We start from the raw sequence: 57,671 nt of genomic DNA on the forward strand, positions 1-57,671 counted from the left end.
CCAGTGTAAGTTGAAGAACTCCTTTCTCCACACCGTTCCGAGTACTCTTCTCTATTCCTTTGTGATAGGCGGCAAGAGCTTGTACCGTATCTTTTTCGGCAAGGTATACATTGCCCAATGCATAATAAATCTGATCGAGGTATTCTTTGTTTTTCTCATCCTTGCTGAGGCGTAATAACTTTCCGGTAATCTTACGACTATTGGCGGTGGGCATCACTTCCGTCTGACGGATGCGGGCACTTAACGCCAGTTCGTATGGTGGATTGAGGCGGATTACCTTGCTGTACGCCTGATAGGCCTGTTCCGGTTGTTGCAGCGTTTGATAAGTCTGCCCCAGGAGATAGTAACATCGTGCTTTCTGTTGCTTGTTCTTTTCTTTCCTGGCTGTCTTTTCGAGATGGGGGATTGCTTCTCTGTATCGTTGGCTACCTAATAGGAAATTTCCTGTGGCCGAAGCATATGGAACAGCCAGCGCCGGTGGCAAACTGTCATTATTCACCCTGCTTAAAGCATCTTCCGCATCATATTGCCACCCCAGCGCAGAGTAGCAACGGGACAACCAGATTAAAGCTTCGGAAGTGATATTCGTCTGTCCGTCATAGAGTCGTGCAATGTAAGAGAAGGTTGCGGCCGCTTCCGGGAAGTCTCCCTTCTGATATTGAGCTTTGCCCAATAGCATCCAGGCACGATTAATGAAAGGATTGAACTCCCGGCGTGCCAGCCACTTCTTGTATTCATCCGTATAAGCCCGTCCCGGTTTACGGATAGGGCGCCGTTTGATGGAATGTTGACGAATGGCTTTTTGTGCTTTCTCAATGGCACGCTCATAGTCGGAAGTGCCGATGCCTGTAGTTTCTTTATTGCCTATGGGATAGAGGGGGAGCATCTCCATATAGTTATCTTTGTTCCCTTGCTGCTGTGCCTGCAATCCGGCTTTATAAGCTTCGTTTCCGTTGAAGTATACGTTATAACGGGTGGTCAGGGCATGGTAGAAGCGTGTACCGGCTGTGTTCTTTCGGGTGGAACATCCGGTAACAAGCATCAAAGTAACTAAGATGCCAACGAGGAGGATTGCTTTGCGTTTCAACTATACCAGTAGGTTTTACGGGGTTTGCATTTTCTGCCGTAAAGATAAATAAAAACTCTTTCCCAGCTTACATACTACATATATAATGATGGAAAAGAAGATGATAGCCGCCCCGGAAGGAACGTTCAGATAATAAGATATCATTAATCCGCCCAGGCAACTGAGATAACCGATGCCAATAGACAACCAGATAATACGGTGAAAACGATGTGTAAACAGATTCGCTGTCATTTGCGGGATGGTGAGCAGGGAAATAACCAGCACGATGCCTACCATGCGCAGGCATGCAACAATGGTCAATGCAATGAACATCATCAGTACATATTCGAATATCTGTACGGGAATACCTTGTGAACGGGCAAACTCCCGGTCGAAAGCAACATAGATGATCGGGCGCAAATATAGGACAAAGAAGATGGCTAATATTACTGCAAGTCCCGCCAGCAATGCGATATCTCCTAATGTAATCGTCAGTATATTGCCAAATAAATAAGCCGAAAGATCGGGTGCAAACCCGGGTGAAAGGAAGGTAAACATGATACCCAGTGCCATACCCAGCGTCCAGAATACAGCGATAGCCGAATCTTCGCGCATGTCATTGCGTTTGCTAAGCCATTCCACTCCAAAAGCCGACAGCACAGCAAACACACCGGCAGCCAGTATGGGAGAGACGCCTGTATATAATCCCAGACCGATGCCTCCGAAAGAAGCATGCGTCAGTCCGCCACTGATGAATACCAGCCGTCTCGTCACGATATACGTACCGATAAGCCCGCAGACAATGCTTGCCAGCAAACTGCCGATGAGGGCATGTTGAAAGAAGGTGTATTGCAGTAGCTCCACTTTAAGATCTCCTTTCTCCTATAATCAGAAATATTTCATCCTTGATATTATCCGGTAGTGCTATTCCCCGTAATTGCAGGCTGCGCACCCACCCGGCAACGTCAGTATCCTGCATTGTATAGAATACGTCCCTGAACTCATCTTCCTGTTCGAGAGTGTAGTCTTCGGGAGCAATGCCAATGTACTTGTCTAATTCTTCATCATCATAGTACTCTATCTTTTTGCTGACGGCAGCCAACAGACTGTCCCGTTCGCATACTTCATGCTGTCCACAACATTCCGCATCAACCTCTTTCACTTCGGGCATGGCATCCAGTTCTCCGCGTTCTATCTTTTTTTGCAGACGCTGGTTACGGATGTATCCTGCCATAAGGGCGATACAGACCAGTACAATAAGGCTTATAATTAGTATTAACATAGCTTATTCCTCAATTTCAATATTAAACCCTGCTTGTTTCAAATCTTTCCAATATCCCGGATAAGACTTGGAAACCACTTGTGGCTCAGCAATCTGTACCGATGGTACCAATAGGGCGGCAGGGGCAAAAGCCATCGCCATCCGGTGGTCTTCGTAAGTTGCAATCACGGGACTGGCTTCCGGTTCGCAACGCTCGCCGTTCCATATTAATATACTGTCCTGTTCCGACCTCACCACATATCCCAACTTATGTAATTCTGTGATAAGTGCCTGGATACGGTCAGTCTCCTTTATCTTCAAACTTTGTAATCCGCTGAAGCGGAAAGGTATGTTCATTAAACAACAAGTCACAACGAAAGTTTGTGCCAGATCGGGTATGTCCACTAAATCTTCCTCTAAACGGGCAACGGGAGTTCCTGTCTTGGTTAATACCACTCCCCGGTCAGTATATGTAGTCCGTACACCAAGTTTGGCGAATATCTCTGTTCCCCGGCTGTCACCCTGATAACTGCGTGGGAAAAGTCCCAGCAGTTCTACTTCTGTTTTTGCAGGTTCTTCTTTGCTGTCCTGGCTCAAGGCAACCATTTGATACCAGTAGGAAGCACCGCTCCAGTCACTTTCTACCGTGAAAGGTATGTCTTCGTATTGGCCCGGACGGACGGTAATGCTGCTTTCGGAACTCCATGCAGCGTCTGCACCGAATTCTTTCATCAATTGCAGAGTCAGATTGATATAAGGACGTGAAATGATTTCTCCTGTCAAGTTCAGCCTTAATCCGTTTTTCAGGATAGGGCCGATCATCAGTAAAGCGGATATGTATTGTGAACTTACATTTCCGGCAAGGCTGATTTCTTCGCCTGTCAATATTGTACCTGTGATACGTAGGGGAGGGAAACCTTCGTTTCCGGCATATTCTATTTGTGCTCCCAACTCGCGCAAGGCGTCCACCAGGATACGTATGGGGCGTTGTTGCATCCGTTCGGTACCTGTGATGATGCGTGTGCCGGGTGTTACACTCAGATAAGCCGTGAGAAAACGCATGGCGGTTCCGGCAGCAAGTATATCGATATGTTCGGGATTTCCGTCCAAGGCTTTTATCATGACGCAGGTATCGTCGCAATCACTCAGATTGGTAGGCGTGATATGCCCTTGTGCTAAAGCGTGTAATATCAAAGCCCGGTTGCTGATACTTTTGGAAGCCGGGAGCTGGACAGTGGTATGCAAGGTGGCAGGTGCCGAAAGTTTATAGCGCATAGTTGTATTCCTTCTTAAACGTAATAGCTGGTTTACAGGTTACAAAAGTACGATAAATATCTGAATAAAGAATATGACTTCAGGGTAACCGCACTGAAATTTCGGGATAACTGCACTGAAATTCCCTTCTTTCTGAACGGTTATGAACAAAATGTGATAAGGTGGTAGAGTGATAAAGTGATAGCAGGATAACGACCTGTGATATATAGCGCAGCTACTTGTAGCTCGTAACTTTATTCCTTTCTTCTCGCTTTGCCAATTCATCCCTCTTCAACAGACAGTACATCTTTCCTGAAATCAACTGGCGATATACCTGCTTTCCGTTTAAAGAACTTCCCAAAAGAAGACTGGTCGGAGAAGTTGAGGGTGGTAGCGATTTCCTGTACGGAAAGTTTGGAGTGAGTCAACAAGTTACGGGCTTCGCTGAATAACATTTCAAAAATAAAGTCACTTACACTTTGCCCTGTTACGAGTTTCACTATTTGCGTCAGGTGATGGGCGGATAAGTTCAGCTGGGCGGCGTAAAAATCCACTTTATGCTCTTTGCGATAATGAGTTGCCAGTAACTCAATGAATGATTTGATGATACTTTCATAACGGGTCAGGCAACCATTTGTATGTGGTAGATTAGTTCGTTCAAGGATATCGCTTAAATCGAGATAAAAGGCGAACAGGCGGTTCAGAATAACTTCTTTGTGATAGAAATGCTCTGTCTGGTCTATGTTCTTATTGATGCTGATCAGTCTTTCGGCTAATAAGCCGGCATGTGAGTGCTCTAGGGGAACTACCGGTTCGTTGTATAATCGTACGCCATATTTAGTCCGTCGGTAAATCATATCGGTGGAATCCATCTCATCTGTAAAAGCTTTGCTGACAAAGAGGCACTGGCACTGGAAATCATCACTGCATTCTCCAAAATGGAACAAATGGGCAGAAGACAGAAGTAGGAGGGTATCCGCTTGAATATCATACGTCTTGTAATTGATTACCGTATGTCCTTTTCCGGATAAAACCAATAAGATAATAAAGGCATCCAAGTGAATGTCTGATGAAAATTGTTCTTCTGCTTCCCGTTGGCCAATGGTGATACAACTGATTTTCTTTCGTGTATCATTCCTGCTACCACTGATGATAGGGAGTTCACAGATGTTTTTTATACGTATGGAAGAGGTCATTGGAGGTGATTTTATTGTAGCACAAAGGTAGCGGAATCCTTTGAAATCTCCAAATTAAACCAACTTTGCCAAATTTCGGATTTCTCTTAGCAAAGAATTAATCCGACCTTTGCAGCCGTTTTTGAGTTAACAATTTAATAGGCATTATGAAAAGATTAAAAGAATTATTCGTCTTTGTTTGGGCTCTGAACATCTCTGTTGTATCTGCACAAACCTTTCAGAAGATGACAATTGAAGAGATGTTTGAGATGGCGGATGCCAATAGCCGCAGTATCCGTACATTCCGTTTAGCAGAAGAGGAAGCCGGGCAGGCGGTGAAGGTGGCTAAAAATGCGCAACTTCCTTCGATTGATGTATCCGTTTCGGCAAGCTATCTGGGTGATGTCTGGTTGGCAGACCGTGATTTTACAAACGGTGAGAATGCTGCTATGCCGCACTTCGGCAATAACTTTGCAATAGAGGCTTCGCAGGTCATCTATGCAGGTGGAGCCATCACAAGCCGGATTGCCATTGCTAAATTGCAGCAGCAACTGGCAGAATTGGATAAAGAGAAGAACAGGCAGGATATCCGCTTTCTGCTGGTAGGAAATTATCTGGAGATGTACAAACTACAGAATCAGGCAGAAGTATATCGGAAGAATATAGAGCAAACCCGGAAACTGGTGGAAGATATTAATGCCAAGCAGTCGCAGGGGCTGGCTTTGAAAAATGATATCACTCGTTATGAATTACAATTGAAATCTCTGGAACTGGCATTGACACAGATTGAGAATAGTATCCTCATTTTAAATAATCAGTTGACCACCGTACTCGGTTTACCCGAAGAAACGGTGATTGGTGTGGATACTACTTTGCTGGGGCAACTTCCCAAAACTTCGGAAGAGGCCCATTGGCAGGAGACGGCAGTATTGAGCTCTCCTGTGCTGCAACAGATGAAACTGAATATCAAGCAGTCAGAATATAATGAACGGATTGCGAAGGCGGAACGCTTACCATCCGTAGCTCTCTTTGCCGGTGATAAACTGGACGGGCCCATTACGATTGAAGTACCGCCTATTAACAAGAATCTGAATTACTGGTATGTCGGCATAGGGTTGAAGTTTGATATAGCTTCCATCTTTAAATCCGGGAAGAAAATCCGTCTGGCACGCCTGTCCACCCGGCGTGCACAGGAGAATGATTTGTTGTTACAGGAGAATGTACGGACAGAAGTGAAGGCGGCATACATCTGTTTTTATGAGGCTTTTACCATTTGTGATACGCAAAAGAAGAGTCTGGAATTGGCTGCACAAAATTACAGTGTGGTAAATAACCGCTACTTGAATGATCTGGCATTGATTACTGATATGCTGGATGCCAGTAATTCTAAGTTGAATGCGGAGTTGCAATTGGTGAATGCACAGATTAATATACTTTTCAACCTCTATAAGCTGAAGAAGACAGCGGGATGTCTGTAAATTGTCGGCAATTATATATGAATGAAAAACTAATGAATTAAATAAGATATGGAACGCAAAAAGAAAAAATTGATTTATAACGTAGTGGTTGGTCTCTTACTTATTGCCGGGCTGGTGTGGGTATGCTCTCATTTCGTCCACCTCGGCAGTGTAGCTTATACTGACAATGCACAGGTAAAACAGCTGATTGTCCCCGTCAATAGCCGTGTGCAAGGCTTTATTAAGAAGATCTATTTCGATGAATACCAGGAAGTGCGCAAAGGTGATACCTTGGCATTGATTGAAGATTCCGAGTTCCGTTTCCGTCTGGCACAGGCTGAGGCTGATTTTCAGAATGCTATTTCGGGAAAGAATGCAATGGCCACCACGGTACATACCACCCAGAATAATATTGCCGTATCCGATGCAGGTTTACAGGAAGCTAAAGTTCGCTTGAACAATGCCGAGCGCGAATACCACCGATATAAAAACCTTTTGGCACAGGATGCCGTCACCAAACAGCAGTACGATGCCGTACAGACAAATTATGAAGCATCTAAGGCACGTTATGAACTTCTGCTCCGTCAGCGCCAATCTACCACTTTAGTAAAGCAGGAACAGACTCACCGTCTGGAACAAACAGATGCAGGTATCAAACTGGCGCAGGCTGCTTTGGAACTGGCGCGCCTGAATCTTTCTTATACCGTTATCCTTGCTCCCTGCGACGGAACTACCGGACGGAAAGAAATTCAGGAAGGGCAGTTGCTACAACCCGGGCAGACTGTGGTTGACGTTGTTGACGAAAATGAAAGATGGGTGGTAGCCAATTACAAAGAAACTCAGACTACCTATATCCGGGAGGGGCAGCCGGTAGAAATAGAAGTGGATGCCGTACCCGGGATTATTTTTAAGGGTATTGTGAAATCTATTTCCCGTGCTACGGGTGCCAGCTTTTCTCTTCTGCCGCAGGACAATTCTGCAGGGAACTTCGTAAAGGTGGAACAACGTATTCCTATCCGCATTGAGTTCTCTACCGGTAACCGTCCGGAAGATATGGAGCGCCTGCGTGCCGGTATGAATGTGGAGTGTGTAGTAAACTATTGATATTATGCACGAAACAGGACCTTTTTCCATTCCGGCTATCCGTGATTTTGTACCTCCTAAACTGCGCCCCTGGATTATCATTGCCTTTGTCATAGTCTTCCAGTTCTCCGGTGGTCTCTATCTGGCGGCAGTCAATGAGATGGTTGGCTCTACGGCATTAATGCAGGAGGACATTATGATGGCAGGTTATGCTTCTATGGTGGGCATGGGGTTGACATTTGCCATCATGTTCCGCCTGAAGTTCCGTTTTACTTCGAAGGCTTCGTTGATGACGTGCAGCATTGCCCTGATTATTTCTAATCTGATATGTATGCATACACATAGTATTCCCGTGCTGGTAATCACCTGTTTCTTTGCAGGTATCTTCCGCATGTGGGCCACGTTCGAATGTAATTCTACCATTCAATTATGGCTTACTCCCAAACGGGATTTATCGGTATTCTTCTGTTTTATCTACCTGCTGGTGCAGAGTTGTATTCAGCTATCGGGATTGGTAACAATCTATACGGCCTTCTGGGCGAAGTGGGAGTATATGCACTGGTTGATTATTGGTTTATTGCTATTGGTGATGCTGGTTACATTGTGGTTATTCCGTAGTTATCGCTCCTTGCCGAAATTACCGTTGTTCGGTATCGATTGGTTGGGGGCTTTGATGTGGGGGCTTGTGCTGTTGTGTATCCTTTTTGTCTGCGTGTATGGGGAACATTATGATTGGTATCAGTCTTTCCAGATACGGGCGGCAACTATCATCGGTACGCTGATTCTTGTATTGAACCTGTGGCGTGCATCTTTCATCCGCCATCCGTTTATTGCTTTGAAGACGTGGACGTATCGCTCTGTTTGGCTTCCCTTTATACTATATATAGTAATAGATATTTTGTTGGCACCATCACATCTGTTCGAACATGTTTATATGGAAGGTATATTGGGGTATGATGCCTTGAATGTAATTTCACTCAACTGGGTGGTACTGCTGGGGATTGTTGTGGGAGCAGGCTTTACCTTCTTCACTTTCTCCCGTCGTAAATGGCGTTATAAGACAATGACGGTGATTGCATTTTCTTCCATTACCGGGTATCTGATGTATTTCTATTTCGGCATTGAGTATGCTTTGCCGAAGGAGACATTGTTTATACCGCTGTTTCTGCGTAGCTTCGGGTATGTGATGATAGCTATTTGCTTCCTTACAGTGCTGTCTCGTGTTCCCTTCCAGCATTTCTTCCAGGCGGTGTCTGTGCAGTCGTTTGTCAGTGCCGGATTTGGTGGAGCTCTGGGCACGGCCATTTTAGGACATGCTCTGAATGGGGCTATGAAGAAGAATGCAATGCTGCTGGGCGCTGGATTAGATCATGTAAACCCTTTTGCCAGCCGGATATCTGCAGGAGAACTATATGGTGTTGTACAACAACAGGCCCTGATGGTTTCAATGAAAGAGCTGTACGGCTGGCTTATTCTGTTAGCTTTGTTTTGTCTGTTGGTGTTCTTGGTTTACGAGAGTGACATTCGGCCGTATAAAGTACCGCATCCTACTTATCGCTCTATTCGCCGTTTTGTGAAGCATGAGTTGCGTATGGACAAGAAATTGGAAGCCACAGGCTAAGTTAAGATTTTTTTGTTCTTATATTGGATAGCTTTGAATAAAATAGGTAGGTCTCTTTGCTCGAATGTGCAGCATTGGCTTTAGGTTGCTGTTTCTGGATTTATGAACTCCTGTTGCTGGCAGTTCTCTTTATGATGGGAATGACGTTCACTACATCTACTGCGTTAGCTATGGAATGTGAGCGCGACAATGCCGGGACAGCCTCAGCATTGTTGGGGGCTGTCTGCTTTTCGTTTGGTGGCATTGTCTCTCCTTTAGTAGGTATTGGAAACATTCTGGTTTCCACGGGGGTAATATTTGTCATCTGCTCTCTTTGTTCCCTTTCCTGTATTTTACTGGCTTTGGGCAGAAGGCGGGCAAGACTTTATTTTGCATTCAGTACATCCCAGAAACGCTGAGGCAGGTGGATATTGGGCACGTTTGCAGCTTCTTTAAATAGAGGAGCAATTTCTTTTGGGGCAAAACCGGCAATGCCGCATCCTATTTCTGTAACAAGGAAAGTGTATTGTGAGTGTTCTTTAGCAAAGCGGATAAATTCATCTACATAAGGTTTGATGGCTCCCGGCCCTCCGTGCATAGTCGGAATACCATAGGTTTGTCCTTGCAATCCGGTTCCTTGTCCCCAGATGGCTCCCCATTTTTTCCATGCCAGATAAGCGGCTCCGCCACCATGTGCGCCTTCCAGGTTACTACCGAAAACGAATATCTCGTCCGGGCGTAGTTCTGTGATACGATTAGAGGTAATTCTTGTTTTCATACTCATGTGATTAGGTTATAATTAATTATTTTCTCTTTTTCTTCATTTTTAAACTCTTGCTTTTCAGCAAAAGTAACCTTTAGGTAACTATCTTACTTATTTGTAACTTCTTGTTTATAAGTGAAATAGTGAATAGCTTTGCACTGTCGGAAAGTCACTGACTACATTTGCGAAGTTAGTGAAAAAACTGATGAATGCAACTATCTTATAAACAATTTAAAAACAAAAAGACAATGAAAGAACTTGCAGTAAAGAATTACAGGACCGCAGAAGGTCAGAAAATTAGCCAGGATGGTAATGAATTTACAGTGAAACCGATTGTTGCGCAGGCGGATGTGAACCAGTGCCGTGTGAACTTTGTAGAAGTGGAACCGGGTAGTTTTGCCTATGGATACCATTATCATGAAACGGATGAAGAGGTATTCTATATTATCAGCGGTACAGGTATCGTTCGTACCATCAATGGGGATGTTACAGTGAAAGCCGGTGATGCAATTACTTTTCCTGCGGGTCCGGAAGGTGCGCATGTTATTCGCAACGGATCGGATACGGAAAAGCTGGTTTATATTGATTTCGACACGAATAATCTCCCGGAGATTGTACACTTTCCTGATACGAACCAGGTGATGGCTTATGGAAAATTCTCTAATGGAATTTATGATAAGAAGTAGATTAGGACGTAATTCCTGATTTCTCATTTTGGAGAGTTCTTTTATGCCTGAAGCTGAACTTTACTTGTAACCACAAATTGAAGTTTTGCTTTAGGCATTGTACATTTTATAAAGGGAAATTATATTCTTCCGTTTTTTTTCTTTTATTTTGTGGAAAATATGTGAGATAATAGAATGTATAATTTTATCCTTTTAAAATGTCAGATATATGAAGGCTTATTATTTATTACTCATTTTTGTGATGTTAATACTTCAGTCCTGTAGTGTAAAGCAACCGGTCCAAATGTCAGGTAATCCTCTTTTTGAAGGATGGTATGCCGATCCCGAAGGTATTATCCTGAACGATGAATATTGGATATTTCCCACTTATTCTGATAAATATGAGAAACAAATATTCATGGATGCTTTTTCTTCAACAGACTTGGTAAATTGGACTAAGCATGAACGTATCATTGACAATACGGCTGTGAAATGGGTATGGCGTGCTATGTGGGCTCCTGCTATTGTTAAGAAGGATAATAAGTATTTCCTGTTCTTTGGAGGTAATGATATTCAGAATGATAATGAGTACGGTGGTATTGGTGTCGGTGTGGCAGACAGACCAGAGGGGCCATATCAGGATTATTTAGGTCGGCCACTCATAGATAAGATATATAATCGTGCTCAACCGATTGACCAGTTTGTATTTCAGGATAAAGATGGTTCATATTATATGTATTATGGAGGTTGGGGAAGATGTAATGTTGTTAAGCTGAAGGATGACTTTACGGGACTTTTACCTTTTGAAGACGGAACTTACTACAGGGAGGTTACACCGGAAAATTATACGGAAGGTCCTTTCATGTTCATTCGCGATGGAAAGTACTATTTTATGTGGTCGGAAGGAGGTTGGGGTGGTCCTGACTACTCAGTGGCTTATGCCATTGCAGATAATCCCTTTGGTCCGTTTAAGCGTATTGGCAAAATACTACAGCAAGATCCGGAGATTGCTACCGGAGCTGGACATCACTCTGTGATTCATGAACCAAAATCTGATAAGTATTATATCATTTACCATCGTCGTCCGTTGACTGAGACAGACGGGAACCATCGTGCAACCTGCATCGATGAAATGACTTTTGATAAGCATGGATATATCAATCCGGTTAAGATAACTTTTGAAGGGGTGAAAAGTAATCCTTTGAAATAATGTGATAACTTTCTAATGCATAAGATATATGGAAATAGATCTAACTACTCCGGCTCTACTGTTTTCAGCGATTTCATTGATTATGCTGGCATATACCAATCGGTTCATGTCGTATGCCCAATTGGTACGTGCATTGAAGGAACAGTATCGTGCGAACCATTCATCAGTGACTGCAGCGCAGATTGCCAATCTTCGAAAACGCTTGTATCTGACGCGTGCCATGCAGGTGACAGGAACAGGCAGTCTGTTGCTGTGTGTTGTAAGTATGTTCTTTATTTATATACAGCTCTATCTTGTATCCATCTATATTTTTGGATTGGCAATGGTGTTATTGATTATTTCTCTGGCTATTTCTGTATATGAGATTTATATTTCGGTGAAGGCATTGGAAATACATCTGGATGATATGGATGAATAGGAAAGTCATTTCTTATTTATCCTCTGTCCAGCGGTTATAATGAATATTTTCCGGTTTCCATTTATCTTTCGGAAGTGGATTCTCGGCCGGATAACCGATTGGAATTACGTTCAGGGGAATGATGGCTTTGGGCAGTTGGAGTATTTTCTGTACTTCTTTTACCCGTTCTTCCATAGGGTAAACTCCTGACCATACGGCTCCTAATCCTAAACTTTGTGCAGCCAGCAGTAGGTTTTCTGTTGCAGCCGAAGCATCTTGTACCCAGTACTCCATACCTGCACCACTGATAGCTTTATTTAAATCTCCACATACTACGATGGCCAGTGGAGCATCCTTTGCCATTTTGGTATAAGGAAGGGTAGAACTCAATTCGTTTAGAATCTCTTTATCCCTGATGACAATGAAAGCCCAAGGTTGTTTATTGGTTGCTGTGGGAGCAGCCATGGCAGCTCTTAACAGCTGCTCTATTTTTTCATCCTCTACTTCTTGAGATTGATAAGAGCGGATACTGGTTCTTGCATGTATGGCTTCAAGAACGGAAAGTTTATCATCTTGTTTCATAATAGGTTCCTCCATCTTATTAGGTTGATTTGGTCTCGGTTGAATAGATAATGCAGTTACTACTATAACCAAGGCAAGACTGAAAGTGTTCAGTACATATTGTGTCATTTGTCCTTTAGGTTTTCTGGAGAAATATACAATAATCAGGGTACACAGTGCAATACTTGCCAGTAAACCCAGGAAAAGTATCCAGTCAAAACTGAAAGTAGTTGCAGGCTTGTCGGCCGAATGCTCCTTTGCATATTCCATTGCCCTGTGGATGGACTGGATAATAGCTACCGAAGACTCTGTAGCTCCGGATATTCCGTCTACTTCTTTATTGATTGCTTCTTCCGGTGATAGATTATTCCATTGTTGCAGCAGGTCACTGTTTCGTACCTTGGCGAAGTAGCTGGGTGTTTCAGAGTTTTCCAATGCCACCACTTTTGTAATGCGGTTATCCTGTATATAGATATCAAGAGGGACATTTCCTCCATATCCGTTGATATCTTTCGTTATTTGCCGGGTAGATATTATCTGTACTCCTTCATCCGTATGCCGTAATATATCGGAAGCTCCTGTAGAGTTTTCTGTTGCATTTTTCTCATCGGAGAGAATGCTCCCGAACTTGTTTCCCTTACAAATAGTTACTGCCAGAATCAGGAAAAAGCAAGTTGTCAGGCTTATGATGGTTTGGACTTTCAATGTTTTCATATTTAGTTGGTATTTATATCGTATGCAAATTTAGGGGAATTTAATTTATAACCTATGCTGAATGGAGTATATCTTCATTTGACTTAGACCATAGTTGCAATAATCTGGATAAACAGTATAAGGAATACCATTGCAATAGGATAAACCGTAGCATAAGCTACACTCGGAATGTTACTGTCAGTCATAGAATCCGCTGCTGCAAGTCCCGGAGTACTGGTCATACCACCAGTGATGGTTCCCAGTAAGTCGAGTATACTGATTTTGAAGACAAACAGCCCGACGAACACAGCTACTAACATAGGTACCAGCGTAATAGCAGCACCTACTCCGAATAGCAGCCAGCCACTTTCCTGGAAAGTTGCCACCAGATTGGTGCCAGCCGAGGTTCCGACTTCGGCAAGGAAAAGCAGCAATCCCAACTGACGCAATAATTGGTTAGCAGGTCCAGACATAGACCATAGAATAGGTCCTGTCTTACCAATTGCACTTAAGAACAGAGCCACAATCAAAATACCGCCCGTCAATCCCGGAGAGAAAGATAAACCACCGGGGAAAGTAATATTCAGTTTGCCGAACAGTACTCCCAAAACAATACCCATTGCAATAGGGAAAAAGTCTGTATCAGATAGCTTTTTAGCATTGTTTCCCAGTAAGCGGGCCAATCCTTTAAGTCCTTCTTTTTCTCCTACCACCATCAGTTTATCGCCGAATTTCAGAGTTAAATCCGGTGACGGAGACAGATCAATACCGCTTCGGCGGATACGTGTTACCGTACATCCGAAGTTTTTCATCAGGTTCAAATCCCCTAATTGTTTATTGATCATATCCTTTTTGGTCAGTAATAAGGATTCGATTTCCTGTGTGTCTACCAAAGGTAATTCACCTTCTTCGCGTTCTCCGACTAAGACCGAAAGTTGGTTCAGAGCTTCTTCACTGCCTACTGCCTGTATGTAATCGTCTTCATGTAACACCGTATGAGCTGTAGGGATGGAAATAACTTCATCATGTTTATGGCGTGAAATAACAGCCCCTGTCATAGCCCGTGCATTGATTTGCATCAAGCTGCGGTTGAATACGGCAGGATTTGTGACGCGATAAATGCAGGTAGTCAATTCCGGGAACTGTCCGCGACGTTCTTTTTCCAGTCGGCGGGCTTCCTTATCCAGATCAATGCGCATAATGCGGGGAAGCAGCTTTACAAACAGTATTACACCGATAACTCCAAACGGATAAGCGATACCGTAGGAGATGGATGCCAACGGAGAATTTGTACTGTCGATGGCTACGGCAAGTCCTGGTGTACTGGTCAGTGCTCCGGCTATTAAGCCTACTACACTGGGGGTATCGATGTCGAAAAGATATTTGAGCCCGATAGCCGTCAGAGAAGCCGAGCAAATAATCAGCATGGTGATTATGATCAGGGTCTTACCTTTACTTCGGAACGAGTCGAAGAAACCGGGACCAGCCTGAATGCCGATAGTAAAGATGAAAAGTACCAATCCGAAGTTTCCTAATTCTTTAGGAATGACTACACCGAAGTGTCCAAAGAGAAGAGCAATGAAAATGACTGCGGAAACGTCCAGAGATAATCCTTTAATTTTGATTCTCCCCAACATGAAGCCCAATGCAACAATGAGGAAGAGGGCGAAATAGGAGGAATTGAGTAAGTCAGCAAACATGAATTTAGATTATTTGTTAGTTTTCAATAATTCTTCTACTGCTACTTTCAATTGTGTATCTTCGCCTCTCACGATTGTTTCGGGCGAATTGGCTACTTTTACATCCGGTTCCAACTGCGTATTTTCCAGATAACTGCCATCGGGCAAACGGTAACCAATCACAGGAATACCGAATACCAGTGTCGGATCTTGCAGGCGCTCCCATGATACACTGGTCATAGTGCCCGGCACAGGCATACCTACCAGCTTGCCCAGTTGCTGATGACTGTATACCCACGGTGTACCGTGTGCATTGGAATAATTGGCTTCGCACGTCAGCATGATGGAAGGCTTGTTCCAGCGGCGGCTCGGCATATCGCAGGCTTCACGACCGCGAACCACCTGTGTGAAGTATTTCTTGCCACTGAACAGTATCTCTATATCTTCATGCAGACGACCGCCTCCGTTGAAACGGGTGTCGATGACAATACCTTCACAATTGTTGTATTTTCCTAAAATGTCCGAGTAGATGGAACGGAAGCTGTCATCACCCATTGATTTGATGTGCACGTATCCCAGTTTACCGTTCGACCATTTCTCAACGTCTGCTGCACGTTGCTTAACCCAACGTTCGTAAAGTAATGCACTGAGTTCGCTGTCTCTGATAGGGATTACTACCTCTTCCCAGCGTTCTTTCGTCTTGGGATCATACAATGAAACAAGTGTTTTCTTTTTTACCTTGTCATTGAGAAGCACATAATAATCGGCTTCGGGAGTGATCTCTTTACCGTCGATCTTTTCAATAACTACACCGGCTTTCACCTTTGTAGTGGCTTTGTCGAACGGACCCTTTTCTATCACTTCAGCAATGAGCATTCCTTTATCCTGATAATTCCAGTCGAAAAGTAGTCCCAAGCTGGCTGTCGGTTCGCTTTGTCCGTCCGGATAGAAACGGCCTCCGGTATGGGAGACATTCAACTCGCCCAGCCATTCACTCAATAGTTCGGCGAAGTCATAGTTATTATCGATGTGTGGCAGGAACTTCCGATAAGCAGCTGTCATGGCGTCCCAGTTGACCCCATGCATGTTGGTGTTATAGAAACGCTTCTGTTGTTGTTTGTATACATGGTCGAACATGTATTCGCGTTCGGCGCTCAGATCCAGTTTCACTTGGGCAAGATATTTAATGGGCTTCAAGTCATCGGAAGCCATGTTCATCTTTTGCATATTCTTACCGTTCAGGATGAAGAGAGTCTTCCCTTCTTTATCCATTTCCAGGGAGGTCCAGCCGGCATCTACTTTATGGAGCAACTTGGTCTCTTTCTTGTTCAGGTCCATTTTCCATAAGTTACGGCCGCTTTCGGTACTGGCCAGATAATAGAGGGTTTTTCCGTCTTTGGAGATGAGGGTACTTCCCATATTAGACGAGTTTGGTGTCAAGCGTACGATGCGGTCTTCTATGTTTTTCAATTCCACTACGACATCCTTTACCTTACTACTGTCTTTTGCGGCAACCTTTTTCCGGTCAGAGTTTGCTTCTTTGTATAGTTCGTAGTCTTCTTTGCTCAGGCTGAATTTGTCGTATGCATCCTGATTCAGGAATACCAACATAGCATCGTCCAGCGAACCCCATGAAGCATGTGCACGCATACCGTAGCGTTCGGTAGTGAAAAGAATGGCATTGCCATCGAGCGCAAAACTGGGTGAACCGCTGCTGTATCCACTATTGGTCAGGTTGATAATCTCGCCATTGCCTTGTGCGCTGACTAGACCTATATCCGAATATGGGTCGTGCTTGTTTCCGATAAATTCCAATGTGAACCACTTGCTGTCCGGAGACCAAGCATAGTCGAACCCTCCGCTTGTGCTGTACCAGGTAGAACCATCGGTGATCCGGCGTACTTTCTTGGTTTCCAGATTGAGTACCATCAGACGATTGCGGTCTTCAATGAAGGCTAACTCCTTACCATCGGGTGAGAATTGCGGGTGCGAACGTTCTACGGTACTAGAAGGCAATAATACCTCTTCTTTTATTAAAGTTGCATTCGGAAAATTCGGATCTTCCTCCCGAACTATTTTAGCCAGATAAATCTGCCAGTTACCACTGCGTTCACTGGCATAGGCCAGCGTCCGGTTGTCCGGGGCAAACGAGAGACCATCTTCCTCTGCTGCCGTATGTGTAATCTGTTTGGTGGTGGTATAGTCTGCCGATGTTACGAATACTTCACCGCGTACAGTGAAAGCAATTTGTTTGCCGTCCGGTGAAACTGTGGCGGAGGTTGCTCTATCCGGATATTTCAGATAAGCTATTTGTGGCTGGTCGTCACGAATGATTTCTACATTTATCTTCCGGGGATTCGAGCCTTCCTGCTGGGTGTAAATCTCACCATCGTATCCATAGCACAAGGTGCCGTTGTTACTCATTGAAAGGAAACGCACGGGATGGGTTTTAAAGCTGGTAATTGTTTTTATCGATTGGGGTTGTGAAACCGGGAAAGAATATACATTGAATGAGCCGCCATTACGTTCGCTCAGGAAGTAGACGGTTTGTCCATCCGGTGATACTATCGGATTGCGGTCTTCGCCTGCGTGCTGGGTAAGGTTGGTGTGTGAACCTGTTTTGGCATCGTACATCCATACATCGCGGGTGATGGAAGAAGTATGGTGCTTTCTCCATTCGTTTTCACCTCCCTTGCGGTCTTGATAGAAAAAGCGGTTGCCGGACTTATCGAAACATACCGCTTCGGCAGGGGTACCCAGTACTTGTTCGGTGCGTCCGCCGACTGAAGGAACTTTGTAGAGTTCAGTCATGGCGGCTGAAGGAAAGAGGGCGCTGCTTGCCGGGTCCTGAATAGATGCTGAGAATAAAATATATTTGCCGTCCGGGGTAAAAGCGGAGGGTAGTTCAGTAGCTGAATGAGTAGTCAGTCGCTGGGCTGTTCCCCCATTTGCCGGCATGATGAAAATATCGAAATTTCCGTTTCTGTCGCTTGCAAAGGCTACTTGTTTGCCATCCGGTGACCATATCGGAGTACATTCGTAAGAGTCTTGCGTAGTGAGTTGTGTAGCTGTTCCGCCTTTGGCAGGCACTTTGTAGATGTCTCCCTTATAACAAAATACGATTTCTGTCCCGTCGGGTGAGATCTGTACGTCACGCATCCAGAGGGGAGTGGTTGCATAGCTGGTTATTGCCGCGAAACTAAGGGCAATGTAAGCAATAAGTTTCTTCATAAGTATATTAAATGTGTTTTTATGCAAATATAGGTATTAGTCCGTAAAAACGAAAAAGGATAGTCTGATATTTTGATTTATTTTTACTACTGGTATATTTGCAGGTATGGCTAGTCGGTCTTTATCCACACATGTGTGATTTCTCCGAATACCAGTTTGCGGTGATCGCTTGGTTTCTTGTAGGCTTCATTTATGTAATCTTTAGCTTCTTGTGTGCAGAAGTTATCAGCATCGGTGGCGATAATTGCTGATAATTTACACTCTATAATCAGTCTGGCTTCTTTAAAAGACATATTGCCTGAAAGGGTTTGAACGCTTGTCAGCGCAACTTCTTTCATTTTATCGCTATCCCTTCCTGATTTCCGTCTTTAAGATTACCTGTTTAATAAGATTTCGATTAGGACAATTTCCCTTTGGTTGATTCTTGGCAAAATCCCAATAAGTAGGATTAACAGATATGCCTAAACTCTTCATGGTACGTTTTCCATCTTTGGCAATTCTTACCATTAATGGTGATTCTCCATTTGCGAGCACCTTATGCTTGTAACAAATGACTGAAACTGTTGCTTTCATAAAATTACGGTTGACTTTTCGCGTCAACCACAGTGTCAACTACACCATTAGGTGGAAACTCTTAAAAAAGCAAAAAGCATCGATAACCTTGCGATTATCAATGCTTTATCGGTAGTCGGGATGACAAGATTCGAACTTGCGACCACACGCCCCCCAGACGCGTACTCTACCGGGCTGAGCTACATCCCGAATTGCGGATGCAAAAGTAGTGCTTTATTTTGAAATAGCAAACATTTCTATTGATTTTTATGTCACTATAATCCGACTGAATAATACATCTTTCTTATTCTTAATTTGTTATGGTATAAAGTTTACTCTATTTTAGAATTAGTATAAGTAGTGCTGTAACCTGTCATTTGCTTGTAATTAGTAATTCTTGTTTCTATAAATAATAAGACGAGGGGTAAAATTCCAATTTTACCCCTCGTCCTATTATCATTCTACAAAGCAGTTATCGAATCTTCTTTCAACTTCTTCAATAATCCTTCTACGTTTTGAAGATGGTAACATAAGATGCCTTCCAGCTGTTTCAGAAAACCTACGTTGCTTGCCAGTTGCGTAATGAATTGCAAATGCCGGCCTATTTCCCGATTGGCTTGTAGGAGAGTATTGTGTGGGAGGGTACTTTTTAACATATAGATCCCGCTGGCATCTTGTAATTCGGCGATACCTTTCCCCCATTCGTGCGTGCCTATCAGTCGTAAGACATGGACATATTGTTTTAATTTACGGTGCAGGCATTGGAGACTTATATATTCCGAAGGTTCTGCCACATACGCTATATTCATAATGTCAATCATTTGTAAATAGTACGTTTTCATGGCTTCCTCTGATGAGAAGTGTGTGCGTGGGTGCATTGCTGTGTTGGGTAATTCCTGAGCGGTTACCGACTGAGTGTTGTTTTCCATAAATCATTAAGTTTTAAAAGGTGAATAATTCGATTTATGGGAGAGGTAAAGAAACTAAAAGAGCAATCCCTGCCTGTCCCATTGTCGAACATCTACCACGCAGCTGTTGGAAGTGCATTAACACTCCCGATGGGGGTGCAGGGACCGCCATATAGGAGTGGCGTGAACGGACATAAAAATGCCCGCCACGGTTACTTGGCAGGTTTCCCTGCTGCGTGATAAAAAATGATTCGACACCACAAAAGTACGATAAAAAATGAAGAGGTAGTCTAAAATGAGAAGAAAAATATACTTGTCGTCTAATTTACTATTATCTAATTTAAGTTTCGTATGTAGCCTGAATCTTGCCACCCTGCTGGCAAAACTGTGCCATCGCGGTGGCAAACATTTGCCAGCACGGTGGCACAACGTTGCCAATTAACTGGCAAAAGCCGGCATCTTAATGTTGGAACTGCAAAATGTATTCCCGCAAGAAGAGGGGATGCAGTAGAAGGCGTTATACCCCCATGCACTCTCTATAGAAATCGAACATTTCGAATATCGTATCTTTATCAGCCGTCTGGTTCAGACAAATGTCTCCGACCTTTTTCAATAACGTAAAGTTTATGACACCGGCGGTATTCTTCTTATCGTGCTTCATCAGTTCATAAAGTTGGTCGTACTGCTTACAGTTAAAGGCAAAACCACCGTAGTTCTCTTTCACGAATTGAGTGGTCTGGCGCATTTTGTCTTTCGGAAAACCTACTTTTATATAAGAAAGGTATAATTCGCAAACAATTCCCCAGGCAACGGCATAGCCATGCAGCACAGGGCGTCCCTCGGCAAGGGCAAGGCTTTCGAAAGCATGCCCTACGGTATGTCCCAGGTTCAGGGCCTTGCGGATGCCGTGTTCCAGCGGATCTTGTTCCACAATGTCTTCTTTTACTTGTACGGAGCGACCTACCATTGACTTCAGGGCTGCGTAATCTATCTTGTCCGTATCAAAAGCCAATAATTCCGCCAGATGTTCCGGAGTGCTGATCAGTCCGTGCTTCAACATTTCGGCATAACCGGAGAAGAAGTTATGGGCATCGAGGCTGCGCAGAAATTCTGTTTCAAGGAGTACGCTGGCGGCAGGGGCGAAGACGCCGATTTCATTCTTCAGCCCGTTGAAGTTGATACCTGTCTTGCCTCCTACGGAAGCATCTACCATAGCCAGCAGGGTAGTAGGGATATTGATATAAGCAATGCCCCGCTTAAATGTAGAGGCGGCGAAACCACCCAGGTCGGTCACCATGCCACCTCCCAGATTGATAAGCAATGAATGGCGCGTTGCTCCTTTTTCACTCAGGGCTTGCCAGACGGAAGCCAGGGTTTCGAGGTTTTTGTGTATATCTTCGGCACCGATAATGATTTCCGTTGCTTCTTTCAATGTCGGAATGTTGCAGAGTTGTGGCAAGCAAAGGCGATGTGTATGCTCGTCAGTCAGGATAAAGAGCTTGTCATGGGGGCAGTTCCCAATGGCAGTTGTTAAGCTGCTTTCCAGTTCTTCGCAGAGGATTACTTCTTGTTTACTCATGATGTATTTGTCTTTTTTTTGCTCTGCAAAGATAATGCAAATCAAGTGCAGAACTTCCATACCGACATGAAAAAGTTATGCTGAGATGCAGCTTATCTTCTTTAAAGATAGGATTTCTCTGCGAAAGAAGTATCTTTGCAAATCATAAAACTTACATCACTTGGATAGATATTTCAGACTTCATAACTTATAATTTATAAAAAAATGAAAGCATTATTACCGGTATATTGCCGTCCGTTAGGATATTTTGTGATAGCATTGGCATTGTTTCTCCCTTTCCTGATGTTGATGATAGGGAAAATGACGGATGGTAACCTTTTGTTTTATAAAGAGTGCTCCAAGCTACTGATGATGCTGGGCGCGATGATGATTCTGTTTGCTTTTACAAAGAATGAAAGCAAGGAAACCGAACAGATACGCAATAAGGCTACCCGTAATGCCATATTCCTGACGGTGTTATTTATCTTTGGCGGTATGCTCTACCGGGTATGGAAAGGTGACATCATGAGTGTGGATACTTCCTCCTTTTTGATCTTCCTTATACTGAATATTCTTTGCTTGGAATTTGGTATAAAAAAAGCGACGGTTGATCGGTTATTTAAGCGAGATCGTCGATAATTAGGATATTTTATTTAATCCTCATTAAACTTTTCCATTGAAAGCTTGTCAAATGAAACAGTGTAAAAACAGACATTTTGTTTCATAAAAAACAGGCGCATGAAAAAAGTAATCATCGGAACAGTGTTATTGCTGACAACCACACTTTCCGTTTTCTCACAGACTAAGAACATTACCGTAGCGGGGCGTGTCATCGAGGATGACACGAAAGAGCCCGCAGTACAAGCCACAGTACAGTTACTTTCGTTACCTGACAGTGCATTTGCGGCGGGTATCGCCACTACAGCACAGGGATATTTTACCCTGCCCAAAGTAAAGGCTGGGAAGTATGTATTGAAAGTTTCCTATATCGGCTTCCAACCGACAATGCTTCCTTTGCAACTGTCGGCTCAAAACCCCAATAAGAATGTAGGTACGCTGGCTCTGAAGACAGATGCCGTGATGCTGGCAGAAGCGGTGGTTACCGCAGAAGCTCCACAAGTCACTGTCAGTGAAGATACATTAATGTATAATTCGTCAGCTTATCGTACCCCCGAAGGAGCCATGCTGGAAGAATTGGTAAAGAAACTTCCCGGTGCCGAGATTGATGACGATGGTAACGTGAAAATTAATGGTAAGGACCTGAAGAAGATCATGGTAGACGGAAAGGAATTCTTCGGCGGAGACGTGAAGACGGGTTTGAAGAATTTACCGGTGGACATGATTGACCGGTTGAAGACTTATGATAAGAAATCGGACCTGGCACGTATCACAGGTATTGATGACGGTGAAGAAGAAACCGTGCTCGACCTGACTGTAAAGAAAGGTATGAATCAGGGTTGGTTCGGTAATGCCGATGCTGCCGTAGGTACTGAAGATCGTTATGCAGGACGTTTGATGTTGAACCGCTTTGTGGATAATACACAAGTTTCTCTTATTGCCTCTGCCAACAATGTGAATAATCAAGGATTTTCCGGTGGTGGCGGTGGCCCGCGTTGGCGTCGTAATAATGGTTTGAATGCTCCCAAGGAACTGGGACTTAACTTTGCTACTGAAACAGCCAAATTGGAGTTAGGCGGTAGTGCCCGTTACAACTACAATGATGCTGACATTGCCAATGTCAACTCATCCGAGCGTTTTTTACAGAATGGCAATTCATATTCCAATTCAAACTCTCTCAACAGGAACAAGAATTCGACATTTAATGCTGATTTCCGTTTGGAGTGGAAGCCGGATTCAATGACGAATATCATCTTCCGTCCGAACTTCTCTTATGGAAAGACGGATAATTCTTCCAGTTCCTTGTCGGGAACCTTCAATGCGGATCCTTACAGTCTGGTTACTAACCCGAATGACTATCTTGATTTTGATGTGATAAATAATGAAGACCCGTTGAAGGATATTCGTGTGAATGCTACAAACACGGGTTCACTTTCCGATAGCAAGACCGTTTCAACGGATGCTACTTTGCAGATCAATCGCAAACTGAATGATAAGGGACGTAATGTTACATTCCGCGGACGCTTTGGTTATGGAGATAATGACAATAACCAGTATACGGAGTCGATGACACGTTATTATCAGATTCCTACGAACCCGGACTCTACGTTGATCCGTAACCAGTATATCACTACGCCGACGAATAATTATAGTTATAGTGCACAGGTTACGTATAGTGAACCGATTGCACGGGCTACTTTCTTGCAGTTCAGTTATCAGTTCCAGTATAAGTACAGTGAGAGTGACAAGACGACTTTCGACTTATACAAGATCAATCCAGAGTGGGGAATTGGCGACCCGTTGCCAGTGGGCTATCAGAATCATGCGGTAGATAGTTTAGGTAAGTATGCCGAGTACAGATACTACAACCATGATGCTTCTGTATCCTTGCGTTTCATCCGTGAGAAGTACCAGTTGAGTACCGGTGTTTCTTTCCAACCGCAGAACTCAAAACTGTCTTATAAGAAAGGAGACTATATGATTGATACGACGCGTTCGGTATTCAACTTTGCTCCGAATATTGATTTCCGTTACCGTTTCTCGAAAGTAAGTCAGTTGCGCTTCAACTATCGTGGGCGTACCGGCCAGCCCAGCATGGAGAACTTGTTGCCGATTGTAGACAACTCTAATCCGCTGAATATCCGTGTCGGTAATCCGGGTTTGAAACCTTCGTTCACGCACTCTATGCGTTTGTTCTACAATACGTATAATGCAGAACTCCAGCGGGGTATCATGACTCATGCCAGCTTCTCGGCTACGCAGAACAGCATCAGTAACAGTACCGAATACGATGATCAAACCGGTGCGCGTACTACTACACCGAAGAATATCAATGGTAACTGGAGTGCTTTTGGTATGTTTGGTTTCAATACCGCATTGAAGAATAAGAAGTACACTATCAACTCATTCACCAATGTCAATTACCAGAATAATGTGGCATTTTTATATAATCAGGATACCAAAGTGGATGATAAGAATAAGACAACAGGGTTGACGTTGAGTGAGCGTTTGAATGGTGCTTACCGTAACGACTGGTTCGAATTCGGCCTGAATGGTTCTATCTCTTATACTGCTGAGCGTAGTAAACTGCGTCCAGAGAATAATCAGGAACCTTACACGTTCTCTTATGGTGCCAATACTCAGTTGATGGCTCCCTGGAACATGACTTTCACTACTAATATTGCTAATCAGAGCCGTCGTGGTTATACAGATGCCAGTATGAACCGTAATGAATTGATCTGGAATGCACAGCTTTCGCAAACCTTCCTGAAAGGCGCGGCTACTATCAGCCTTGAACTCTATGACATTTTGAAACAGCAAAGTAACATTAGCCGTTCATTGACAGCAGATGGCCGTTCGGTTTCCGAATATAATGGTATCAATAGTTATTGCATGGTACACTTCATCTATCGTCTGAATATCTTCGGTAGCAAGGCTGCCCGTGAAAAGATGCAGGGTAGAGGTGGATTCGGTGGTCATGGAGGTCCCGGCGGACCTGGTGGTCGTCCCGGTGGTTTTGGTGGCGGACGTCGTTTCTAAAGTTTCCTAACCAGTTTTTGTGATAAGTTTCCCCTTCCATTCGCTTTCGCTGAAAGAGATGGAAGGGGATTCTGTTTTTTAGCGTTTCCCTACACTGAAACAAAAGCCTACATGAAATTCGATTCCTATGTTGCGAGGGGAGACAAGTGTCTGGTTTTCCTGGATGGAATATTTGAAAATGTCTTTAGGAAATTCTTTATCAATGGGAAGAAAACCGTATTCGGCACCGATACCGGCAAAAAGTTGTTTGTATTTGAAATCTACTCCAAGACTTAAACCGATGTCCAGGCGTTTCAGTCCATCGTTTTTATCGAATGTCTTATGCGTTGTTTTACCTTCCATCAATCTGTTATCTCCACCAGATGTGAGGTCGTCGGAGTCGATTTTTTCCTGGCTGGCAAGTATCCAGTTCACTTTGCTTTTTCCGCCAATTCCATAAGCGATGTATGGACCTCCGCTGAATTGAAATCCGCAGTTGTTATTCAAAGGCAGATATGCGGCAACTTTGATGGGAACTTGTAAATAGATTCCGTTTATTTTAGAATCAATCCCCAATACCATGTAGGTTTGTTTGCCTTCCTCATTAGTGCCAAGGGCTGTTATTCCTTCGTCAACAGAGTAGCTTCTGTTCAGGAACTGTAGCCCTGTTTGCATGGACCAAGTCTTGTCAATAGGTAGCTCAACACCTACTCCGAAACGATATCCAAAGTTAGCATTGTAATTTTCATTCTTGGTGATGCCGGTCAACCCAGTGCCGCCTTGTACGTTGATTTTTACTTGCGAATGACAGATAGTAGTTGACAAACCCAATAAGAGGGCGATTAAAAGCTGTTTTTTCATATTTCATAGTATTAGTGTGTAATTATGCAAATATATGTAAATACTTTAAATTCAATCTCTTTTTTCTTATAAAAAAACAGGAATTCTTTTATTTTCTCTATATTTGCTTTTGTGATTGACTGGAACTATATACTCAACCAAGTAGCTACCGTCGCCTTTGATATTATTTACTTTGGCGCTATCATCGGAACAATTGTTGTCATTATCCTCGACAATCGTAATCCGGTGAAGACGCTTGCATGGATACTGGTATTGATGTTCCTGCCTGTTGTGGGGTTAGTCTTCTATTTCTTTTTCGGACGAAGCCGCAGGCGGGAGCGCATCATAGGGCAGAAGATTTATAACCGTCTGCTGAATAAACCGATGGTGGAGTATCTGGCGCAGGATGCCACTACTTTGCCAATGGCTTACAGTCGGCTTATTTCCCTGTTCCGCAACACGACCCAGGCATTCCCTTTCGACGGTAACCGTATCGAAATCTATACCAATGGCGGCTCTATGCTGCAATCCTTGTTGAGGGAACTGCAGAATGCCCGGCAACATATCCATATTGAATTTTATATCTTTGAAGATGATGCTATCGGACGTATGGTACGCGATGTATTGGTGGAGAAAGCGCGGGCAGGCGTTGAAGTGCGTCTTATCTATGACGATGTAGGATGCTGGCATGTGCCCAACCGGTTCTATGATGAGATGCTTTCGGCAGGCATTGAAGTGCGTAGTTTCCTGAAAGTACGTTTTCCGCTGTTCACTAGTAAGGTGAACTACCGTAATCACCGTAAGATTGTGGTGATTGACGGGCGTGTGGGATTTGTAGGTGGAATGAATCTGGCAGAACGTTATATGCGTGGTTTCTCATGGGGTATCTGGCGTGATACCCATCTTTTACTGGAAGGTAAAGCCGTGCATGGTCTGCAGACTGCTTTCCTGCTCGACTGGTATTTTGTTGACCGTACTTTGATCAGTGCTTCCCGTTACTTTCCGAAGATGGAAGCGACCGGCACTTCTTTGGTGCAGATTGTGACGAGTGACCCCATTGGTCCCTGGAAAGAGATTATGCAAGGATTGAGTATGGCAATTTCCGGTGCAAAGAAATACTTCTATATACAGACTCCTTATTTTCTGCCTACGGAACAGATTTTGGCCGCTATGCAAACTGTGGCATTGGCAGGAGTGGATGTACGTCTGATGTTGCCAATGCGTGCGGATAATCGTCTGACGCATTTGGGTTCCTGTTCGTATCTGGCGGATATATTGCAAGCGGGTGTAAAAATCTATTTCTATAAAAAAGGCTTCTTGCATTCCAAGCTGATGGTATCGGATGATGAGCTTTCCACTGTTGGTTCTACCAATGTGGACTTCCGTAGCTTTGAGCATAATTTCGAGGTGAATGCCTTTATCTATGATACGGAAACGGCATTGCAAATGCGGGAGATCTTTCTTCAGGATCAGCGCGACTGTGTACAAGTCTTCCTTAAAAACTGGGTGAAGCGTCCCTGGTGGCGGAAGGCTGCCGAGAGCGTGGTGCGCTTGATGGCACCGCTTTTATAATGAAGAATGAAAAATGAAGAATTACCATGCGGCATCATTGCGCAGCTAATTCTTCATTTAAATATCGAGAAGTTTACACTTCCATATACCCGCCGTTCCACAAAGTTCGGATGATTCTCGAAGTTGTCTTTCTTGCCGTGTTCCAATACAAACAGACCTCCTTCTTTCAGCAGGTTATTTTCAAAGATAAGATTGGGAAGGGTTTCCAGTCCTTGCAATTCATACGGAGGATCGGCAAAAATGAAATCGAACTGTTCGCGTCCCCCTTTGATGAACTTGAATACATCGCCACGGATGGGGATACAAGTATCATCCTTCACTTCCTGCATGATTTTGCAAATGAAAGCGTGGTGATCCCGGTCTTTTTCAACGCTGATTACACGATCGCAACCGCGTGATACCAGTTCTATACTGATGCTGCCTGTGCCTGCAAAGAGGTCGAGGGCAGATACACCATCTTCAAAATCCAGATAGTTGGCAAGTACATTAAACAGATTCTCTTTGGCAAAGTCTGTTGTGGGACGCGCCTTGAAGGTACGAGGTACGTCAAATCTTCTTCTTTTATATATTCCGCTGATTACTCGCATAGGGTTATGGCTTGTAGGTCGAGGTTAGTGGCAGGGTTCATGACGAATACCTGCCGGATGAATTTTCGTAGTTCACTGAGCAAAGTTTCTTTGTCGGACAACTCACCGGTGAGATGTAGTTCGTCGCGTTCTTGTTCGAAACCAAGCTGTTTCCATATATATAATAGGTAATAGATACGGTCTGCTGTCTGTTTGCACTCAAAAGAGTTGGCAAGGAGCAGGTGATTGCGGTCGTAGCAATATAGTTCGGCAGCATCTTTCCGCAGGTGCACATACATTTTCCGACTGTTTCCCAAGCGGCTTTTACTGGAGAAGTGTTCAATGAATGAACTTGCTTGTGAATAAAACCTCACATCAGGATATTGTTCGCAAAGAAATGAACGGGCACTTTTGTCCATACTGAACAGTACTACGGTATTATTTTTCCGCAGAATGTTGTATTGTATAACCTCATTCTCCCGTTTAGGATGGTTATGGTAAAAGAGCATTTCTGTTTGCTCGTCTTCGAAAAACTCCAACGGTACAAGGGTAAAGCGTTTACCTGCCATGAGTATATTTACCCGGCGGTAAGGATGTTTTAACCATTCTACTTCGCGGAAAGTCTGTTTCAGGTTGGCTGTGAGGGAGAGTGATTCTTCTACTTTACGGTCAAAGAAAAAGAGTTCACCCTCATTGAGAGGGTTGAATACAGAAAAAGAAAATCCATCCGCACTGAGGCGGATGGATAACGTATATTGTTCCGATTTACTAAAGTCAATCGTTTCTATCATACAGAGTTGAGGATAGGAATTATTCCCAGTTACCTGCGTTATTGTTAGCAGTTTCCAAGCTACCGATCATCAGACCACAATATTTACCCAACTTGGTTTGTACGTCTTTCATGTTAGCAATTTCTTGCTTGTCCAGACCGTTCAGGTAAGTTTCGTACGGAGTCTTAACTTCGAGCAGGCAGAAAGGAGCACCGGATTTAGCAGTATCATTTCTGATAGCCATCTCGAACTGTGCACCGTTACCGTAAGGTACATATCTCATGGAGTCGGGATTGAAACCTTTGGGGAATACAGTATCCAATACGGCAACCCACAAAGTATCACGTTTGAAGTTTTCCAGACCGGCTTTCTTTACTTCATCGTATTTACCTGTTTTCTTTGCTTTGTTGATGATAGCAATAGCTTTCTTTTCTGTCATGCCGTCTTCCAACTGCTTATCATTCAATTCACCTTCTTTGTAGATGAAAGGCAACTTCTGGTTTTTAACAAAGTTGATCAAAGTGTCGAAACTTGCTGTGTACTGTTGGTGATTCAAGTTACGGTACTCCTGCTGTGCTTTACGGATGTCCATTAAACGGGCAATAACTGCCTTCTCTCTGTGCTTTCTTGCCTTTTCGAAATTAATAGGACCCATAATGCTGGTATAGCAGATGTAGATCAGTACCACTGCACACAAGCCTAAAATGACATTAAATACTGTTTTCATGATAAATATGTTTTTTAGTTGTTATATTCGTACCGCAAAAATAAAATAAATAATTCTAATGGCGATAGTTCCTGTAACTTTTTTCTATTACAAAAATGATAAATAACTATTTAGAAACGCAAATTAAGGAAAATTTTCCTTATGAACCAACTTTTGAGCAAGAAATAGTACTAAAATCATTGGCTACCTTCTTGCTATCTCCTCGTAACGATGCGGTTTTTGTGCTGCGCGGATACGCTGGTACGGGAAAAACTTCACTAGTTGGAGCATTGGTACGGACATTGGATAAGTTGCAACAGAAGTCAATTCTGCTGGCTCCTACAGGGCGGGCTGCGAAAGTCTTTTCTGCTTATGCGGGGCATCCGGCGTTTACTATTCACAAAAAGATTTACCGTCAGCAATCTTTCTCCAACGAGGTGAGTAACTTCTCGGTGAATGATAATTTGACTACACATACCTTATATATAGTGGATGAGGCTTCGATGATTTCGAACGAGGGCTTATCCGGTGCTGTGTTTGGTACAGGGCGTTTGCTGGACGATCTGATACAGTTTGTTTACTCCGGTACAGGATGCCGCTTGGTGTTGATGGGCGATACTGCACAGCTTCCTCCGGTGGGTGAGGAACAGAGTCCTGCCTTATTTGCTGAAGCTCTGAAAGGATATGGACTGGAAGTGATAGAGGTAGATTTGACGCAGGTAGTGCGTCAGGTGCAGGACTCCGGTATTTTGTGGAATGCTACCCGGTTGCGCCAACTTATAGCCGAAGATGCCTGTGAAAGTTTGCCAAAGATAAAGGTGTCGGGGTTTGCTGATATAAAAGTAGTTTCGGGCGACGAACTGATAGATACGCTGAGTACTTGCTACGACCGTGACGGGATGGATGAGACCATTGTCGTATGCCGTTCTAATAAGCGGGCGAATATCTACAATAATGGTATACGCGCGCAAATCCTTTGGCGGGAGGATGAATTGAACACAGGCGACTTGCTGATGGTAGCAAAGAATAATTACTACTGGACGGAGAAAAGTAAAGAAATGGATTTCATTGCCAATGGTGAAATAGCTGTTCTTCGCCGCCTACGCCGTACACGTGAGTTATATGGTTTTCGTTTTGCGGAGGTTTTGCTCGCTTTTCCTGATTATGGGGACTTTGAACTGGAAGTTAATCTGCTGCTGGATACCTTGCATACTGATGCACCAGCTTTGCCAAAGGCAGACAATGACCGGCTTTTCTATGCAGTACTCGAAGATTACGCCGATATTTCCATGAAGCGTGAACGGATGAAAAAGATGAAGGTAGACCCGCATTATAATGCTTTACAAGTGAAGTATGCTTATGCCGTTACTTGCCACAAAGCGCAGGGCGGACAATGGAAGAATGTATTTCTCGATCAGGGGTATATGACGGATGAGTATCTGACACCGGATTATTTCCGCTGGTTGTATACAGCTTTTACCCGTGCTACAGGTACTTTGTATCTGGTGAATTATCCGAAAGAGCAAATACTATAAATCGTTGGAACTAAAAAAATATCTGTTCTCATGCAGTAATTAACTATTTGCTGCATTTTCATTATACGAGTCCGATATAAAAGCTAAAACAATGAGACACATCTATTCTATTTTAATGTTGATTTCACTCTTGTTTGTAGGTACTGCATGCGAGGATGATTATCGTGATATAGTGTTTTTTACGGGTGATGCGCCTATTTATCAAGTTGGCACCTGTGGGAATATGTTTAGTTCTGCGAATCTCTATCTGAATAAACCGGAAGGTATTATTGTCGGTGTGGATGGTGGAGACGGTAACTATTCCATAGTGAACGGTGACGATGCCATAGTAACTGCTGCTTTTGTAAAAAGTGAAAGTGGGTACCAACGTATACAGATTATTCCTAAAGCTGAAGGTGAGACGGGAATTACGGTAAGAGATGGTAGTGGTTCTTCAGCTTTACTGAGAGTGAAGGTAGATGAATGCCTGAAATTGGTTTGGTCTAAAGTGAAGGATGGTATCGTGGTTCCCGGAGCTACAGAAGAACAACAGAAGAATATAGCGGATGCATTCACTGACTTTTTTACCGTAAAGGTGGGAGGACGTTATGAGATGATACCGGACAATGAATCTGAAATGTTGGAAAAAGGAACCTTGCGTGTTCATCCGGATAATTCTACTATTGCTCCTTTCATAGGACGATATGAAAGAGTTCCGGTTGTTGAAGATGAAAAGGAACGCTTAGGTCTGCTATTTGAGTATAATGGCGAAAAGCATCTTTATACTTTCAATGGTCCTGATCTGACCAGAACGTCTGTAATGGAATATATGGACTTTTGGGAAAATGTTACCGAGATCTGTCCGGTAGAAGTCCCGGCTGGATGTAAAGTTTATCATGTGGAACGCTTGAAACCATATGATGAGAGTGGGGAATAATTGAAAAAGATATACTAATCTAACCTTTTTTGTCAAGAGAGAATTTATGTTTGTTTAACGGGACGGGAGGGCTTCGGCTTTCCCGTTTCTATTTTCTGCAAACAGATGATGTGTTTTACCCAAACAGATGGTTTGTTTGGGGTGATTACATCGTTTGTTTTACTCCATTACATGGTATGTTATCCTGTAAAACATACTATCTTAACTCATTTCACTTCTATAGATACAAAAAGAGAGGAGAAACTTTCGCTTCTCCTCTCTACTATATATCTTCCCGAAATTAAATCAGGATTACATTGACAAAGATACGATATTAGGATGTCAAAGTCAAGTCTTTTGCCGGTTATTTACTTGCACAGGCGAATAATAATCCGCCTGCTTTCACAAGTCAATTATTAAATTCCGGCCAGTTCCAGTACCTTTTCTATTGCTGCATTCAGTCCGTCAATGTTCTTTCCACCTGCTGTTGCAAAGTGAGGTTGGCCGCCGCCACCGCCTTGAATCAGTTTGGCAGCTTCTTTCACCAGGTTTCCGGCTTTCAATCCGCCGGCTACGAGGTTATCGCTCAACATTACCGTCAGCATCGGTTTTCCTTCATTGATCGTTCCGGCAACGAAACACAGGTTTTCTGTAATCTCGCCACGCAGTTGGAATGCAATATTCTTAATGCTTTCTGCAGGTATCGGAGCACAAATCTTAATTACTTTTATGCCGTGGATTTCCTGCATGTTTTTCAGCAATCTTTCCTTTATCTGTGCCTCTTTCTCCCTCATGAAGTCTTCCATCTGCTTCTTCAATCCGGCATTCTCTTCAATATACTTGCGGATGGTTCCGGCCAAGTCGGGGGCATTGTTGAAGAGCGCTTTCAGATCTTTCAGAGTATCTTTTATGGTGTCCATCAATTCCTCTACGCGTGCACCGGTGTAAGCTTCGATACGGCGTACGCCGGCAGCAACGGAACTTTCAGATACAATCTTTATCATACCTATGTTTCCGGTAGCAGCAACGTGTGTACCTCCACAGAACTCAACGGATGAACCGAACTGAATAACACGCACATGGTCGCCGTACTTTTCACCGAACAAGGCGATAGCACCCAGTTCTTTGGCATCTTCAATAGGAATATTGCGGTATTCCTTCAAAGGTATGTTGGCACGGATTTTTGCATTCACCAAATGTTCTACCTGGCGGATTTCTTCGTCCGTCACTTTCTGGAAGTGAGAGAAGTCGAAACGTAGTGAGTCGGGGGTTACTAAAGAACCCTTTTGCTCTACATGCTCGCCCAGTACTTCGCGGAGTGCAGAGTCCAGCAAGTGGGTAGCCGAGTGATTGGCTGCACAGGCAGCACGTTTGTCGGTATCTACGCAAGCCATCATCGGAGCTTCCGGATGTGCGGGCAATTTCTTGGTGATATGTATCGGAAGGTTATTTTCCTTCTTTGTATCAATTACTTCAATCGTTTCGAATTCGCTGACCAATACACCTGTATCACCTACCTGACCACCGCTTTCGGCATAGAACGGGGTATAGTCCAGTACAATCTGATACAATGTCTGGTTTTTCTGTTTTACTTGACGGTAACGAAGGATACTTGTTTCATATTCCGTATAGTCGTAACCAACAAATTCAGTAGTTCCTTCTTTCAGGGTAATCCAGTCGCCGGTTTCTATGGCAGCGGCGTTGCGGGCGCGTTGCTTCTGCTGTTGCATCTCGGCGTCGAACTCCTTGATGTCGGCAGTCATACCGTTTTCACGGAGAATCAGTTCCGTCAGGTCGAGCGGGAAACCGAAAGTATCATATAAGGTAAAGGCATCCTTACCACTGATTTCTGTCTTTCCGGCAACTTTGGCGTCAGCCATCGTCTTATCCAGCAAGCGGATACCGGTTTCCAGTGTGCGGAGGAAGGAGTCTTCCTCTTCTTTAATAACCTTGCTGATCAGTTCTTTCTGTGCTTCCAGTTCCGGATAAGCTCCACCCATATTATCAATCAGAACCGGGAGCAATTTATACATGAATGCCTGTCTCTGTCCCAGGAATGTATAACCGTAACGAACTGCGCGACGCAGGATACGGCGGATTACATAACCTGCCTTTGCATTCGAAGGCAACTGTCCGTCTGTAATAGAGAAAGCGATTGTACGAATGTGGTCGGCAATCACACGCATGGCGATGTCCTGTTGGTTGTCTTTGCCATAGTTGGTGTCTGCCATGTGAGCGATGGCTTTCAATATCGGCTGGAATACGTCCGTATCATAGTTTGAAGTCTTGCCCTGTAGCGTGCGTACCAAGCGTTCAAAGCCCATACCTGTATCGATCACTTTGGCGGGAAGTCCTTCAAGACTACCGTCGGCCTTGCGGTTGAATTGCATGAATACGAGGTTCCAGATTTCAATAACCTGCGGATGATCCTTGTTCACCAATTGGCTACCCGGAACTTTGGCTTTCTCTTCTTCCGAACGTGAATCTATATGTATCTCGGAACACGGACCACACGGACCTGTATCGCCCATCTCCCAGAAGTTATCATGCTTGTTACCGTTGAGGATATGATCTTTCGGAAGGTGCTGTTCCCAAAAGGAAGCAGCTTCATTGTCACGTTCCAATCCTTCTTCAGGGCTGCCTTCGAATACGGTGGCATAAAGGTTTTTCGGATCTATCTTCAGAACATCTACCAGATATTCCCATGCCCAGTCGATAGCCTCTTTCTTAAAATAGTCACCGAACGACCAGTTGCCCAACATCTCGAACATGGTGTGGTGGTACGTGTCGTGTCCTACTTCTTCCAGGTCATTATGTTTTCCGCTGACGCGCAGACATTTCTGCGAGTCCGCGACTCTTTTATATTTCGCAGGGTGGTTGCCCAAAATAATATCTTTAAACTGATTCATCCCCGCATTAGTAAACATCAGTGTCGGGTCATCTTTAATTACCATCGGAGCCGAGGGCACTATCTGGTGGCCTTTGCTCTCGAAGAAACTCTTGAATGAGTTCCGGATTTCATTTGCAGTCAACATACTCTTCTATTTATCTTAATCTGTTACTATCTTCTATTCGATATTATCTACTAACTACTTGCTACTTAGTATTAATATTCTTGAAAAAACAGCGCAAAGATAGCTTGTTTTTATTACTTTTGCCGTATTAATGAGCGAAATATTTCCAAAAGATGCGCAAAGTTTACTACATTTATAATCCACAGACGCAGACTTATGACCGTATTTACCCTACTGTCCGGCAACGGATGGTGAGTCTTTTGCGCCGTTTGTTTATCGGCATGGGCTTAGGGGCAGGTAGTTTTATAATTCTGCTGATTATTTTCGGTTCACCTTCGGAGAAAGAGTTGAGGAAGGAAAATAGCCAACTTTTAGCGCAGTATAATGTGCTTTCCCGGCGTCTGGATGAGGCAATGGGGGTGTTGCAAGATGTGCAGCAGCGTGATGATAATCTGTATCGGGTTATATTTGCAGCTGACCCCATACCTTCGGCTATCCGCCAGACAGGGTATGGCGGCACTAACCGCTATGAACACCTGATGGATATGGCGAACTCCGATCTGGTAGTGAATACAACTCAGAAAATGGATATGCTCAGCAAGCAACTCTATATCCAGTCGCGTTCCTTCGATGATGTGGTGGATATGTGTAAGAGCCATGATGAAATGTTGCGTTGTATCCCCGCCATCCAGCCTGTTTCCAATAAAGACCTTCGCAAAACTGCTTCCGGCTACGGAACGCGTATCGATCCTATCTACGGGACTACAAAATTTCATGCAGGTATGGACTTCTCGGCACCTTTGGGTACGGATGTTTATGCCACAGGAGATGGTACGGTGGTACAGATGGGGTGGCAAACCGGGTATGGTAACCGGATTGTGGTAGACCATGGATTTGGTTATCAGACCGTATACGCGCATTTGCGTGATTTCCGCACTAAAGTCGGAAAGAAGGTGGTACGCGGTGAAGTCATTGGCGGGGTAGGCAGTACAGGAAAGAGTACAGGTCCTCACTTGCATTATGAAGTTCATGTAAAAGGGCAGGTAGTCAATCCTGTCAACTATTACTTTATGGACTTGAGTGCTGAGGATTACGACCGGATGATACAGATTGCTGCCAACCACGGTAAAGTTCTCGATTAATAGCTATGGATAAAGACCTGAAATTATATTATTCCATCAGTGAGGTAGCCCAGATGTTCGATGTGAACGAGTCCTTGCTTCGTTTCTGGGAGAAAGAGTTTCCACAACTTTCTCCCAAAAAGGGAAGCCGTGGGGTGCGGCAATATCGCAAAGAGGATATTGAAACTGTGAAGCTGATCTATCATTTGGTGAAGGAACGGGGAATGACATTACCCGGTGCCCGCCAGCGAATGAAAGACAATAAAGAAAGCACTCTCCGTAACTTTGAAATTGTAGATCGCCTGAAAGCGATTCGTGAGGAGTTGATCAGTATGAAGAAAGCCCTTGACGGATTTACTTATGAACAGGTGGATGAACTGAAAAAAGATATTCAGCAGGGATAAGAAACTATTATAAATGAAAAGCGGATTGAAAACTACATGGCGTAGAATTCAATCCGCTTTTTAGTATAGAAACTGCTTTACCTAGAATTCGAAACCAAATTTGATTCCGATACCATTTATAGACTCACTATCATAGTAATAATAGCTGCCATAATAGTATTCGTAATCATATTCTTGATATGCGTATTCCAGTTTAAGATTCAGTGCCATCTTTTTAGCAAGAGCGAAGCGTACACCTACACCCAATGTAACAAAAGCCCCCTCTACATCACCAGCAGCGTAGCCACTTTTAATATCGGCAAACGGAGTAATCTTATTTTTGGTGAAATTGGCTCTGAAGCTGGCAAATATGGGAACAGAATACAAATCGGCATCTGTGTAACAATTCAATCCCATACCACCTCCAACAAACAGGTAATTATTAAACTGATAACCGTGTGTGGTTGATAAAGTAAATCTGTTAGCATCACAATCGCTCAGGTCGAAGATATAACCGGTTTCAACAAAACCCTTATAACCTCTCAAGGTACTGCTCTTTTTTCCGAAATCCTGGTGTCTATTCTTAGATGCACCTACCTCTTTTGTGATTTTCTCAACTTCATTCATTGGATAGGCAAAGATACTTCCGTCAGCAGTTTGTATTTTCAGCGAACTGTTGGGTATTTGCTCAATGATAATACCGCGGATAATACTTCCGTTTTTCAGATAAACAACTTCAGTGTAATTTTGTGCTGCACAGTGAAGGCTGATGCCTACCAATAAGGTAAATAATAATAGTAATTTTTTCATCGTCTTTTGTTTTTAGTATATTGTTGTTTTATAGATTGTTTATAACTTTATAAATAGAACCAGCCCAATAATTGCGTAATCCAAAACCTCTTGCTTTACCACCTGTAGCCCAATCTTGTATTATTTCTTTCGTATCCGTATTGAAGAATACTACCTGATAAGAGCCGTATGCCTCTGCTTTGTTCAATAATTTAGCAATGATAACCAGTCCAATACCCGGTTTGTTTTGTGTGGGAAGTGCTTTCACAATTTGTTTAATCTGCTCTTCGCTCAACGTATAGTTTGTATCAGTCGTCATCAATTTTTGTGGATTGATTGCTCCATTTACCTGATTGACAGCATCGAGTGAGATTTCATTAACTCTTACTTTTAACTTCTTGCTAACATCATATTTCTTGGTTTCAGTGATAAATAATTGGTTAATTCTATCAAATGCCACCTTAAATTCTGCCGGGGTTTCTGCTGCGCCAAATACTTTAGCTGCCGAATAGTCCACTCCATAGAAATTGAGACTTTCGGCTTCTTTAAGGAAGTTCTTGTTTTGTCCGAAACAAATCATGCTTGTTGCAAGGAACAGAAGGGTGAATAACTTTTTCATACAATTAATAATTTAGAATCAGTACTCAGTTTATTATTTTTGTCAAAATTAGAAATTAGTTACCGTAAATCAAAGAATTTAATGCTTTTTCTACTCATCGGAGGCATTTGTATCTGGGAGATATATTCTGCCGGTTCAAATCGGATAGTAGGGGCTACCCGTATTTTAGAGCGGAATAAATCTTTAATTTCTTTGGCAAAGCTTTCGCTGTTCTCGTCACTGCCAATCCGAATCAGTATCTCGTCTGTACCTAATTTGTTGGTGTACACCTCAACAACATAGTTTTTTACTCGGGGAATATCATCTAATATGTCGAATAATGCAGGTGGATACAGAGTTGTTCCTTTGTATTTTATCATTTGTCCTTTTCGTCCCAGCACAGAACTTAACCGGATGGTGTTTCTGCCACATACACAAGGTTCCGTATATTGGTAACAGATATCTCCGGTTTTGAAACGAAGCAGAGGCATACCTTCCACCCCTAATGTGGTAATGGTTACTTCTCCCGGTTCTCCTTCTTTCACCGGAAGGTTCTTGTCATCCAGAAACTCTACAATGATAAGCTCGGGTTGCAGGTGTCCGCCATGGAATTCAGAACATTCGGTGAAGGATGATTGCATTTCTGTAGAGGCATAAGTGGAATAGAGTTGGAGTGACGGCCACTTTTCGCTGATACGCTGTCCAAGGGTGTTCAATGTAAAGTCGGGGTTACGCAGTGCTTCACCGATACATACACACTTCTTCATAGAACAGGTGTTATGATCAATCTGATTTTTTTCGGCAAACTCTATCAATTTAATAAGGAATGAAGGAACGACCATGCCGCAGGTAGGATGAATACGATGAATGGTATCCCATTGCAGTTCCGGTATACCGTTGCCTACACGGGCTACTCCCATTCCGAGCTCTCTGGCTCCCAAGTAGTACGCCAGCCCTGCCATGAAGCGGCGGTCTATGGTGGTCATCAGTTGAAGTATATCGTGTCGGCTGCATCCGGCGGTGTTGAAGGACAGATACTCGTTGTATGCCAGACGGTCCAGGTCTTTGGAGGTCAGTACAAAAGTAACCGGATCTCCTAAAGTGCCGGAAGTGGTGACATAGTCGATAATACCATCCGGGTCTACACAGATGAATTCACTATTATGTAGTTGCAGGTCTGTTTTGGTGGTAACGGGAATTTGTTGGAGGTCTTCTATCTTCTTGATCCGGGTGGTGTCTATGGAATGTTCTTTGAACATTTGCTGATAGAAGCGGGAATGTGCCTGCAAGTAAGCCAAGGTTTCAGTGAGTCTGGCTTCCTGATACAATTTAATCTCTTCAGGAGAGCAAAACTGTATGTCTGGATTCTTTTCCATATTATTGGTTTTTATTGATTTTTTGTTGGATTCGTACTTTTTCTGCTTGTTTGGGTATGGGCATTGTTAGTGCTTTCTGCCAATAGGTTATGGCTATACCAGTTTGTTGTACTGCAGCATAATAATCTCCCAATACTTCGTAAACGTAATAGAGCGAAGGATTGGATGCCTCATAAAGATTCAGAACCTTTGTTTCTATTGTTTCTTTCCGCTGGGTCTTTTCCCGGATGAGCTTCGTTAGCTGTTTATAAGCCATAAACTGTTTATAGTTTGCTTGCTTGATAAAGTTGTCCTCCGGAATAGTCAGACTCAAAGTGGCGATTTCGTGATGGAAATCTACAGCATCGCTGAATATTTTGTTTAGATCGTATGCCATATACTTGCCGCATTGCCAGGGAGAAGTGGATACATACATGATCTGTTTCTCCGGTAGGAAAATAACAGAGTGATGGGCTATGAGTTGATTGATAGCCATTTCATTACCCATGCCCAAATCAATATTGTCCAATCCTTTTTGGTTGCGGAGTATGGAAGCAGCTTTCATTGGATCGATAGGCTTATTCTCTTTCAACAGTTCTTGCAGGCGGGCAAAACGATAGGGACTGTCGGAAGTCGCAATGTTTTCCTGGTTGCATTCATCGTTGCGGAAAGTATCTGATTGATAATGGTTGGTACAAATAATCTGATTACCGCTACTTGTAAAAAGTGCCGTCTTCTCCGGTGACTTTTCAATGATAGCGGCTCTGCCATCCCGCGCAGAACCGATCAGTATGGATTCGGAAACAAATGTTTTTCGCTTCAAAGCGATGGCATAAGCTTCATCAATTGTTGAGGCATATTGCAGTATCTCTCTGGTCAGGATAGAGATGGGAGTGGCGGAAGCAGTCGGCATATCCGATTTTGCAGCATTGATAGTCACCGTGAGTCCGGTTTCATTCATGCCCGAAAGTACACCGATCATACCCGGCCAACCCACGGATGCAAATTTATAGCCTTGCTCGGGCTGATAAAAAGATACCAGTTTGTTGTGTGCAAACTTATCCCCCATGTAAAAATCAAAATTGCGTCCGATAATGAGGGAGGAGTCGGCACTGTTTTCTCCCCAGGTGGCAAAGGAACTGCAACCTACCAACATGTAATCTTGCATGGCATGTCCCAGATCGTGAGCCGAATGATAATTGAGCTGGCGCTCGTAGGGAGTACCGATAAAGTCGTACTCATGGGTACAGGAGAGCGAAATGCCATAAATTTCATCTCTGAATTCTTCCGGGACATTCTCTCCTAAATTACGGTTAAAAAGTACGATGAAGAAGCGGAGAAACTTAAGATAATTGTCAGAAGGTACGATTTCGCGTATCTGGTCAACAAAGACTTTCTCCTGATAATATAGTAAATCAGAAGAAAGTTTGCCTATGACCTCACCGCGCTGGAATGCGTCACCACTCACCTTCAATTCCCACAGGCCACTGTTGCTTTGCCGCAGATAATTGCCCGTATATTCCCGAAGACTATCTGTCTGTACCAATTCTCCGTTGGCTTTTGGGGTGTAGTCGGGAGTCAGCATATCCGCAGAGAAATAGAGAATGCTAACAAAGAGGATGATGGCAAAGAGAAGTATTCCTATGCCACATGCCGTATATTTAATTGTTTTCTTTAATATCTTATGCATGGCCTATTCGTTTAGCTAAATATTCATGTCCGAGTAATTCGCCACAAGTGATGATGGAGGTTAATGTAACTCCTAAAGCACCGTGGACATTTAGATTCTGTCCCGTGAGAAATAAGTTTCCCAGTTTGGTTCGGGTGGAAACAAAACCGATTTGCGGACATTTGTAATCTTTGATAATTCCATAGGCAGAACCGTCGCAAGTCCCTGTAAAGTCTCTGTAGCTAAGTGGAGTAGTGGTATACATAGTCTCGATGTGATCGGTAAAATCGATCCCGTGACTCTTGATGAACTCCAACAATTGCCTGGCTTTTTCCATTTTGAAGGTTTTATAGTCTTCACCTCGTTGTTCGGGAAGTGTATTTTGCCAGGCGGACAGTTCGTCTATATACATGGGAGTCAGAATGGAAATGACGTCCGCATAATCACTGTTGCGGGAAGATGCTTGTGTGGAGATCATGCAATTGGTGGTATATCCCATATTGACTTTCTTATCATACCATACATCATTGTCTCCATGCAGATAGAGATTCTGATTCAGATATGGATAACTTTTCTCTTTCATGATCAGATAGAGAGTGAAAATGCCGTATGTGTTTTCTAAAGAATTAATACGGGAGATATAGGCATTTTTGATACAGCGGGTTTTGTCCAGCAAGGTTAATGTTTGTTTGGGGTGTACGTTAGAGATGATGTATTTGCTTTCTATCCGTTCTGCACGGTTTATCTCTACCCCTGCTGCCTGGTTGTTCTCTACAATGATACGGGTGACTTCACTGTTGTTCAAAACTGTTCCGCCATGAGTGCGAATCACATTGATCATCTCAGAGGCCACTTGCATACTTCCGTCAATGAACCGATAGGCTCCTTGTATGTAGGAGTTGTTAATCATGGCGTGTTCATAGAAGTTGGAATGTTCTCTTAAACCACCATACAGAAGTGCCGAGCCGGCCAATACCGATTGCAAATCAGGATTGGTGGTAATCTTATCTATCATTCCTGCTGCTGAGGTATTGAAGAACTTCATTCCTTCAGTAGAAATAATACCTTTCTTCAGATTGTCCACACTGATCAGATTGCCTACTTCTTTCAGTAACGTTGTATATTGCCGGAGATTTTCTTTTTCGTGAGGAAATGATTGGCAAAGGGTATCGATAAAACGTTCGTATCCCATTGCGTAATCATATACGCGATTCTTATAGAAAATCTTATCAAAAGCATTTTCATCCAGTTTCCGGACTTTGAGGTGATCCATGATTCCTACATACCGGAAAAACTGATTCATGACTTGTCCTTCGTCCAGACTACCTATATAATGAATTCCTGTATCCAACAAATGTCCTTTCCGGCGATAGGTCTGAAAGCATCCTCCAAACAGTTCGTTCTTTTCGAGCACACATACGTTATACCCTTCTTTACTAAGTATGGCTCCACATTCAAGGCCACCTAACCCGCTTCCAATGATGATGATGTCATACTTACTCATGGCAATTGTTTTTTAAGTATATAGATGGTATTTGATGTATATTTATCGTTGCGGATAGTCTTTACTTCCATTCCACACTTCTGGGCTATGCTCTGAATTTGAGCTTCGGAAGTGAAGCAGAGCTCATCCGTAGTGCGGTTGAACTTGACAACTTGGGTAGAGAGAACTTCCGTGAGGCGGGTTAGCCGATGTTTATGGGTCTCAGCGGAATTTCCATCACGTACGATAATCATTCCTTCAGGACGAAGAAGATTGGCACATTTCACTAACAAGTCATGTTGATGTTCATAATTCATGTAATGCAATACGTCATTCAGGATGAAGACGTCACTTTCCGGGAACTCATAAACCGATGCGTCAGCATGTTCAAAGCGAAGGTTTTCTCCACGAAGCCAACCGTGTTGAGCTATAGCTATTTTATCTTCGTCATAATCGATTCCTAATATTTGCCTTTCTTTGGATATCATAGACAGCATATAACACAGAGGACCCAGACCACAACCGATATCCGTAATCTGTCCTTTCATCGGAATCAGTTGATTGAATAATTGGTAATTGTGTTCCATCTTTACTTTGATACGGATGTACCACTCGATGACAGGACTTTTATAGATATAGTTCAGTACCAACGCCTCATAAAATGCCGGATTCGCCGGTGTATTCTTTTCCAGGCAAATACGTGCATATTCTTCTTTCATATAGGAAGAGATGCGCTTGGTACGTTCCTGATAGGTAGTTCCGAATGAATCATCGTTATAAAGTATGCGAGGCAATATTTTAGAGTAAATAATGCCTTTGCGGACATAGAAAGGTTGTGCCTTGGCTATAATCTCTCCATTGCCGTATAGCAGAATAGGAATAATATCCAATTGCAGAGTTTCTGATAAATAGAAAGCACCTTTATGAAAACGTTTCATCTTGCCGTCATAGGTTCGGGTACCTTCGGGGAAAATGGCAATGGAGTATCCTTCTCTTACTTTTTCCCGCATCCGTTCCACACAAAGTTCATATCCTTCGTCTACATGGAAGAAGCCTGCATATTGAATGATTTTTCCAAATACCGGAGAGTTCCATACCCAGTGATTGGTTATCATGATAATCTTCGGGGAAAAAGATAATAACTCCAGGATATCAATGAAAGACTGGTGATTGGCTATTATGATAGCCGGCTTTTTGAATGTCTCATTGGTTACGTTGATGTGTTCTTTACGTACAAATGTTGCCACTACCAATATACCTTTGCAAGTAATGTTGATAATCCGGCAAACAAGCTGCTGCTTATAACTGCGGCGTACCGGAATGAGGTATAATAAGAAAATGAAAATTCTCAGAATGATGCATCCTGTAACGAAGAGCATGAAAAGGATGATTGTGCGGAGTAAGCCTATCAAGGTATACGGGGGCAATCCCTTAGCAGCCGGTTTAGCAATAAAGAACTGGAAAATAATAGGTTGTATGGTATAGGCTACTAATACCACCGCAGCCATTCCAAGGATGGAAATCAGTGAAATGGATTGCAGGGCGGGATGTTTGGCAAATACTAAAGTTCCCATTCCTACAACGGCTGTGAATGCAGAGAAGAAAATAGCTGTCTTATGGGAATTCAGGATCGCTTTTCCTGTCCGGTATTTGTTTTGGAGTCCATCCATGATGAAGATACTGAAGTCGTCTCCGATACCGAAAATGAAAGTAGAGAGGATAATATTGATAATGTTGAATTCGATACCCAGAATCCCCATCAGGCCCAAAATAATGGTCCAGCTGATAAGCATAGGCAGGAAACTGATCAGGGTTAATTCTATACGCCCGTACGAAATCAATAGAGCCAGGAATATAAGGAACGAAGAAATATAAAGTATCAGGTAAAAGTCGTTATGGATGGTAGAGACCCATTGATTAGTGAAATAACTCCGGTCGAAGACTACAACATCCGTATTATCCTTGAATTGTTGATAGACTTCTTCCTTATTATCATCAGTGATGCGTACCTGGGTAACGAGCATCGTGATGGAGTCAGCACTTGTTTGCCATTCGTTTAGTAGGGTAGTGGCGATACTATTTGTATCGTCCTGATAATTATAGGGCTGGAATGGATGTTCTAACCATTGGTAAAATGCATTGAAACTACCTTCCCGGAAGTGATAGGTACGGGCAGCGTCTTCTATGTATTTGCGAATAGTTGATATCTTTCCCGACTCTCCCCAATACTGGTTCCATTGTTCCAGACGCTTTTGCTGTTCTTCCGGTGAAATTAAGAATTGCTCGGCAGATGCATATGCTTTAATAAGCCCTTGCTCTTTAAAAGTGGATAAGTGCTGATTGGTATTTGCATAGTTTTCGAGTGCTTCCGTCATGTTCTTACCTACACTGACAAAAAGTACGGTTTTCTCTTGGGCATTGAAAAGCTGTTCCAGTCTAGCCTCTGCTTGTTTTAAGTGCTGAGGTTCATAGTTGAGGCTCATCATGTCTTCGTTAAACTTGACTTTCTGTGAAGTAAATAAGCCGATGAGGGTAATAATAACGATACCACCTACTAACCATTTGTTCTTTTCATAAGGATAGGCATTGATTTTTTCAATAAAGCGTAAGACCCTGCCTTGCTTCACATCTGCTTGTCCTTTTAGGAAGTGTGGAAGGTAAATAAGACAGAAAAGAGTAGTACCAATAAGTGCCAGAGAAGCAAACAAACCGAAATCGCGTAGCAATTCGGAAGTGGTAAAAGTAAGTCCGAAGAATGCACCTATTGTAGTAAAGCTGCCTACTGTAAGCGGATAAGTTATTTCTTTAATCAATTGCTGGACAGTAGAAACATGATTTTGATGGGCCAGCATGTGTATGGAGTAACTCAGCGCAATACCCAGAATAGCAGATCCGGCACCTACGGCAATTGCAGAAATATATCCCTGAATAAAGTAGATCAGGCATAAAGCGAACAATCCCCCGAATAAAACGGGAGTGACAATGAGAGGGATTGATTTCTTGTGCTTAAACACCAGCGAGATGAAAACAATGATAATCAGCAGTGCGATCGAAGAAGTAATAATGGTATCTTTTTTAATCTGTCGCGCATTATAGACACTGACAGAGGGACCTCCAAAGTAAGATACGTGAATGGAAGGATACTCTTTCTGAACCTGTTGCAACTCATTTTCAAGTATTCGGATCAGATTTTCATTCTCACCGGTACTTCCTGTTCCGAATACCGGAGTCATAAACATCAGCAATGTATTTCCGTCCTTCGAAAAGATGTGTCCGTTGTTGATTTCATAATTGGTTTCCAACTGAAAATCCTGCAAATGCTTTAAGACGTTGTTCCCAAGTCCTAACGGATCTCTTTGTATATAACCTCTCAATGCTATACCTGCGGGAGAAATAAGGTTGGTATAGTTCTTTCGCATCATGACTTCTATGCCTTCCTGCGTTAAGAGTGAGTCGAAGTGCTGATAGTCTTTTTCCGTCAGGAACAGCGGAAGGTTTTCATAAACAAAATCTGTTGCTTTTTCAATGGTTGTTTCATCTACTTCCGAAAAGATATCTTTAATCCAGGTTTGGTTAGACTCTTCTAATAAGTTTTGTTTCAGTTGGTCTCCGGCCTCTATCATTAAATCCGGAGTTACTGTAGAGTCGGCAGGAGAGATTAAGATGATAATCTTATCCTTTATTTTTAGGTTATCAAATACTTTGGTGATGTTCTGGCTGTTTTTCGTATCAGGAAAGAAACGGGTCACATTCTCTTCAAACCTGACTTGCCAGGCGAAGTACCCCATAAAAAGGACACAAACACAGAGTGACAAATAGAAGAGAACTTTGTGTCTTTGAAAATAATTATATAGTCTGATAAAGAACTGAGTCATGTTGTTTTCGGCCTTCTGTATATAGTGAGCAGGCTGATCGTTATAATACCTGCCAATATACTACAAGCGGTTGCAAAGATAACACTTCCAATTAAATATTGCTCTAAAACCGATTTCACATTTTCAAATGAAATATTGGTAAGATGAAGTTCAACCGGTCTGTTCAGTACTTTACACCCTGTCAGGTAACTGCCATATAATAGGAAAGGAATCATGGGAGGAATACTGATATTAGCTGCTACAATGGCTATTACTTTGTTGAGTTTAAGCACATGAGCCAAAAATAAAGTGGCAAGCATCTGGTATCCCCAAATCGGGACTATTCCCATAAATACACCTAACATAATGGCATAGGTAATTTTCAGATTCGATTCTTCGGACTGTGTAATGTGAGTCCGGAAGAATTTCCGGCAATTACTCCAGGTTAGTTTCCGGAAGAAGTTACGCGGATAAATCCAGAGGAAAGTAATGAACACTAAGAAGGTATTCAATATACTGATGCGGGTGAAATCCCGGAAAGGACGGAAGTGTGAGACACGTTCTTCCTGGGGCGGATAATAGACATGTATGGGTATATTGCGGACTGTAGTTCCTCCCCATACTGCAAATACTAGTGCTTCAAGTTCAAATTCATATTTAGCGGTATAGTAGAATCTCTGCACATTGATTTTATGTAATGGATAGAGCCGGTAACCCGATTGGGTATCCTGAAGCTTTACTCCGGTTTCAAGTTTAAACCAGAAGTTGGAGAACTTATTGGCGAAAGTATTCTTGCCAGGCATATTGTCCGAAGTCAGATTGCGGGCACCTACCAACAACGTATCCGGTTCTTTTTCTATTTCTTCCATGAAAATAGGAATATCCGAAGCAAAATGCTGTCCATCGGAATCTATAGTGATGGCATATCGGTAGCCGGCTGCTTTGGCCTGTTTTAATCCGTTCTTTAAGGCAGTTCCTTTTCCTTTATTGGTAGGATGGGTGATGATATGCAGGTTCGGATAGTTTTCCAGAAGAGTAGGGGTGCTATCGGTAGAGCCGTCATTGACAACGATGATATTTTCTACATAAAAGAGTACATCTTCAATTACGGTAGTCAGCGTCTTTTCATTATTGTAGGTAGGTATAATAACTACAATACCAAGTTGCCTAGCTTTCTCATGCCATAGTTCCTCGCTACGTTCTTCCATGTTTATTTGCCGATTAGTTGTGCTTTTAATTTGATACAGATATCTTTTGAAGATGCTCCTTCAGCCAGAATATGGAATGTATCCGTTTCGTTATTCTTGATAGTCAATGAGAGCTTTAATTCCGGTGTTTCATTCGGATTTATAACAGAAAGAAACTTGCATGATGCTATCTGCTTGTATTGCAGGGGAGCTTGCTGTATTTTTTCTATGCACTCTTTTATTATTTGCAGCATACAAACGCCCGGAACTACGGGTTGTTGTGGAAAGTGTCCGTTATAAATAGCATGTTGTGGGTTGAGCATGACTTGCACTACCCAGTCTGTTTCATTGATATGCTCAGAGTGCGTGACTTTATAGAAATTGGGAAGAAGTTCAGCCATATTAGTTTGGGTTTTCTTTTAATTTGTCCAACTGTATACTTAGTCGCAACCAGGGATGTTTGATTTTTATCTGTTCGGGATGTCCAGAGTTGAACTCCGATAGATAGAATACTGTTCTTCCGAATCCCCTGCCTGTGACTCTTTTTTCAAAGGTACCGCTTTTCTTTTTGATGCGGATATTCTTTCCACTTAAAAATAGATTCTTGAAGTCTGTTTCCAGTAATAGCAGCATTTTCTTTTTCTTCATGGGCTCTATGCAACTGTTGACTTGAAATTCATTTTCCCGAAGTGAAAAATCAAAAAGACTGAGTCCAAAGTAAGTAGATGCCAATATTCTTATTTCATTATCCGGCAATTTCCGTACAATTAATAAACCGCTGAAGTGATGCTTCATGAAGTCTAACTGCATATTGTATTTTTGCGAATATTCTTCAGCGCAAATGATAGGTGTCACATGAGATGTGGCATCTCCTGCTATTGTTTTTGAGGAACCGCAGGAAGTGAATAGATACAGAATAAAGATCAGATTAGCGAATAGAAAACTTTGTTTCATCTTTCAAAGCATTAAATCTCTTGTTGTAGAACTCATATTCCGTATAATTGGTGGCTGTTTCGGAAAGACGCAATTTGTAAACCGACATATCTTTCTTATCCAGGTATATTTCAATTTCCGAAATGTAGGCTTGTATGGCTTTATTGACCGGCTTAATCTTCACTATATAATAGGAATCATTTTCAAAATATTCCAGTTTGTAGTCGGAAGACATTTTTGAGAGATCGCCTATCATGCAAGCTGTGAGCATATCTTGCATTTGATTCATCATCTTATTGGCGGTTAGGCTCATAACGCTCTTTTTACCGTCCGATACAATTTTAAGCCGGGAGTCGTTTATAACTATTAGGTAGTTGATGGGTTGGGCGTACTCCATACGTATTTTGCCGCTCTTTTGATAATAGAACTTTCCTTTGGAGGTTACTTTCTCATCCAGAATATCCAAATACTTCACTTGTGTAAAGTCACTTTCAATGGACTGCATGGTTTGTGCTTCCTTTGCCAGACGGTTTTCAAAATCCTGGGTATGGATTAGCTTCTTCATTGTCTGGGCATGGGTATAGGAAATGCCCAATATGATTGATAATGTTATTAGTATGGTTCTCATAATGCTTTTACAACATGCTGTCCAGACGGACAACTGTATATCCCTGTTCTTTAATTAAGTTAAGTATCTCTTTTAATAACAGGTCACTGTCCGGCATCCGATCGTGTAGAAGGATGATAGAACCGGGGCGTAACCTTTTCTGAATACGCTTCAAAACCTTCTCTTTGGAAGGTTGCAGTGTATCGAGTGTTCTGATATTCCAGCCAACAGGAGTGTATCCCAATATGCGGACAGCATTTGCTATAGTAGGATTTGTGACTCCAAACGGTGGGCGGAATAACTTGATTTTCTGCGAAGTTACTCGTTCTAATGCAAACTGGCAAGCTTGCAAGTCTTTTTTCATCCGCGACAGACTGTACAAGGGAAAATGATTGGTATGGGTAAAGGAATGATTACCAATCAGATGTCCTTCGTTGATGATTTGTCGGATCAACTCTTCATTCTCTTGTACTTTGTGACCGATGCAGAAGAAACAAGCCGGTATTTGTTGTTCTTTGAGTACTTGTAATACTTTGGGGGTTTGTACCGGGTCCGGTCCATCATCAAAGGTGATAGCTACAATTTTATCTTCAGTCTGTTTCTTGCAAAATACCTTGAGATAGATGTTAGAACGGATGTTGCAAGATGCGTAGACGAGAAAGATAATCAGTAATGTGATCAGGATTTCTACTATCATTGTCTTTTCCGGATTAAAATAAGTGAATGGTTAATGGAGTGATAATGATTATATATCAGAACTGTCCGTCCCGGATTTAGATTCTCTTCAAAAGTTTTAGCCACTTTCCATAAAGCAAAGGAAGATGCCGTAGGATATTCACCACATTCATTCTTAAAGATGCTGCATGTTGCTGTGGGGAACAAGTCGTTTTCTAAATCAGTATACAGGGTATCTTCTTTTGAGTTTCCATTCTTACCGGTAACAAACCAATCGATTTGTCCGGCAGTTAATCGGTTGCTTTGCAAAAAGCAATGAACCTTTTCGGCTACTTCCTGCGTACTGTTCGCATGAATAAAAGTCGATATACCGGCAAGTTCTGCTAATGTGGATTCGGTGGCTTCTCGTCCCAGCAGGAAGAACTGGGCACCTTCGCCTGCTTGTATGCCCCTTAGCAGTCCCAGGCGTTGTTGTATAGTGTGGCTGTTAGGGGTAATCTCATCAATAGCTCCTACAAGGACATTTTCATCACCTTCCCAGATTCTCATCATACCGTCCAATAGTGCACTTTCGAAACTTAATCCTCGGTGCACATACGTCATGTTGTAAGTATGTATCTGGCGGAGTAATGCTATTTGGGCTCCGATGGTGTTGAAGGTTGACTGGATAAAGGGTGTCGGATTCAGTAGTTGTTCTTCATTCTCAATGATTGTATTCAGAAACTTCTCTGTATCTGCCAGGCATCCGAGTCCGGTTGCGGTGATGATCGCATGTACTTTTTCGGAAGGTAGGGTACTGATACATTCCAATCCGCAGGCAACTCCCATTTTGATGATCCGGCTCATACGCCTCCGTAGTGCGGCATTTGTGATAATACTCTTGTAATCCGGTTCGTTGGCGGATAAATAAAGGGATTCTCCGGAAGCAGTATCCGCGTGAATAGTAGCAATATGATTGATATAGACAGGTAGCATCATCTCTCTTTTAATGTGGAAAACAGGATCGAAGAATCATTTCCACCGAATCCAAATGAATTCGATAGTACATTACGAATGGGTAGTCCCTCGCGGAATGAGGTTTCGGGCATCAACATGTTTTCTTCTATAGGTTCTTTGAAGTTCAGATTGGGATAGATGAAACCATGATATACGGAGAGAACAGAATAAACCGCTTCAATTCCTTCCGAAGCCCCTAATGTATGACCGATAAACGCTTTGACAGAACTGAACGGAGGAATTTTATCATCAAAAATCCGTCGGATAGCAAGTCCTTCTGAAAGATCATTACTTGGAGTTCCTGTGCCATGTACATTGATATAATCAATCTCTTCGGGAAAAATTTCACTTTTAGCTATGGCTTCTGTCATGGACCAGAATGGTCCGTTTCCTTCGGGTGAACTGCCGGTCTGATGAAAAGCTTCATTCACATTCGAATATCCGCTTAATAAGCAATAAGGCTCTTTCCGGAGTAATTTCTCTGATTGAAGGACAATATATCCGGCTCCTTCTCCTAAGTTGAGGCCTGCACGGGATGCGTCAAAAGGACGGCAGTGTTCCTTATCCAAAATCATAAGTGAATTGAAACCGTTGAGGGTAAACTTGCACAAGGCGTCCGTACCTCCTACAATGGCAGCGTCCAGTTGGCCATTCCTGATCATGCGGGCTCCTAACATGATAGCATTAGCTGCTGATGAACAGGCTGTACTGATAGTGGTTACAAAGTCATTTACTTTCAGATAATCCGCTATCATTTCAGTACTTGCACCGCAGTCATGAGAGATGACTTCCCGTAATCTTCCTTTTCTATTGTCCTTTTTAAAGGCATTGTAGAAATGTTCACTCAAATCCATACCACCTACAGAGGTGGAAGAAATGAGACCTACACGCAAAGTATTCAAATCTAACCGGGCGTCATCGACTGCTTCCCGGGCAGCTAACATGCCTAATAAGGCTGTTCGTGAAAACGTTTTTTGTATATCTAAAGAGAGTAACTGTTTTAGTTCTTCATTGCTGTATTTTACCTCTGATACGGGTACATCCAGTTCCGTAGGGAAAAGAGTGACTTTCCCCATACCATGCTGATGTTTCCTGAGTGAAGCTATATTTTCTGCAACACCCAGACCGATACCTGAAACAACACCTAAACCGGTTACATATATCTTCATTATTTCTGATTTTCAGAGATATAGTTAGCTAATGTACGTATTGAGTAGAAAATCTGTTTCCCTTCTGCAGGATTCTTTATTTTGATTCCATAGTTACGCTCTAAAATAAGAATAATTTCAAGTGCGTCAATAGAATCAAGTCCTAAACCACCGTCACCAAACAGAGGCTCATTGGGATTGATCTCTTCGGGTGTGACTTCTTCAAGATTCAGTTCTTCTATTAATTCTCTTTTTAGTTTTTCTATTAATTCTTCCATATCAATGTTGTACTTCTATTAGTTTGAAATCAGCTTTATACTCTTCCATTAAAAGGTTGCACCATCCGGTGATGCAAGCTTTTAAATTACCTTTCTTCATTACAATTTGTGCATATTCTTTCAATTTGTCCGCATCGAATTCTTTTTCTATAAAGAAAGTATTTTCTCCTTGTATTTTATGACGGATACATATCTCACCAGCTACAACGTTAGGCAGAGTGTATACAAATACCGTCGGACTGGCTGCATGGTCACCTTCCTGATTGATAATCATCTGATGACGAATATCCGTATTCAGTGAGGCGGCAGCATTAACCAGCAATATCCCTATTTCTTCCGGTTGAAAGTTTTTCTCCTTCAACAGATATTCAACAGCAGTATATCCCAGTTTGCAAAGGTCGTCCATTTTGTAGAATTTCATGTTACTTCCACCTGTATTTTTATATGCTTCGCGGATAAATTGTGCAAAGTTTGAGGCAGATGATGAAAAAACGGTTTCTCCATTCATACTTAAACAGCTATTCTCAATGGAAACAGTTGCGGTCGTATGAACTGTCACCGGTGATTGCACGCTTGAGGGCTGTTTCTGATATGCAGGAAGTGTCAATACGATAGCAGCATTACAACCTCCGAAACCGGATGCTGTTTTGATACAATGCTTCATGGGTATTTCCTGATGGTCAGCTTGCACCAGAATAGGCATGCTGACACCGGGCTTTTCATAGCCTAATGTACCGAATAGTACGTTTTCCTTTAGTTCGTGAATACAGATAATAGATTCAATCACTCCCGATGCCCCTAAAGTATGACCGAAATAAGATTTCAAACTATGAACCGGAACGGTTTCCAATCCGGCTAAATGAATAGCTTTCGATTCCATTTCATCGTTATAGACAGTAGCCGTTCCATGTGTGTTCATGAAACTAACGTCTTCGGCAAGGACTGCAGCTTCTTCCATAGCCTGCCGTATGGCGAGGTAAAGTCCGTCTCCTGTGCGTGACGGGCCTGAAATATGATTGGCATCGTTACTAATGGCTCCTCCGGACAGGATGATATCCGTATCGTTTCCTTCCGAACTCAGCAGGATAGCACCACAAGCCTCTCCTAAATTGAGTCCGTCTCTCCGGGCATCATAAGGGCAGCATCTTTCGGAACTGATGGATCTGAAAGATAGAAATCCGCTGGTAATGAAGTGGGAGAGGATATCACCTCCCGCTACTATGACTTTTTTGTATCTGCCGGATTCGATCCATCGCTTTGCCACAATCAGAGCGGATACTCCTGATATGCAGGCATTAGAAATGACTTCTACCCGGTTGTCGGCCTGAAAATATTCGCTTATTCTTCTTCCCATTTCCCATAGATGAACTCTGATATCAGGGGTGTCGGGATGATTGGCCAACAGGTCGATATTACCTTTAGTGGTGGATAGGATGAGGCCACAATCTTCATCCGCCAGATTCATTTCGGAATGGGACAGAATATCTTGAATGGCTAGTATGAATAGTTGTTCCAGGCGTGTGTACGTACCCAAATTCTTTGCTCTTTCCCATTGTTCCGGTTTAATAGTGGCAGCTAATATAGAAGTATCAGATATGATTCCTGCTTCATGCCTGGTGATCCCGCTCTGATATTCCCGGATTGCTTTTATATTCTCCCGGGTATTTGCTCCTAAAGAACTGATCAGAGTATCTGCTGTGATATATACAGTTATAGGATGTTCCATTTCTTTTTCCACTCCTGATAAAAGGCCGGAGTTGCTAACTCCAGCTCCCTGTTAGTATTTAGAAAAACCTGAGTTGTACTTCCGGTGGCAACGATATTATTGTCTGTAGCCCGATATAGTACATATTCGAATTTAATCTTGGCAGCTTCACAAGAAATGTATCGGGTTTCAATGATAACTTCTTCACCGAAGGATAAGGATTGCTTAAATTGGCAATTTAATTCAACGATGGGTACCATATATCCTTCACTGTAGATATCCATATATCCTAAGCCATAATGCTTTCCGAAAGACTCCCTTCCATCCTCAAAATAGCGTACATATTCACCATGCCATACGATTTGCATGGAGTCTATTTCACTGAAACGTACCTTTATTGTGGTGCGGTCAATGAGTGCAGGCGTATGTAGATTCGTTTTTTGCCTCATTTCTTATCTAAAAATATTTTCATCCGGCATTCTGCAATCACTCCTTCCGTAGTACTTACACAGGCAGATACTAAAGTAATATCGAATACCTCCTGAATAACCGTAATTTCAGTGAATAATTCCTGCCCTGTCTCCGGCAAACGATGAAGGGTTAATTTATCTACCGAACCGATAAAGCCTAAGGGCACCGGTTCATTTTTCTGTAAATAGATATATCCGATCCGTGCCGCCGCCGATTGGGCTATGTGTTCAACAAGACCTGCTTCCTGCAATTTGCCTTCCTGGCAAAAGATATTATCGTCAGTGACTGTGAGACCTGAATAGGAACAATTATCTTCAATGCCACAGAATGAATCTACCATAACGATTGGCGGTCGTTGTGGTATCAGGTTCAGGATTCCTTCACCGGATATGATAGGAGCTCTTTTCATTTCAGCTTACATTTTACAATACTGTGTCCCAATCCCAGGTTATCATATATTTCCTCTATTTCCAACCCTGATTCTTGAATGCATCGTGCCATATCGTCGGAGTGATACATTTTGCTGTTACCATTTGCCATAGCAGTAAAGTATATACTGATCTGTGTCAGGCAGTAGGCAGCAGTTTCGAATTTTTGTCGGTCCCAGAATGTTTCCATAATGTAGAGTCGCCCTTCTGTAGACATGGACTGAGCAGCTCGTGAGAGTATACTGATAACTTCTTTCTCAGAAAAGCAATCTAGAAACTGACTCATCCAGATCGCATCAAAACCTTTCGGGAAAGGTACATTTTCATCGAGAAGATTTACACCATGTCCATGAATACGCTCGTGACCGGAAATATTTTCTGTCTTTTGTTTCATTATTTCCAGTTGTTGGGGTAAATCCATAATGGTAACTTCTACTTTCTCGTTGTATTGCACACATTTAGTAGCCCATCTACCTGTATTGCCTCCTACATCGAGCAGAGTCCGGGGAGAGTGGCTGAATACGATTTCGAGTGCCTGGTCGAAAGAATTGTCTGAATAAAAATGGTCGAAGCCGAACCAGCTTTTCTGCACTTGCTCGGGTAAACTGGATAATCCTTCGTAAATCGTGGGCCAGTTTCCCAATTCTTTCAAACCTTCGGGGCGACCATTTAGCAATGCTTCCTCCAGATGGAACAGACCTTTGTAGTTGACGTCCTGATTAAAATCCATATTCACTTGTGCCATCTCATCATTCAACAGGAACCATCCGGCCTTTGCCAGTATATATTGATCGTCTTTTACCAATACAGTACCTATGGTGAGTGAGGCTTCCAGTAAAACTTGTGTGGCATACTTTGACAATCCGGTTTTCTGGCTGATCTGTTCCAGTGACAGACCTTCCCGGTTGTCGGAAAGCAAACGGAAAATACCGAATTTCAGCATCAGGCGTGAAACTTGGAATACAATGGGACCAAAAGCGATTTCTTGTGCCAACCTCTGTGCTTGCACAGCAGTGAATCGTTCTTTGGTATATCTCTTTTGTAGAGAAGGAAATAGTTTCATTTTGTTGATTTTAGTTTATTCAAGCGACTTCCAGAAAGGATAATAGTTGAACCATTGTTCGGGATACTGGCTGATTACTTTTTCCAGAGCGTTCACATATTGTTCTAATAGTAATTGCTCTGCCTTTTTCTCTTTTGAGCCGGATACCTTTTCTGCCAGTATAAAATGAAAATGATAGGTTTGCTTAGCCTCTCTCATTGCAAAATAGAAAACTACAGGAACTTTCATCCGTGATGCCAATAGGAAAGGGCCGATTGGAAAACAAGCTTTGTGTCCCATAAATTTACAGATCAGCAGTTTGTCTGCATTCAGATAACGGTCTCCCTGAAAACAGACGTATTCTTTATGATCCAGTGCTTCTGTAATTTTGAATATATGTGCCAGATTATCTTTGTTGACTGGTATAATCTTGTAAGGTTGCTGCTGTCCGTTCTTCTTCAGTATTTCTTTAATCTTTTGATGTTCGGCATCGTACATCACCACATTCATCTTCTTACTGTAGTCATTGAAAAAAGGTGTTCCGATTTCCCAGTTGCCAACGTGTGCACCGATCATGATTACTCCCTGATCTCCATCCAATACATTTAGAAACTCCTGATAGTGGTTGAACTTGAAATGATACTTGTCGATCATTCCATTTCCAATGGCTACCTTGTCTATGAGTATCTGTCCCAAACGATAATAGTTATTCAGCAATAGCCCCATCGATTGTATGCGGTTCCGTCTTAAGATACGGCGGGCATATTGCCAGATACTCTTTGTTGCTTTAGGAGCGAAAGGGATAAAATAAAGAACGATCAGAGACAGAAAACCATAAGCGGCTTTTACACCACAATACCTGATCATATAAATGAAAAACAGGTATCCGGATACGCCGCCACGGGTTTTACCTTTCCACATCTTGTCTATTCGTTTTTGTTTTCGGCCATACGTGTAATGACGAGATTATAGAAGTCCTGGAACGTTTTGATTCCGACAAAATCTTGTCCGGTTACGTTAAAACCGAAGTTCTTTTCAATCAACACTACCATATCTACCAAGTCCAGACTGTCTAACTCAAGGGTTTGCATGAGCGGAGCATCAGGCTGGATAAGATCGATATCTACTTCAAATTCCTCGGATAAGGTTTCTCTTATCTTTTCAATGATTTCTTCGTGGGTCATACTTATATTACTTTACTTTTTTAATAATTAATGTAGAATTGGTTCCTCCGAATCCGAATGAGTTCGACAGGAATGTATCAAATTCCATATTTACTCGTTGGGCGGGGATATTAAGTTGGGCAGAGGCTTCATCCGGTTCTTCGAAATTCAGATTGGGAGCAATGAAGTTATTCTGCATCATTAAAGTAGAATAGATAACTTCGCTGGCACCCGCCATCCACATTTCGTGACCGGTCATAGACTTGGTGGAAGCCACATACGGGTGGTGTCCTTCAAATACTTCTGCTATGGCTTTTGCTTCATTCAAATCACCTATCGGAGTAGAAGTGGCGTGCGCATTGATGTATTTAATTTCATCCAATGCGATTCCGGCATTCCGGATGGCCATTTCCAATGAACGCTTTGGGCCGTCTATATTAGGAACAGATATATGATCTCCATTGGATGAAAAACCGTAGCCGATAATTTCTGCCAATATGGGTGCTCCTCGCTTAACAGCTGATTCATAACTTTCCAGTACTAGGCTGGCGCCACCTCCGCTGGGCACAAGTCCGTCTCTGCTTTTATCAAAGGGTCTGGATGCTTGCTGAGGCTTATCTTCCCGGGTAGAGAATGCACTTAATCCGTCGAAACTACCTACTGAGAATGGATTTACTTCTTGCGCACCGCCACAAAGAATACACTCTTGCAATCCTGACTTGATTAGCAGATAACCCATGCCAATGGCGTGTGAACCGCTTGCACAAGCACCGGAGATTGTGAAGTTTACTCCTCTGAGCTTGAAGATGACCGACAGGTTCATAGATACAGTCGAATTCATCGACTGGAAAATAGAACCGGAACCTACCAGAACGGTATTCTTCTTTTCCCGGATAATATCTACAGCGTTAATAATCGGTGCAGTACTACTGTCATTTCCATACAGTATTCCTACTTCATTTGTTTCCAAGAATGCTTCATCAATACTTGCATTTTTGAAAGCTTCTACACTTGCCAGATAGGCATATTCTCCCTGTTCAGGCAGGCAGAGACGTTTCCGTCTGTCCAACATTTTTTTTAGATCAGGGCGTTCCAGCAGACCAGTCAGTGCAGAAATATACCCCATTTCTTTCCGGTGG

General features: G+C 42.8%; 53 protein-coding genes, 1 tRNA gene and 2 pseudogenes (2 of these 56 cut by a window edge). 16 read left to right on the top strand and 40 right to left on the bottom strand.

Translation table 11 applies throughout. The features are described from left to right. The 5 genes from porW to BWI44_RS16575 all read right to left on the bottom strand — a co-directional run. Positions 1 to 1,087: the 5' portion of a type IX secretion system periplasmic lipoprotein PorW/SprE gene (gene porW, locus BWI44_RS16555; RefSeq protein WP_455550323.1), read on the bottom strand. It extends 1,946 nt beyond the left edge of the window; 1,087 of the gene's 3,033 nt are visible here — the first part of the coding sequence; it begins with the start codon at positions 1,085 to 1,087; its stop codon lies off the left edge, out of view. A 15-nt stretch (positions 1,088 to 1,102) separates the two neighbouring features. Further along, positions 1,103 to 1,930, bottom strand: a complete 828-nt coding sequence (locus BWI44_RS16560) for a metal ABC transporter permease (RefSeq protein ID WP_007667223.1) — start codon at positions 1,928 to 1,930, stop codon at positions 1,103 to 1,105. A gap of 1 nt (position 1,931) precedes the next feature. Then, entirely contained in the window at positions 1,932 to 2,348 is a 417-nt protein-coding gene (locus BWI44_RS16565; protein WP_007667220.1) for a hypothetical protein, read from the bottom strand. Positions 2,349 to 2,351: 3 nt separating this feature from the next. After that, positions 2,352 to 3,602, bottom strand: coding sequence for a 3-phosphoshikimate 1-carboxyvinyltransferase (locus BWI44_RS16570; protein WP_138293170.1), 1,251 nt, complete (start codon positions 3,600 to 3,602; stop codon positions 2,352 to 2,354). Between the two features lie 260 nt (positions 3,603 to 3,862). Beyond that, a complete protein-coding gene (locus BWI44_RS16575) occupies positions 3,863 to 4,777 on the bottom strand; it encodes a helix-turn-helix domain-containing protein (RefSeq protein WP_138293169.1) in 915 nt (304 codons plus the stop codon). A 146-nt stretch (positions 4,778 to 4,923) separates the two neighbouring features. On the opposite strand from BWI44_RS16575, the gene BWI44_RS16580 reads away from it, so the two are divergent. The 4 genes and pseudogenes from BWI44_RS16580 to BWI44_RS16595 form a co-directional block, all read left to right on the top strand. Further along, positions 4,924 to 6,234 carry a TolC family protein gene (locus BWI44_RS16580; RefSeq protein ID WP_195209781.1) on the top strand — a complete coding sequence of 437 codons (1,311 nt, stop codon included), beginning with the start codon at positions 4,924 to 4,926 and terminating at the stop codon, positions 6,232 to 6,234. A gap of 48 nt (positions 6,235 to 6,282) precedes the next feature. Continuing rightward, positions 6,283 to 7,317, top strand: a complete 1,035-nt coding sequence (locus BWI44_RS16585) for an HlyD family secretion protein (protein WP_138293167.1) — start codon at positions 6,283 to 6,285, stop codon at positions 7,315 to 7,317. A 4-nt stretch (positions 7,318 to 7,321) separates the two neighbouring features. Continuing rightward, the gene (locus BWI44_RS16590) at positions 7,322 to 8,917 is read left to right on the top strand and encodes an MFS transporter (protein ID WP_195209782.1); all 1,596 of its coding nucleotides are present in this window, start codon (positions 7,322 to 7,324) and stop codon (positions 8,915 to 8,917) included. A 53-nt stretch (positions 8,918 to 8,970) separates the two neighbouring features. Then, positions 8,971 to 9,315: pseudogene (locus tag BWI44_RS16595) on the top strand (Bcr/CflA family drug resistance efflux transporter); the annotation flags it as partial. Here the strand turns inward: BWI44_RS16595 and BWI44_RS16600 are convergent. After that, a complete protein-coding gene (locus BWI44_RS16600) occupies positions 9,282 to 9,674 on the bottom strand; it encodes an A1S_2505 family phage non-structural protein (protein WP_118216982.1) in 393 nt (130 codons plus the stop codon). The pseudogene BWI44_RS16595 and the gene BWI44_RS16600 sit on opposite strands and share 34 nt — an antisense overlap. Positions 9,675 to 9,907: 233 nt before the next feature. Between BWI44_RS16600 and BWI44_RS16605 the strand changes: the two genes are divergently transcribed. The 3 genes from BWI44_RS16605 (at position 9,908) to BWI44_RS16615 (ending at position 11,952) form a co-directional block, all read left to right on the top strand. Beyond that, complete coding sequence (locus BWI44_RS16605) at positions 9,908 to 10,345, top strand: cupin domain-containing protein (protein WP_021967320.1); 438 nt, start codon at positions 9,908 to 9,910, stop codon at positions 10,343 to 10,345. Between the two features lie 241 nt (positions 10,346 to 10,586). Then, positions 10,587 to 11,534 (top strand): glycoside hydrolase family 43 protein, encoded by a 948-nt coding sequence (locus tag BWI44_RS16610; protein ID WP_229036242.1) that lies wholly within the window; start codon positions 10,587 to 10,589, stop codon positions 11,532 to 11,534. A gap of 28 nt (positions 11,535 to 11,562) precedes the next feature. Then, complete coding sequence (locus BWI44_RS16615; protein ID WP_007667184.1) at positions 11,563 to 11,952, top strand: DUF2721 domain-containing protein; 390 nt, start codon at positions 11,563 to 11,565, stop codon at positions 11,950 to 11,952. A gap of 12 nt (positions 11,953 to 11,964) precedes the next feature. Here the strand turns inward: BWI44_RS16615 and BWI44_RS16620 are convergent, their stop codons facing one another. The 7 genes and pseudogenes from BWI44_RS16620 to BWI44_RS16650 all read right to left on the bottom strand — a co-directional run bounded on the left by BWI44_RS16620 (position 11,965) and on the right by BWI44_RS16650 (position 19,576). Next, entirely contained in the window at positions 11,965 to 13,206 is a 1,242-nt protein-coding gene (locus tag BWI44_RS16620; RefSeq protein ID WP_138293165.1) for a nitroreductase family protein, read from the bottom strand. Between the two features lie 83 nt (positions 13,207 to 13,289). After that, positions 13,290 to 14,885: an aspartate:alanine exchanger family transporter gene (locus tag BWI44_RS16625; protein WP_007667179.1), complete on the bottom strand. Its 1,596-nt coding sequence runs from the start codon at positions 14,883 to 14,885 to the stop codon at positions 13,290 to 13,292. 9 nt (positions 14,886 to 14,894) lie between these two features. Further along, positions 14,895 to 18,095, bottom strand: a complete 3,201-nt coding sequence (locus tag BWI44_RS16630; RefSeq protein WP_195209783.1) for a S41 family peptidase — start codon at positions 18,093 to 18,095, stop codon at positions 14,895 to 14,897. A 110-nt stretch (positions 18,096 to 18,205) separates the two neighbouring features. Continuing rightward, on the bottom strand, positions 18,206 to 18,433 hold the full coding sequence (locus BWI44_RS16635; RefSeq protein ID WP_181996172.1) for a hypothetical protein: 228 nt from the start codon (positions 18,431 to 18,433) through the stop codon (positions 18,206 to 18,208). 22 nt (positions 18,434 to 18,455) lie between these two features. Beyond that, positions 18,456 to 18,668, bottom strand: a pseudogene (locus BWI44_RS16640) (Arm DNA-binding domain-containing protein); the annotation flags it as partial. Between the two features lie 115 nt (positions 18,669 to 18,783). Beyond that, a tRNA-Pro gene (locus BWI44_RS16645) sits at positions 18,784 to 18,857 on the bottom strand. Between the two features lie 251 nt (positions 18,858 to 19,108). Then, complete coding sequence (locus BWI44_RS16650) at positions 19,109 to 19,576, bottom strand: hypothetical protein (RefSeq protein WP_138293231.1); 468 nt, start codon at positions 19,574 to 19,576, stop codon at positions 19,109 to 19,111. A 36-nt stretch (positions 19,577 to 19,612) separates the two neighbouring features. Here BWI44_RS16650 and BWI44_RS16655 point away from each other — a divergent pair, with 36 nt between their 5' ends. Together BWI44_RS16655 and BWI44_RS16660 are read left to right on the top strand one after the other, a co-directional pair. Continuing rightward, entirely contained in the window at positions 19,613 to 19,795 is a 183-nt protein-coding gene (locus BWI44_RS16655; protein WP_118223424.1) for a hypothetical protein, read from the top strand. 55 nt (positions 19,796 to 19,850) lie between these two features. Beyond that, on the top strand, positions 19,851 to 19,997 hold the full coding sequence (locus BWI44_RS16660) for a hypothetical protein (RefSeq protein WP_153877592.1): 147 nt from the start codon (positions 19,851 to 19,853) through the stop codon (positions 19,995 to 19,997). Positions 19,998 to 20,072: 75 nt separating this feature from the next. On the opposite strand, the gene aroB is transcribed toward BWI44_RS16660, so the two are convergent. After that, complete coding sequence (gene aroB, locus BWI44_RS16665) at positions 20,073 to 21,134, bottom strand: 3-dehydroquinate synthase (protein ID WP_195209784.1); 1,062 nt, start codon at positions 21,132 to 21,134, stop codon at positions 20,073 to 20,075. Positions 21,135 to 21,338: 204 nt separating this feature from the next. Here aroB and BWI44_RS16670 point away from each other — a divergent pair, with 204 nt between their 5' ends. Further along, entirely contained in the window at positions 21,339 to 21,752 is a 414-nt protein-coding gene (locus tag BWI44_RS16670; protein ID WP_007667155.1) for a hypothetical protein, read from the top strand. Between the two features lie 99 nt (positions 21,753 to 21,851). Continuing rightward, on the top strand, positions 21,852 to 24,770 hold the full coding sequence (locus BWI44_RS16675) for a TonB-dependent receptor (RefSeq protein WP_118216957.1): 2,919 nt from the start codon (positions 21,852 to 21,854) through the stop codon (positions 24,768 to 24,770). Between the two features lie 78 nt (positions 24,771 to 24,848). Here the strand turns inward: BWI44_RS16675 and BWI44_RS16680 are convergent, their stop codons facing one another. Then, entirely contained in the window at positions 24,849 to 25,610 is a 762-nt protein-coding gene (locus BWI44_RS16680; protein ID WP_007667153.1) for a porin family protein, read from the bottom strand. Positions 25,611 to 25,721: 111 nt separating this feature from the next. Between BWI44_RS16680 and cls the strand changes: the two genes are divergently transcribed. Then, the gene (cls, locus tag BWI44_RS16685) at positions 25,722 to 27,161 is read left to right on the top strand and encodes a cardiolipin synthase (RefSeq protein ID WP_118424518.1); all 1,440 of its coding nucleotides are present in this window, start codon (positions 25,722 to 25,724) and stop codon (positions 27,159 to 27,161) included. A gap of 53 nt (positions 27,162 to 27,214) precedes the next feature. Here cls and BWI44_RS16690 read toward each other — a convergent pair whose 3' ends face one another. From BWI44_RS16690 to BWI44_RS16700, 3 genes are read right to left on the bottom strand one after another with little or no spacing between them, the layout of a single operon-like run. Next, a complete protein-coding gene (locus tag BWI44_RS16690; RefSeq protein WP_118223428.1) occupies positions 27,215 to 27,748 on the bottom strand; it encodes an RsmD family RNA methyltransferase in 534 nt (177 codons plus the stop codon). Further along, positions 27,739 to 28,518, bottom strand: a complete 780-nt coding sequence (locus tag BWI44_RS16695) for a DUF3822 family protein (protein WP_195209785.1) — start codon at positions 28,516 to 28,518, stop codon at positions 27,739 to 27,741. The genes BWI44_RS16690 and BWI44_RS16695 overlap by 10 nt, the downstream gene beginning before the upstream one ends. Before the next feature lie 19 nt (positions 28,519 to 28,537). Then, on the bottom strand, positions 28,538 to 29,224 hold the full coding sequence (locus BWI44_RS16700; RefSeq protein WP_007667144.1) for a hypothetical protein: 687 nt from the start codon (positions 29,222 to 29,224) through the stop codon (positions 28,538 to 28,540). Positions 29,225 to 29,319: 95 nt separating this feature from the next. On the opposite strand from BWI44_RS16700, the gene BWI44_RS16705 reads away from it, so the two are divergent. Both BWI44_RS16705 and BWI44_RS16710 read left to right on the top strand, forming a co-directional pair. Continuing rightward, positions 29,320 to 30,738, top strand: coding sequence for an ATP-dependent DNA helicase (locus BWI44_RS16705; protein WP_195209786.1), 1,419 nt, complete (start codon positions 29,320 to 29,322; stop codon positions 30,736 to 30,738). A 91-nt stretch (positions 30,739 to 30,829) separates the two neighbouring features. Then, positions 30,830 to 31,654, top strand: coding sequence for a hypothetical protein (locus BWI44_RS16710; RefSeq protein ID WP_195209787.1), 825 nt, complete (start codon positions 30,830 to 30,832; stop codon positions 31,652 to 31,654). Positions 31,655 to 32,049: 395 nt separating this feature from the next. Here the strand turns inward: BWI44_RS16710 and alaS are convergent, their stop codons facing one another. Then, on the bottom strand, positions 32,050 to 34,668 hold the full coding sequence (alaS, locus tag BWI44_RS16715) for an alanine--tRNA ligase (RefSeq protein ID WP_286815210.1): 2,619 nt from the start codon (positions 34,666 to 34,668) through the stop codon (positions 32,050 to 32,052). 152 nt (positions 34,669 to 34,820) lie between these two features. Between alaS and BWI44_RS16720 the strand changes: the two genes are divergently transcribed. Together BWI44_RS16720 and BWI44_RS16725 are read left to right on the top strand one after the other, a co-directional pair. Beyond that, the gene (locus tag BWI44_RS16720; RefSeq protein WP_195209788.1) at positions 34,821 to 35,789 is read left to right on the top strand and encodes a M23 family metallopeptidase; all 969 of its coding nucleotides are present in this window, start codon (positions 34,821 to 34,823) and stop codon (positions 35,787 to 35,789) included. Between the two features lie 5 nt (positions 35,790 to 35,794). Beyond that, on the top strand, positions 35,795 to 36,172 hold the full coding sequence (locus BWI44_RS16725) for a MerR family transcriptional regulator (protein ID WP_007667139.1): 378 nt from the start codon (positions 35,795 to 35,797) through the stop codon (positions 36,170 to 36,172). Positions 36,173 to 36,253: 81 nt separating this feature from the next. Here the strand turns inward: BWI44_RS16725 and BWI44_RS16730 are convergent, their stop codons facing one another. The 21 genes in view from BWI44_RS16730 to BWI44_RS16830 are tightly spaced (at most 59 nt apart) and all read right to left on the bottom strand, a layout consistent with a single transcriptional unit that may run on beyond the window. Continuing rightward, a complete protein-coding gene (locus BWI44_RS16730; RefSeq protein WP_007667138.1) occupies positions 36,254 to 36,961 on the bottom strand; it encodes a DUF481 domain-containing protein in 708 nt (235 codons plus the stop codon). A 28-nt stretch (positions 36,962 to 36,989) separates the two neighbouring features. Continuing rightward, positions 36,990 to 37,559, bottom strand: coding sequence for a hypothetical protein (locus tag BWI44_RS16735; protein ID WP_007667136.1), 570 nt, complete (start codon positions 37,557 to 37,559; stop codon positions 36,990 to 36,992). Between the two features lie 59 nt (positions 37,560 to 37,618). Next, positions 37,619 to 38,914, bottom strand: a complete 1,296-nt coding sequence (flxY, locus tag BWI44_RS16740; RefSeq protein WP_195209789.1) for a flexirubin biosynthesis putative acyl-CoA ligase FlxY — start codon at positions 38,912 to 38,914, stop codon at positions 37,619 to 37,621. Position 38,915: 1 nt separating this feature from the next. Beyond that, a complete protein-coding gene (locus BWI44_RS16745; RefSeq protein WP_195209790.1) occupies positions 38,916 to 40,583 on the bottom strand; it encodes a C45 family autoproteolytic acyltransferase/hydrolase in 1,668 nt (555 codons plus the stop codon). After that, positions 40,576 to 42,066, bottom strand: coding sequence for a phytoene desaturase family protein (locus BWI44_RS16750; protein WP_007667131.1), 1,491 nt, complete (start codon positions 42,064 to 42,066; stop codon positions 40,576 to 40,578). The genes BWI44_RS16745 and BWI44_RS16750 overlap by 8 nt, the downstream gene beginning before the upstream one ends. Continuing rightward, a complete protein-coding gene (locus BWI44_RS16755; protein ID WP_195209792.1) occupies positions 42,063 to 45,920 on the bottom strand; it encodes a trifunctional MMPL family transporter/lysophospholipid acyltransferase/class I SAM-dependent methyltransferase in 3,858 nt (1,285 codons plus the stop codon). The genes BWI44_RS16750 and BWI44_RS16755 overlap by 4 nt, the downstream gene beginning before the upstream one ends. Continuing rightward, positions 45,917 to 47,107, bottom strand: coding sequence for a DUF2062 domain-containing protein (locus tag BWI44_RS16760; protein ID WP_195209793.1), 1,191 nt, complete (start codon positions 47,105 to 47,107; stop codon positions 45,917 to 45,919). Before BWI44_RS16760 ends, BWI44_RS16755 begins: the two co-directional genes overlap by 4 nt. A 2-nt stretch (positions 47,108 to 47,109) precedes the next feature. Continuing rightward, a complete protein-coding gene (locus tag BWI44_RS16765) occupies positions 47,110 to 47,487 on the bottom strand; it encodes an ApeI family dehydratase (protein ID WP_007667125.1) in 378 nt (125 codons plus the stop codon). A 1-nt stretch (position 47,488) separates the two neighbouring features. After that, entirely contained in the window at positions 47,489 to 48,040 is a 552-nt protein-coding gene (lolB2, locus tag BWI44_RS16770; RefSeq protein ID WP_007667124.1) for a flexirubin biosynthesis protein LolB2, read from the bottom strand. Continuing rightward, positions 48,015 to 48,647, bottom strand: coding sequence for a flexirubin biosynthesis/transport protein LolA2 (gene lolA2 / locus BWI44_RS16775; RefSeq protein WP_195209794.1), 633 nt, complete (start codon positions 48,645 to 48,647; stop codon positions 48,015 to 48,017). The genes lolB2 and lolA2 overlap by 26 nt, the downstream gene beginning before the upstream one ends. 7 nt (positions 48,648 to 48,654) lie before the next feature. Beyond that, complete coding sequence (locus BWI44_RS16780) at positions 48,655 to 49,323, bottom strand: polysaccharide deacetylase family protein (RefSeq protein ID WP_195209795.1); 669 nt, start codon at positions 49,321 to 49,323, stop codon at positions 48,655 to 48,657. Then, positions 49,320 to 50,276: a beta-ketoacyl synthase chain length factor gene (locus tag BWI44_RS16785; RefSeq protein WP_195209820.1), complete on the bottom strand. Its 957-nt coding sequence runs from the start codon at positions 50,274 to 50,276 to the stop codon at positions 49,320 to 49,322. Before BWI44_RS16785 ends, BWI44_RS16780 begins: the two co-directional genes overlap by 4 nt. Continuing rightward, positions 50,276 to 51,466, bottom strand: coding sequence for a beta-ketoacyl-[acyl-carrier-protein] synthase family protein (locus BWI44_RS16790; protein ID WP_007667120.1), 1,191 nt, complete (start codon positions 51,464 to 51,466; stop codon positions 50,276 to 50,278). Before BWI44_RS16790 ends, BWI44_RS16785 begins: the two co-directional genes overlap by 1 nt. After that, complete coding sequence (locus BWI44_RS16795) at positions 51,466 to 51,723, bottom strand: phosphopantetheine-binding protein (protein ID WP_007667115.1); 258 nt, start codon at positions 51,721 to 51,723, stop codon at positions 51,466 to 51,468. Before BWI44_RS16795 ends, BWI44_RS16790 begins: the two co-directional genes overlap by 1 nt. 1 nt (position 51,724) lies before the next feature. Further along, a complete protein-coding gene (locus BWI44_RS16800; protein ID WP_007667114.1) occupies positions 51,725 to 53,449 on the bottom strand; it encodes a beta-ketoacyl synthase N-terminal-like domain-containing protein in 1,725 nt (574 codons plus the stop codon). Then, the gene (locus tag BWI44_RS16805; protein WP_007215125.1) at positions 53,434 to 53,877 is read right to left on the bottom strand and encodes an acyl-CoA thioesterase; all 444 of its coding nucleotides are present in this window, start codon (positions 53,875 to 53,877) and stop codon (positions 53,434 to 53,436) included. Before BWI44_RS16805 ends, BWI44_RS16800 begins: the two co-directional genes overlap by 16 nt. Further along, complete coding sequence (locus BWI44_RS16810; protein WP_138293244.1) at positions 53,874 to 54,308, bottom strand: hotdog family protein; 435 nt, start codon at positions 54,306 to 54,308, stop codon at positions 53,874 to 53,876. Before BWI44_RS16810 ends, BWI44_RS16805 begins: the two co-directional genes overlap by 4 nt. Continuing rightward, on the bottom strand, positions 54,305 to 55,390 hold the full coding sequence (locus BWI44_RS16815) for a FlxJ family methyltransferase (RefSeq protein WP_195209796.1): 1,086 nt from the start codon (positions 55,388 to 55,390) through the stop codon (positions 54,305 to 54,307). Before BWI44_RS16815 ends, BWI44_RS16810 begins: the two co-directional genes overlap by 4 nt. Before the next feature lie 15 nt (positions 55,391 to 55,405). Beyond that, positions 55,406 to 56,290, bottom strand: a complete 885-nt coding sequence (locus BWI44_RS16820) for a lysophospholipid acyltransferase family protein (RefSeq protein ID WP_195209797.1) — start codon at positions 56,288 to 56,290, stop codon at positions 55,406 to 55,408. Between the two features lie 5 nt (positions 56,291 to 56,295). After that, positions 56,296 to 56,553 carry an acyl carrier protein gene (locus tag BWI44_RS16825; protein WP_007212332.1) on the bottom strand — a complete coding sequence of 86 codons (258 nt, stop codon included), beginning with the start codon at positions 56,551 to 56,553 and terminating at the stop codon, positions 56,296 to 56,298. Between the two features lie 7 nt (positions 56,554 to 56,560). Beyond that, positions 56,561 to 57,671, bottom strand: the 3' portion of a protein-coding gene (locus tag BWI44_RS16830) for a beta-ketoacyl-[acyl-carrier-protein] synthase family protein (RefSeq protein WP_007667106.1). The gene runs 110 nt beyond the window's last position; 1,111 of the gene's 1,221 nt are visible here — the last part of the coding sequence; the start codon falls outside the window, past its right edge — the gene reads right to left on this strand; it ends in the stop codon at positions 56,561 to 56,563.

It is taken from the genome of Bacteroides sp. Phil13 (assembly GCF_001940965.1).
In the GTDB taxonomy this organism is placed as follows: Bacteria; Bacteroidota; Bacteroidia; order Bacteroidales; family Bacteroidaceae; genus Bacteroides; species Bacteroides intestinalis.

Excerpts from the sequence above, each read along its gene's own strand:
- BWI44_RS16565 (WP_007667220.1), bottom strand. The coding sequence starts at position 2,348 with ATGTTAATACTAATTATAAGCCTTATTGTACTGGTCTGTATCGCCCTT.
- BWI44_RS16570 (WP_138293170.1), bottom strand. The coding sequence starts at position 3,602 with ATGCGCTATAAACTTTCGGCACCTGCCACCTTGCATACCACTGTCCAG.
- BWI44_RS16575 (WP_138293169.1), bottom strand. The coding sequence starts at position 4,777 with ATGACCTCTTCCATACGTATAAAAAACATCTGTGAACTCCCTATCATC.
- BWI44_RS16580 (WP_195209781.1), top strand. The coding sequence starts at position 4,924 with ATGAAAAGATTAAAAGAATTATTCGTCTTTGTTTGGGCTCTGAACATC.
- BWI44_RS16585 (WP_138293167.1), top strand. The coding sequence starts at position 6,283 with ATGGAACGCAAAAAGAAAAAATTGATTTATAACGTAGTGGTTGGTCTC.
- BWI44_RS16590 (WP_195209782.1), top strand. The coding sequence starts at position 7,322 with ATGCACGAAACAGGACCTTTTTCCATTCCGGCTATCCGTGATTTTGTA.
- BWI44_RS16600 (WP_118216982.1), bottom strand. The coding sequence starts at position 9,674 with ATGAAAACAAGAATTACCTCTAATCGTATCACAGAACTACGCCCGGAC.
- BWI44_RS16605 (WP_021967320.1), top strand. The coding sequence starts at position 9,908 with ATGAAAGAACTTGCAGTAAAGAATTACAGGACCGCAGAAGGTCAGAAA.
- BWI44_RS16610 (WP_229036242.1), top strand. The coding sequence starts at position 10,587 with ATGTTAATACTTCAGTCCTGTAGTGTAAAGCAACCGGTCCAAATGTCA.
- BWI44_RS16615 (WP_007667184.1), top strand. The coding sequence starts at position 11,563 with ATGGAAATAGATCTAACTACTCCGGCTCTACTGTTTTCAGCGATTTCA.
- BWI44_RS16620 (WP_138293165.1), bottom strand. The coding sequence starts at position 13,206 with ATGAAAACATTGAAAGTCCAAACCATCATAAGCCTGACAACTTGCTTT.
- BWI44_RS16625 (WP_007667179.1), bottom strand. The coding sequence starts at position 14,885 with ATGTTTGCTGACTTACTCAATTCCTCCTATTTCGCCCTCTTCCTCATT.
- BWI44_RS16630 (WP_195209783.1), bottom strand. The coding sequence starts at position 18,095 with ATGAAGAAACTTATTGCTTACATTGCCCTTAGTTTCGCGGCAATAACC.
- BWI44_RS16635 (WP_181996172.1), bottom strand. The coding sequence starts at position 18,433 with ATGAAAGAAGTTGCGCTGACAAGCGTTCAAACCCTTTCAGGCAATATG.
- BWI44_RS16650 (WP_138293231.1), bottom strand. The coding sequence starts at position 19,576 with ATGGAAAACAACACTCAGTCGGTAACCGCTCAGGAATTACCCAACACA.
- BWI44_RS16655 (WP_118223424.1), top strand. The coding sequence starts at position 19,613 with ATGGGAGAGGTAAAGAAACTAAAAGAGCAATCCCTGCCTGTCCCATTG.
- BWI44_RS16660 (WP_153877592.1), top strand. The coding sequence starts at position 19,851 with ATGAGAAGAAAAATATACTTGTCGTCTAATTTACTATTATCTAATTTA.
- aroB (WP_195209784.1), bottom strand. The coding sequence starts at position 21,134 with ATGAGTAAACAAGAAGTAATCCTCTGCGAAGAACTGGAAAGCAGCTTA.
- BWI44_RS16670 (WP_007667155.1), top strand. The coding sequence starts at position 21,339 with ATGAAAGCATTATTACCGGTATATTGCCGTCCGTTAGGATATTTTGTG.
- BWI44_RS16675 (WP_118216957.1), top strand. The coding sequence starts at position 21,852 with ATGAAAAAAGTAATCATCGGAACAGTGTTATTGCTGACAACCACACTT.
- BWI44_RS16680 (WP_007667153.1), bottom strand. The coding sequence starts at position 25,610 with ATGAAAAAACAGCTTTTAATCGCCCTCTTATTGGGTTTGTCAACTACT.
- BWI44_RS16690 (WP_118223428.1), bottom strand. The coding sequence starts at position 27,748 with ATGCGAGTAATCAGCGGAATATATAAAAGAAGAAGATTTGACGTACCT.
- BWI44_RS16695 (WP_195209785.1), bottom strand. The coding sequence starts at position 28,518 with ATGATAGAAACGATTGACTTTAGTAAATCGGAACAATATACGTTATCC.
- BWI44_RS16700 (WP_007667144.1), bottom strand. The coding sequence starts at position 29,224 with ATGAAAACAGTATTTAATGTCATTTTAGGCTTGTGTGCAGTGGTACTG.
- BWI44_RS16705 (WP_195209786.1), top strand. The coding sequence starts at position 29,320 with ATGATAAATAACTATTTAGAAACGCAAATTAAGGAAAATTTTCCTTAT.
- BWI44_RS16710 (WP_195209787.1), top strand. The coding sequence starts at position 30,830 with ATGAGACACATCTATTCTATTTTAATGTTGATTTCACTCTTGTTTGTA.
- alaS (WP_286815210.1), bottom strand. The coding sequence starts at position 34,668 with ATGTTGACTGCAAATGAAATCCGGAACTCATTCAAGAGTTTCTTCGAG.
- BWI44_RS16720 (WP_195209788.1), top strand. The coding sequence starts at position 34,821 with ATGCGCAAAGTTTACTACATTTATAATCCACAGACGCAGACTTATGAC.
- BWI44_RS16725 (WP_007667139.1), top strand. The coding sequence starts at position 35,795 with ATGGATAAAGACCTGAAATTATATTATTCCATCAGTGAGGTAGCCCAG.
- BWI44_RS16730 (WP_007667138.1), bottom strand. The coding sequence starts at position 36,961 with ATGAAAAAATTACTATTATTATTTACCTTATTGGTAGGCATCAGCCTT.
- BWI44_RS16735 (WP_007667136.1), bottom strand. The coding sequence starts at position 37,559 with ATGAAAAAGTTATTCACCCTTCTGTTCCTTGCAACAAGCATGATTTGT.
- flxY (WP_195209789.1), bottom strand. The coding sequence starts at position 38,914 with ATGGAAAAGAATCCAGACATACAGTTTTGCTCTCCTGAAGAGATTAAA.
- BWI44_RS16745 (WP_195209790.1), bottom strand. The coding sequence starts at position 40,583 with ATGCATAAGATATTAAAGAAAACAATTAAATATACGGCATGTGGCATA.
- BWI44_RS16750 (WP_007667131.1), bottom strand. The coding sequence starts at position 42,066 with ATGAGTAAGTATGACATCATCATCATTGGAAGCGGGTTAGGTGGCCTT.
- BWI44_RS16755 (WP_195209792.1), bottom strand. The coding sequence starts at position 45,920 with ATGACTCAGTTCTTTATCAGACTATATAATTATTTTCAAAGACACAAA.
- BWI44_RS16760 (WP_195209793.1), bottom strand. The coding sequence starts at position 47,107 with ATGGAAGAACGTAGCGAGGAACTATGGCATGAGAAAGCTAGGCAACTT.
- BWI44_RS16765 (WP_007667125.1), bottom strand. The coding sequence starts at position 47,487 with ATGGCTGAACTTCTTCCCAATTTCTATAAAGTCACGCACTCTGAGCAT.
- lolB2 (WP_007667124.1), bottom strand. The coding sequence starts at position 48,040 with ATGAAACAAAGTTTTCTATTCGCTAATCTGATCTTTATTCTGTATCTA.
- lolA2 (WP_195209794.1), bottom strand. The coding sequence starts at position 48,647 with ATGAGAACCATACTAATAACATTATCAATCATATTGGGCATTTCCTAT.
- BWI44_RS16780 (WP_195209795.1), bottom strand. The coding sequence starts at position 49,323 with ATGATAGTAGAAATCCTGATCACATTACTGATTATCTTTCTCGTCTAC.
- BWI44_RS16785 (WP_195209820.1), bottom strand. The coding sequence starts at position 50,276 with ATGCTACCTGTCTATATCAATCATATTGCTACTATTCACGCGGATACT.
- BWI44_RS16790 (WP_007667120.1), bottom strand. The coding sequence starts at position 51,466 with ATGAAGATATATGTAACCGGTTTAGGTGTTGTTTCAGGTATCGGTCTG.
- BWI44_RS16795 (WP_007667115.1), bottom strand. The coding sequence starts at position 51,723 with ATGGAAGAATTAATAGAAAAACTAAAAAGAGAATTAATAGAAGAACTG.
- BWI44_RS16800 (WP_007667114.1), bottom strand. The coding sequence starts at position 53,449 with ATGGAACATCCTATAACTGTATATATCACAGCAGATACTCTGATCAGT.
- BWI44_RS16805 (WP_007215125.1), bottom strand. The coding sequence starts at position 53,877 with ATGAGGCAAAAAACGAATCTACATACGCCTGCACTCATTGACCGCACC.
- BWI44_RS16810 (WP_138293244.1), bottom strand. The coding sequence starts at position 54,308 with ATGAAAAGAGCTCCTATCATATCCGGTGAAGGAATCCTGAACCTGATA.
- BWI44_RS16815 (WP_195209796.1), bottom strand. The coding sequence starts at position 55,390 with ATGAAACTATTTCCTTCTCTACAAAAGAGATATACCAAAGAACGATTC.
- BWI44_RS16820 (WP_195209797.1), bottom strand. The coding sequence starts at position 56,290 with ATGTGGAAAGGTAAAACCCGTGGCGGCGTATCCGGATACCTGTTTTTC.
- BWI44_RS16825 (WP_007212332.1), bottom strand. The coding sequence starts at position 56,553 with ATGACCCACGAAGAAATCATTGAAAAGATAAGAGAAACCTTATCCGAG.